The sequence below is a fragment of the Vibrio sp. AH4 genome (genome assembly GCF_030710545.1).
GTDB classification, from domain to species: Bacteria; Pseudomonadota; Gammaproteobacteria; order Enterobacterales; family Vibrionaceae; genus Vibrio; species Vibrio metoecus.
The window spans coordinates 1,458,358-1,516,028 of the sequence record NZ_JALAIV010000001.1 but is presented as its reverse complement, the minus strand read 5'-3'; the positions used below and the strand labels follow the sequence as shown (position 1 = coordinate 1,516,028).

The 57,671-nt window shown below is 47.8% G+C and carries 45 protein-coding genes and 1 pseudogene (1 of these 46 running past the window's edge); 24 read left to right on the top strand and 22 right to left on the bottom strand.

What is annotated here, in order from left to right; translation table 11 throughout:
- The first annotated feature begins 11 nt into the window (after positions 1 to 11).
- From chiS to MKA69_RS07150, 11 genes are all read left to right on the top strand, one after another.
- Positions 12 to 3,545 carry a two-component system sensor histidine kinase ChiS gene (gene chiS / locus MKA69_RS07200; protein WP_170937967.1) on the top strand — a complete coding sequence of 1,178 codons (3,534 nt, stop codon included), beginning with the start codon at positions 12 to 14 and terminating at the stop codon, positions 3,543 to 3,545.
- Between the two features lie 682 nt (positions 3,546 to 4,227).
- Positions 4,228 to 5,898: an ABC transporter substrate-binding protein gene (locus MKA69_RS07195; protein ID WP_055029692.1), complete on the top strand. Its 1,671-nt coding sequence runs from the start codon at positions 4,228 to 4,230 to the stop codon at positions 5,896 to 5,898.
- A 169-nt stretch (positions 5,899 to 6,067) separates the two neighbouring features.
- The gene (locus MKA69_RS07190; RefSeq protein WP_000540340.1) at positions 6,068 to 7,054 is read left to right on the top strand and encodes an ABC transporter permease; all 987 of its coding nucleotides are present in this window, start codon (positions 6,068 to 6,070) and stop codon (positions 7,052 to 7,054) included.
- Between the two features lie 2 nt (positions 7,055 to 7,056).
- Positions 7,057 to 8,082: an ABC transporter permease gene (locus MKA69_RS07185; protein ID WP_000646272.1), complete on the top strand. Its 1,026-nt coding sequence runs from the start codon at positions 7,057 to 7,059 to the stop codon at positions 8,080 to 8,082.
- A gap of 2 nt (positions 8,083 to 8,084) precedes the next feature.
- A complete protein-coding gene (locus tag MKA69_RS07180; protein ID WP_000126485.1) occupies positions 8,085 to 9,065 on the top strand; it encodes an ABC transporter ATP-binding protein in 981 nt (326 codons plus the stop codon).
- 41 nt (positions 9,066 to 9,106) lie between these two features.
- Positions 9,107 to 10,102 carry an ABC transporter ATP-binding protein gene (locus MKA69_RS07175; RefSeq protein WP_000042757.1) on the top strand — a complete coding sequence of 332 codons (996 nt, stop codon included), beginning with the start codon at positions 9,107 to 9,109 and terminating at the stop codon, positions 10,100 to 10,102.
- Positions 10,103 to 10,162: 60 nt separating this feature from the next.
- Positions 10,163 to 11,884, top strand: coding sequence for a glycoside hydrolase family 9 protein (locus MKA69_RS07170; RefSeq protein WP_305847753.1), 1,722 nt, complete (start codon positions 10,163 to 10,165; stop codon positions 11,882 to 11,884).
- Entirely contained in the window at positions 11,884 to 12,756 is an 873-nt protein-coding gene (locus tag MKA69_RS07165; RefSeq protein ID WP_001110410.1) for an N-acetylglucosamine kinase, read from the top strand. The genes MKA69_RS07170 and MKA69_RS07165 overlap by 1 nt, the downstream gene beginning before the upstream one ends.
- 9 nt (positions 12,757 to 12,765) lie before the next feature.
- The gene (locus MKA69_RS07160; protein WP_305847752.1) at positions 12,766 to 14,679 is read left to right on the top strand and encodes a beta-N-acetylhexosaminidase; all 1,914 of its coding nucleotides are present in this window, start codon (positions 12,766 to 12,768) and stop codon (positions 14,677 to 14,679) included.
- A gap of 118 nt (positions 14,680 to 14,797) precedes the next feature.
- Positions 14,798 to 17,203 carry a GH36-type glycosyl hydrolase domain-containing protein gene (locus tag MKA69_RS07155; RefSeq protein ID WP_305847751.1) on the top strand — a complete coding sequence of 802 codons (2,406 nt, stop codon included), beginning with the start codon at positions 14,798 to 14,800 and terminating at the stop codon, positions 17,201 to 17,203.
- Between the two features lie 189 nt (positions 17,204 to 17,392).
- A complete protein-coding gene (locus MKA69_RS07150; protein WP_000589201.1) occupies positions 17,393 to 18,805 on the top strand; it encodes a phosphoglucomutase/phosphomannomutase family protein in 1,413 nt (470 codons plus the stop codon).
- A 131-nt stretch (positions 18,806 to 18,936) separates the two neighbouring features.
- Here MKA69_RS07150 and MKA69_RS07145 read toward each other — a convergent pair whose 3' ends face one another.
- From MKA69_RS07145 to MKA69_RS07095, 11 genes and pseudogenes are all read right to left on the bottom strand, one after another.
- Positions 18,937 to 19,968, bottom strand: a complete 1,032-nt coding sequence (locus MKA69_RS07145) for an ABC transporter ATP-binding protein (RefSeq protein WP_305847750.1) — start codon at positions 19,966 to 19,968, stop codon at positions 18,937 to 18,939.
- The gene (locus MKA69_RS07140) at positions 19,968 to 21,593 is read right to left on the bottom strand and encodes an iron ABC transporter permease (RefSeq protein ID WP_000660927.1); all 1,626 of its coding nucleotides are present in this window, start codon (positions 21,591 to 21,593) and stop codon (positions 19,968 to 19,970) included. Before MKA69_RS07140 ends, MKA69_RS07145 begins: the two co-directional genes overlap by 1 nt.
- 83 nt (positions 21,594 to 21,676) lie before the next feature.
- Positions 21,677 to 22,690, bottom strand: a complete 1,014-nt coding sequence (locus tag MKA69_RS07135; protein WP_154138635.1) for a Fe(3+) ABC transporter substrate-binding protein — start codon at positions 22,688 to 22,690, stop codon at positions 21,677 to 21,679.
- Positions 22,691 to 22,830: 140 nt separating this feature from the next.
- Entirely contained in the window at positions 22,831 to 24,060 is a 1,230-nt protein-coding gene (locus tag MKA69_RS07130) for an ammonium transporter (RefSeq protein WP_304572168.1), read from the bottom strand.
- Positions 24,061 to 24,083: 23 nt separating this feature from the next.
- Positions 24,084 to 24,422, bottom strand: coding sequence for a P-II family nitrogen regulator (gene glnK, locus MKA69_RS07125; RefSeq protein WP_009355525.1), 339 nt, complete (start codon positions 24,420 to 24,422; stop codon positions 24,084 to 24,086).
- A 186-nt stretch (positions 24,423 to 24,608) separates the two neighbouring features.
- Positions 24,609 to 24,980 (bottom strand): YacL family protein, encoded by a 372-nt coding sequence (locus MKA69_RS07120; protein WP_305847749.1) that lies wholly within the window; start codon positions 24,978 to 24,980, stop codon positions 24,609 to 24,611.
- A 156-nt stretch (positions 24,981 to 25,136) separates the two neighbouring features.
- Positions 25,137 to 27,734 (bottom strand): bifunctional aconitate hydratase 2/2-methylisocitrate dehydratase, encoded by a 2,598-nt coding sequence (gene acnB, locus MKA69_RS07115; RefSeq protein WP_000888593.1) that lies wholly within the window; start codon positions 27,732 to 27,734, stop codon positions 25,137 to 25,139.
- Between the two features lie 264 nt (positions 27,735 to 27,998).
- Positions 27,999 to 30,290 carry a patatin-like phospholipase family protein gene (locus MKA69_RS07110; RefSeq protein WP_305848232.1) on the bottom strand — a complete coding sequence of 764 codons (2,292 nt, stop codon included), beginning with the start codon at positions 30,288 to 30,290 and terminating at the stop codon, positions 27,999 to 28,001.
- A gap of 131 nt (positions 30,291 to 30,421) precedes the next feature.
- Positions 30,422 to 32,755, bottom strand: a complete 2,334-nt coding sequence (gene mrcB / locus MKA69_RS07105; protein WP_305847748.1) for a penicillin-binding protein 1B — start codon at positions 32,753 to 32,755, stop codon at positions 30,422 to 30,424.
- A complete protein-coding gene (gene hrpB, locus MKA69_RS07100; RefSeq protein WP_305847747.1) occupies positions 32,752 to 35,214 on the bottom strand; it encodes an ATP-dependent helicase HrpB in 2,463 nt (820 codons plus the stop codon). Before hrpB ends, mrcB begins: the two co-directional genes overlap by 4 nt.
- Positions 35,215 to 35,568: 354 nt before the next feature.
- Positions 35,569 to 36,649 (bottom strand): annotated as a pseudogene (locus tag MKA69_RS07095) (alpha/beta hydrolase); the annotation flags it as partial.
- Between the two features lie 288 nt (positions 36,650 to 36,937).
- Here MKA69_RS07095 and sfsA point away from each other — a divergent pair.
- From sfsA to panC, 7 genes are all read left to right on the top strand, one after another.
- The gene (sfsA, locus tag MKA69_RS07090) at positions 36,938 to 37,672 is read left to right on the top strand and encodes a DNA/RNA nuclease SfsA (protein WP_055029704.1); all 735 of its coding nucleotides are present in this window, start codon (positions 36,938 to 36,940) and stop codon (positions 37,670 to 37,672) included.
- Positions 37,673 to 37,796: 124 nt separating this feature from the next.
- Positions 37,797 to 38,243, top strand: a complete 447-nt coding sequence (gene dksA, locus MKA69_RS07085; RefSeq protein ID WP_000140365.1) for an RNA polymerase-binding protein DksA — start codon at positions 37,797 to 37,799, stop codon at positions 38,241 to 38,243.
- 73 nt (positions 38,244 to 38,316) lie between these two features.
- The gene (gluQRS, locus tag MKA69_RS07080) at positions 38,317 to 39,207 is read left to right on the top strand and encodes a tRNA glutamyl-Q(34) synthetase GluQRS (RefSeq protein ID WP_055029705.1); all 891 of its coding nucleotides are present in this window, start codon (positions 38,317 to 38,319) and stop codon (positions 39,205 to 39,207) included.
- A 90-nt stretch (positions 39,208 to 39,297) separates the two neighbouring features.
- Positions 39,298 to 40,671: a polynucleotide adenylyltransferase PcnB gene (gene pcnB, locus MKA69_RS07075; protein WP_055029706.1), complete on the top strand. Its 1,374-nt coding sequence runs from the start codon at positions 39,298 to 39,300 to the stop codon at positions 40,669 to 40,671.
- Positions 40,668 to 41,171, top strand: a complete 504-nt coding sequence (gene folK, locus MKA69_RS07070) for a 2-amino-4-hydroxy-6-hydroxymethyldihydropteridine diphosphokinase (protein WP_000978985.1) — start codon at positions 40,668 to 40,670, stop codon at positions 41,169 to 41,171. Before pcnB ends, folK begins: the two co-directional genes overlap by 4 nt.
- 2 nt (positions 41,172 to 41,173) lie before the next feature.
- Entirely contained in the window at positions 41,174 to 41,968 is a 795-nt protein-coding gene (gene panB, locus MKA69_RS07065; protein ID WP_055031739.1) for a 3-methyl-2-oxobutanoate hydroxymethyltransferase, read from the top strand.
- Between the two features lie 10 nt (positions 41,969 to 41,978).
- Complete coding sequence (panC, locus tag MKA69_RS07060; protein WP_305847746.1) at positions 41,979 to 42,860, top strand: pantoate--beta-alanine ligase; 882 nt, start codon at positions 41,979 to 41,981, stop codon at positions 42,858 to 42,860.
- A gap of 64 nt (positions 42,861 to 42,924) precedes the next feature.
- On the opposite strand, the gene MKA69_RS07055 is transcribed toward panC, so the two are convergent.
- The 3 genes from MKA69_RS07055 to MKA69_RS07045 all read right to left on the bottom strand — a co-directional run bounded on the left by MKA69_RS07055 (position 42,925) and on the right by MKA69_RS07045 (position 46,449).
- The gene (locus MKA69_RS07055; RefSeq protein WP_154138630.1) at positions 42,925 to 43,695 is read right to left on the bottom strand and encodes an ABC transporter permease; all 771 of its coding nucleotides are present in this window, start codon (positions 43,693 to 43,695) and stop codon (positions 42,925 to 42,927) included.
- 5 nt (positions 43,696 to 43,700) lie between these two features.
- Positions 43,701 to 44,618, bottom strand: a complete 918-nt coding sequence (locus MKA69_RS07050) for an ABC transporter ATP-binding protein (RefSeq protein ID WP_000271058.1) — start codon at positions 44,616 to 44,618, stop codon at positions 43,701 to 43,703.
- A 178-nt stretch (positions 44,619 to 44,796) separates the two neighbouring features.
- A complete protein-coding gene (locus tag MKA69_RS07045; protein WP_055033950.1) occupies positions 44,797 to 46,449 on the bottom strand; it encodes a SulP family inorganic anion transporter in 1,653 nt (550 codons plus the stop codon).
- A gap of 146 nt (positions 46,450 to 46,595) precedes the next feature.
- On the opposite strand from MKA69_RS07045, the gene can reads away from it, so the two are divergent.
- Complete coding sequence (gene can, locus MKA69_RS07040; protein WP_001114114.1) at positions 46,596 to 47,264, top strand: carbonate dehydratase; 669 nt, start codon at positions 46,596 to 46,598, stop codon at positions 47,262 to 47,264.
- Positions 47,265 to 47,349: 85 nt separating this feature from the next.
- Here the strand turns inward: can and hpt are convergent, their stop codons facing one another.
- Positions 47,350 to 47,883 carry a hypoxanthine phosphoribosyltransferase gene (hpt, locus tag MKA69_RS07035; protein WP_000683344.1) on the bottom strand — a complete coding sequence of 178 codons (534 nt, stop codon included), beginning with the start codon at positions 47,881 to 47,883 and terminating at the stop codon, positions 47,350 to 47,352.
- Positions 47,884 to 48,176: 293 nt separating this feature from the next.
- Between hpt and hapR the strand changes: the two genes are divergently transcribed.
- Positions 48,177 to 48,788, top strand: coding sequence for a quorum-sensing master transcriptional regulator HapR (hapR, locus tag MKA69_RS07030; protein WP_000340092.1), 612 nt, complete (start codon positions 48,177 to 48,179; stop codon positions 48,786 to 48,788).
- Between the two features lie 77 nt (positions 48,789 to 48,865).
- Here the strand turns inward: hapR and rsmI are convergent, their stop codons facing one another.
- A complete protein-coding gene (gene rsmI / locus MKA69_RS07025) occupies positions 48,866 to 49,732 on the bottom strand; it encodes a 16S rRNA (cytidine(1402)-2'-O)-methyltransferase (protein ID WP_055033952.1) in 867 nt (288 codons plus the stop codon).
- Between the two features lie 69 nt (positions 49,733 to 49,801).
- On the opposite strand from rsmI, the gene MKA69_RS07020 reads away from it, so the two are divergent.
- From MKA69_RS07020 to MKA69_RS07005, 4 genes are read left to right on the top strand one after another with little or no spacing between them, the layout of a single operon-like run.
- Complete coding sequence (locus MKA69_RS07020; RefSeq protein WP_001015485.1) at positions 49,802 to 51,607, top strand: penicillin-binding protein activator; 1,806 nt, start codon at positions 49,802 to 49,804, stop codon at positions 51,605 to 51,607.
- Positions 51,594 to 51,962, top strand: coding sequence for a YraN family protein (locus MKA69_RS07015; RefSeq protein ID WP_000508147.1), 369 nt, complete (start codon positions 51,594 to 51,596; stop codon positions 51,960 to 51,962). The genes MKA69_RS07020 and MKA69_RS07015 overlap by 14 nt, the downstream gene beginning before the upstream one ends.
- Before the next feature lie 3 nt (positions 51,963 to 51,965).
- Positions 51,966 to 52,556: a phosphoheptose isomerase gene (locus MKA69_RS07010; protein WP_000887295.1), complete on the top strand. Its 591-nt coding sequence runs from the start codon at positions 51,966 to 51,968 to the stop codon at positions 52,554 to 52,556.
- 2 nt (positions 52,557 to 52,558) lie between these two features.
- A complete protein-coding gene (locus MKA69_RS07005; protein WP_000835997.1) occupies positions 52,559 to 53,128 on the top strand; it encodes a BON domain-containing protein in 570 nt (189 codons plus the stop codon).
- Between the two features lie 73 nt (positions 53,129 to 53,201).
- Here the strand turns inward: MKA69_RS07005 and sspB are convergent, their stop codons facing one another.
- The 6 genes from sspB to rpsI form a co-directional block, all read right to left on the bottom strand.
- Positions 53,202 to 53,666, bottom strand: coding sequence for a ClpXP protease specificity-enhancing factor (gene sspB / locus MKA69_RS07000; protein WP_304572183.1), 465 nt, complete (start codon positions 53,664 to 53,666; stop codon positions 53,202 to 53,204).
- 11 nt (positions 53,667 to 53,677) lie between these two features.
- A complete protein-coding gene (gene sspA / locus MKA69_RS06995; RefSeq protein WP_000257305.1) occupies positions 53,678 to 54,313 on the bottom strand; it encodes a stringent starvation protein SspA in 636 nt (211 codons plus the stop codon).
- Positions 54,314 to 54,412: 99 nt separating this feature from the next.
- Positions 54,413 to 55,150 carry a cytochrome c1 gene (locus tag MKA69_RS06990; RefSeq protein WP_000758869.1) on the bottom strand — a complete coding sequence of 246 codons (738 nt, stop codon included), beginning with the start codon at positions 55,148 to 55,150 and terminating at the stop codon, positions 54,413 to 54,415.
- A complete protein-coding gene (locus MKA69_RS06985; RefSeq protein ID WP_001148357.1) occupies positions 55,147 to 56,412 on the bottom strand; it encodes a cytochrome bc complex cytochrome b subunit in 1,266 nt (421 codons plus the stop codon). The genes MKA69_RS06990 and MKA69_RS06985 overlap by 4 nt, the downstream gene beginning before the upstream one ends.
- Positions 56,412 to 57,005: a ubiquinol-cytochrome c reductase iron-sulfur subunit gene (petA, locus tag MKA69_RS06980; RefSeq protein WP_305847745.1), complete on the bottom strand. Its 594-nt coding sequence runs from the start codon at positions 57,003 to 57,005 to the stop codon at positions 56,412 to 56,414. Before petA ends, MKA69_RS06985 begins: the two co-directional genes overlap by 1 nt.
- Before the next feature lie 327 nt (positions 57,006 to 57,332).
- Positions 57,333 to 57,671 carry the 3' portion of a 30S ribosomal protein S9 gene (gene rpsI, locus MKA69_RS06975; protein ID WP_000829823.1) on the bottom strand. 54 nt of this gene lie beyond the right edge of the window, so only the last 339 of its 393 coding nucleotides appear in the window; its start codon lies off the right edge, out of view — the gene reads right to left on this strand; its stop codon occupies positions 57,333 to 57,335.

Below are 57,671 nucleotides of genomic sequence, written 5' to 3'. Positions count from 1 at the left end.
CCTCACGTTTTTTGCGCCTATGCCCACGCTTTAGCTTGGACTTACTTGTCAAAGTAAAAAAACTCGTTAATTTCGTTACTTTAGGTTTTTCTTGTCATTCACCCGCTCATGGCTCGCGAGCGCCAACGAGTATCACCAAAAGTAACGCCTTAATTATGTTTAGGTTCTATCGAAAACAAAAATTCAAGCGCCTGCAGAATACCCTGATGGCGGCCTTTTTGGCTCTTAGCATTATTCCATTGACGATTACCGCGCTGTTTTTCCTCCATTCCCACAGTAAAGACTTGGAAGAGCAAAGCACCTCATACCTCGTTTCGGTACGAGATACCAAGCAGCAGCAAGTGATCGATTACATGATGGCCAAAGAGTCAGAAGTCATGGGCTTTGTCCGTTCCGAGCTTGCTTATGCCAGTGGCGGACGTTTTTATGGTTTAGTCAATGCATTCCAACGCTTGGATGTCAGTATCGAAGCGGCTCGTGAACATGCCCAGCAGCGTTACATCCCCGGTTCTGGCGATCAAATAAAAACGTCAGTGCTGCCACAATCCAGCAGTTATGTGGGAAGCGAACGTTACCGGTTACTACACAAACGCTATCACTGGGCCTTTTTAGAACTGCTAAAACGCTCAGATTTCGATGACATTCTCTTAGTTGATATTGAAGGCAACGTCGTTTACTCCATTTATAAATACGACAACTTTGGCACCAATTTATTAACGGGCAAATATCAAGATGCCAACCTAGGGCATACGTTTAAACGTCTAGAACAAACGGTCAATGAACAACGCAAAACCAATGAAGACTTCACCCCAGTGGTCATCTCAGATTTTGTCGAAGAAGACGGAAAACAGTACGCTTGGCTCGGCGCACCAATTATTCAACAAGGCTACTTACACAGCTATGCCATGTTCCGCCTACCCAGTAATGCCATCACCAAACTGATCGCCGATGGCAACAATAATCCATCAATGCAAACCATACTCGTCGGCCAAGATCTGCGTTCACGAACGTTAACGTCTGCAGAAATCGCCGTCGAAAAGAGCAAACAGGTGGTCGAGCTCGCCTTGTCTGGCAAACGTTCGGTAGGTACCTATACCAATACCGATGGTGAACAAGTCATTGCTGCTTATGCCCCTATCAATCTGAAAAGCATTCATTGGGCCTTAGTGGTTGAGCTTCCAGAAAAAGAAGCGTTTGCCCGTGTACGTCAATTGGAAAAGCTCTTTGTTTTTGCCATGTTGACTGCAATTGTATTGGTGGTGATAGCTTCGCATTATCTCTCGAACTTTATTACCGCCCCACTATTAAAACTCACTTGGGCCGCAGAACGTGTCTCTGCCGGAGATCTTGATGAGGCAATGATCAATACCGAGCGGAAAGATGAAATTGGTCGTTTAGCCGTCAGTTTCGAGCGAATGCAGCGCTCTATCCGTGAAAAAATCTCACTCATCAAATCACAAAATAAAGAGTTAGAGAGCAACCTGCTGATCATCCGTAAACAGAACGATGAATTGCAGCTCGCGAACAAGCTCAAAGATGAATTCCTCGCCACCACATCACACGAATTGCGTACTCCACTACACGGTATGATTGGAATTGCCGAAGCATTAGTTTCAGGTGCCAATGGCCCACTGACCGCCGCTCATAAATATCAACTCGATATCATTATTAGTAGTGGTCAGCGCTTAGCCACCTTGGTGGACGATTTGCTGGATTATCACAAAATGCGCTATGGCGCGTTGGATATTCAAAAAGGCGCCGTCGATTTATCCAGTGCGACGCGGTTAGTTTTGGAGCTCTCGCATCACTTACTCGGCAAAAAAACACTGCGTATTATTAACCAAGTTCCAGAGCTACCAGTCTGGGTTTCTGCGGATCCACAACGCTTGGAGCAAGTGCTGTATAACCTGATTGGTAATGCGATTAAATATACGTCGGAAGGCAAGATTGTTATCTCCGCAACCTATATGGACGATAAAATCCGCGTACAGGTGGTGGATACTGGCCAAGGTATTCCTGCCGAGCAACTGGAGCAAATATTCGAACCTCTGATCCAAGCAGGTCGAGATGCGAGCCGCTACCGTCAGGGCGCGGGATTAGGGTTGTCTATCAGCCGTCAGCTTATTGAACTGATGAATGGTACACTTTATGTCAGCAGCCAGCCGATGGTTGGCACGACATTTAGCTTTACTCTACCGCTAGCGACTCAAGATGAGATTGCTCAAGCACGCTTAACTGAACTGCCCCACTTCCAAGCTCCAGAAATTTTGGATGCCGAACTTCCAGAGCAGAGCACGCTGCCTGAAAATGAGCACGGTCCATTACTTTTAGTCGCTGATGATGAACCCGTTAATCTCAGAGTATTAGACAGCTTCTTACGTCTTGAAGGTTACCGTGTGCATACTGTACAAGATGGTCATGAAGTGCTTGAAGCCGTGAAACGTGAAAAGCCTGAGCTCTTGTTACTCGACATCATGATGCCAGGCATGAGCGGTTATCAAGTGTGTGAAAAACTGAGACAAAGTTACGACCATGCTGAGCTCCCCATCATTATGCTAACGGCCCTGAATCAGTCCGATGACCGAGTGCGTGGCTTTGAAGCCGGTGCGAATGACTACTTATCGAAGCCATTTAACAAACAAGAGCTGGCGGCTCGTATCGTAGCTCACCTTACCGCGAGCAAAGCAGAGTTGCGCCGTGTTGAAAATGCGCAGCTTCAAAAAGAGTTAAAACACCGTGCGATGGTTGAAGCGAGTCTCCTTGAAACTCAAGGACGCTTGTTAGAACAACTAGAATCCGCCCCAGAAGCGATACTGTGTGTCAAAGAAGGCAATAAAATACGCTTTGCCAACGAGGCCGCATCACGCCTATTTAGACGCACGCCAGAGCAGCTTAAACGCTCGAATGCAGAAGAGTTAATCGCCCCCAAATACCTCAACATCGATCAAGAACATTACTGCGGCAATATTGATGTTTACGTTGATGATGTGCGCCAACATTTATCCGCTGACGTACTACGCTTACCGGAAGGCTCCGGATTGCAAGCCATGTACATCTTTAATGTCGGAGGCAGTATTAATGCTGCACGTATTTATAATCTAGAAACCGCGGTAGAAGCCCTCTCAAGCTACGCTTTCGAAGGTGATAAAGATAAATTACAACAGCTCAAAGAATTGGGTGGTGAGTTCACTCGCCTGGCCGATAAAGCATCCGGTGAGTATCAATCCAAACAAGATTTGATGCGTAGTGTCTTGGTCGAAGCCATGACCAGCGCTCTTGATTATTGGGAGCGAGTCTCAGGACAAAGTAAATTTACCTTTGCTGAACAAAGCGGCTTGTGGCGTGTGTATCTTGACCGCAGTACCTTACAAACTCGTACCTTAGATAAATATTTACGCATTGAGACATTGCCTAAAACACCACGCTGGAGAACGGTGCTTAACTCGCTCGATTACATCCTTGAGCACTGTAAAGAGTCAAGCCCAGATCGCACTCACATCGAGATGCAGCGCGATAAGCTACAGAAGTTACTCACCTCAGAATAGCACTATGATGCATAACCAAACCCACCGAAAGGTGGGTTTTTTATTGGTATCGTTAATCCATTTCCCTCGCCTTTCTCTCTCCAGTTTTACATGAAAAGTCCATGCCACAGACTTGATTTACGTAGCTAAAAAAGAACTTAATTGACTGATAAACTTGTTCACAAAAAGGGTAAAACCACCGTAAGAAAAGACTTAAACTCAGCCAAAACTGAGTATTTGTTTGAGATTGCGAAGGGGGTCACAACAATTCGCCAGATTTAATTCAATCGATTAAATTAACGTAAAACAAGGCTAGTGAGCGAGATCTCGTTACTAGAACACTCCAAAAAAAACCAATAAAATAAAGGAACCAAAGGTTAGTAGACACTAACAACCCTAACTCCATCTCGTCACTTTTGCGAGGCGAATCACCTCCTGATTTTTGCACAAAAATCACACATCAAAGTGTATTTTGACGTTAATAACGAGAGGCAAATAGGTTTTGACGTTTTTAACGGGAAAGGGAATTGATAAATTTCTTGGCAAGGTGTTTTCTTACTCCTGCCAAAGGCCTACAGGCCACTCATTTCTTCCCCTTCCCTCCGACGGGCGAAAAATAACATGAGGTAGGTCTTGGAGAGTGTTTATCAATTGATGACATTCCATCCATTAGTGAAATGAAAGCAACTAGTAAGGAACAGCTATGCTTGCCAATATTAAAAAGACAGCACTAGCCGCCGCAGTAATCGCAGCAGCAACCAGTGTCTCAGCTCCAGCGTTTGCACGTAGTGAGCTAACCATCGTGCCAGATTTCTACCCTACAATGGTACGTAACTTCAACCCGTACCTAGCAACGAACCTGCGTACAACCACTGACTTTATCTATGAACCTCTGGTTGTATTCAATGAGATGAAAGGTAATACGCCTGTATTCCGTCTGGCTGAAAGCTACAAAATGGCTGACGACCTGATGAGCGTGACTTTCGATATCCGTAAAGGCGTTAAGTGGTCTGATGGTGAAGCGTTCACAGCAAATGACGTGGTTTACTCTTTCAATCTGCTGAAAGCGAAACCAGAACTTGACCAACGTGGTATCAACAAATGGGTAACTAGCGTTGAGAAAGTAGACGATTACAAAGTGCGTTTCCGTCTGTCTGAAGCAAACTCTAACGTACCTTATGAGATTTCTCTGATTCCTATCGTTGCTGAGCACGTATGGAAAGAAGTGAAAGATCCAACGACCTTCACTAACGAAAACCCTGTAGGTACTGGTCCTTTCACCGTAATCGACACTTTCACCCCACAACTGTACATTCAATGTCGCAACCCGAACTACTGGGATGCTGCGAATTTGGAAGTTGACTGTCTGCGTGTTCCACAGATCGCAAACAACGACCAACTGTTGGGCAAAATCGTAAACTCTGAACTTGACTGGACTTCTTCATTCGTTCCAGATATCGACCGTACTTACGCAGCAGCGAACCCTAACCACCACTACTGGTATCCAGCAGCGGGTACTCAGGCGTTCATGGTTAACTTCAAAAACCCAGATGCAGCGAAAAAAGAAGCACTGGATAACGTAGACTTCCGTCGTGCGTTCTCTATGGCTCTTGATCGTCAAACTATCATCGATATCGCCTTCTACGGCAGCGGTACAGTGAACGATTACGCATCAGGTCTAGGCTATGCATTCGAAGCATGGTCTGATGAAGCGACACACAACAAGTACAAAGGCTTCAACACGTATGACGTTGAAGGCTCTAAGAAACTACTGGCAAAAGCGGGCTTCAAAGATGTAAACGGTGACGGTTTCGTTGAAACTCCATCAGGCAAATCTTTCGAACTGCTGATCCAATCTCCAAATGGCTGGACTGACTTCAACAACACAGTTCAACTTGCAGTAGAACAGCTACAAGAAGTGGGTATCAAAGCGAAAGCACGTACTCCAGAATTCGCGGTTTATAACCAAGCAATGCTGGAAGGTACTTACGACGTTGCGTACACCAACTACTTCCACGGCGCAGATCCATACACTTACTGGAACAGTGCATACAACTCAGCACTACAATCTGGTGATGGTATGCCACGCTTCGCAATGCACTACTTCACAGACAAGAAGCTCGATGGCTTGCTAGACAGCTTCTACAAAACAGCAGACAAGAACGAGCAGCTAGCGATCGCTCACGGTATTCAGAAGATCATTGCTGAAAACCAAGTGACTATCCCTGTTATGTCTGGTGCATGGATGTATCAGTACAACACCACTCGCTTCACTGGCTGGTGGAATGAAGAAAATCCACAGGGCCGTCCAAGCGTTTGGGCTGGTATCCCAGAGCGTCTACTACACGTACTGGATCTGAAACCAGTTAAGTAATACACGTTCATTTCTTGCGGCGCACGCTGTGCGCCGCCTATCTAAATCCCCTCATGTTGTTAAGCAAACATATGGCGCTCGTCGTCAGGGGATTTCTCGCTCTCAAATTCGCTAGGGGCGAGACCTGAAACCAGAGACAGGACAAAACTGGGTGAGTAAGGTGTAAGTTATGGGTTACTTTTTAAGACGATTGTCGTTCTATTTTGCCGCGTTGCTGGTTGCAGCAACATTAAACTTTATTATTCCGCGTGCCATGCCTGGTGATCCCGTCACCATGATGTTTGCTAACGCAACCGCACAAGTTACCCCAGAGCGTATTGAAGCAATGAAACAGCTTCTGGGCTTTGTGGATGGTCCTTGGTATGTCCAATACATGACATACATTAAAAGCATCCTGACTTGGGAACTCGGCACCTCAATCAAATTCTACCCTTTGAGTGTGAATGAACTGCTTGGTGGCGCTTTTGGCTGGTCACTGTTCCTTGCAGGTACCGCAGTTATTATCTCTTTCTCCATCGGTTCTGTACTCGGCATCTTTGCCGCGTGGAAACGTGGTAGCCGTTACGACACTTTTATCACACCAGGTATGTTGGTTATTCAAGCAGTGCCTCAAGTGGTTATTGCGATGTTGGCGATGTTCACTTTCGCTATCGGCTTAGGTTGGTTCCCAACGGGTTACGCTTATACCGCAGGCACAATGCCTGATTGGACAAGCTGGGCATTCATTAAAGACGTCAGCTATCACGCGGTACTTCCTTTGGTCTGTGCTTCGATTGTGCAAATCGGTGGTTTCTTGGTCAACATGCGTAACAACATGATTAACCTGCTCGCTGAAGACTATATCACCATGGCAAAAGGTAAAGGCTTGAGCGAAAACCGCGTGGTCTTTAACTATGCGGCACGTAATGCTCTGTTACCTAGTGTCACAGCACTTTCTATGTCTCTCGGTATGGCGATTGGTGGCCAGTTGATTATTGAAATCATCTTCAACTATCCAGGTTTAGGCACTGTGCTATTTAACGCTATCACCGCGCGTGACTATCAAGTTTTGCAAGGCCAGTTACTGATCATGACTCTGTTCATGCTGTTCTTTAACCTACTGGCTGACATGTTATACGTTGTTCTAGACCCTCGCTTACGCAAGGGAGGTAAATAATCATGAAAGCACTTTGGAAACTCTTACGCGGCAACCGTATGGCGATGATTGGCGTGACCATCTTAAGCCTGTTTTTTCTGCTCGCGGTCGCAGCGCCTCTTATTACCTCTCATGCTCCTGATAAACGCACGGGTAACCCACATGAATACCCAGCGTTTGTTGTGAAAGCCGCCAAAGCAAACCCAGATGGCTGGGTAGCTGAAAACTTAGCAACCGATCGCCGTACATTGGCGATGTCTAAAAAAGCCGATCACATACTCGGTACCACCCGTATGGGTCGTGATGTGTGGTCTCAAGTTGCTTACGGTGCTCGCGTATCGTTAGCAGTAGGCTTCGGCGCTGGTATCACTGTCTGTTTCTTAGCCACAGTCATCGGTGTTTCGGCTGGCTATTTTGGAGGGAAAATTGATGACTTCCTCACTGCCGCAATGAACATCATGCTGGTGATTCCACAGTACCCATTGTTGTTCGTATTGGCCGCCTTTATCGGTGAGGCAGGGCCTTTAACCATCGCCTTGATTATCGGGTGTACCTCCTGGGCTTGGGGTGCGCGGGTGGTACGTTCACAAACCATGGCACTGCGTGAAAAAGAGTTCGTTAAAGCTGCTGAAGTTCTGGGTGAATCTTCATGGCGCATCATCTTTGTTGAGATTCTGCCAAACCTTATCTCCATCGTAGGTGCAAGTTTTATCGGTTCGGTGATGTACGCCATCATGATGGAAGCGACGATTTCCTTCTTAGGCTTAGGCGATCCAAACACCATCAGCTGGGGCATCATGCTGTACAACGTACAAACTTCATCATCCATGCTGATCGGCGCTTGGTGGGAACTGTTAGCACCTTGTATCTCACTGACCGTGTTAGTAACAGGCCTTGCTCTGCTGAACTTTGCAGTTGATGAAATTGCTAACCCACAATTGCGTTCACACAAAGGCATGAAGCGTTGGAAAAACCTTGCTAAGCAAGATCAAAAAGCGCGTCAGCCAAATTTACCACCACAAAATGCACTTTGGAGCGGAGATAAATAATCATGACTGCACCACTAATCTCAATCCGCAACTTATGCGTGGACTACATTACCGATGCGGGTGATGTCCGTGCCTGTAACAATGTGAGCTTTGATTTAGCGCCAGGCGAGGTGTTTGGCCTTGCCGGTGAGTCTGGTTGTGGTAAATCAACCGTAGCTTTCTCGCTAATGCGCCTGCATAAGCCGCCCGCGTTTATCACTGGTGGCGAGGTGATCTTCAACGGTGAAGATATCCTGAAATACAGCGACGAACGTATGCAGTCTTTCCGCTGGAAAGAAATGTCGATGGTGTTCCAAAGTGCGATGAACGCACTGAACCCTGTTCTGACTATGGAAGAGCAATTTTGTGATGTGATCATGCGCCATACCAATATGACGCGTGAACAAGCAAAACGTCGCGCTGAGGGTTTGTTAGAGATCGTGGATATTCATCCAAGCCGACTCAACGACTACCCACACCAGTTCTCTGGTGGTATGCGTCAACGCTTAGTGATTGCGATTGCGCTCGCACTCAATCCAAAAATGATCATTATGGATGAACCCACTACCGCTCTAGATGTAGTGGTACAGCGTGAAATCCTGCAAAAGATTTACGCACTCAAAGAAGAGTTTGGTTTCTCTATTTTGTTCATTACTCATGACTTGTCACTCATGGTCGAGTTCTCCGACCGTATCGGCATCATGTACTCCGGTGAATTGATTGAAGTTGCACCTTCAAAACAAATTCTGGAAACCCCTTACCATCCTTATACCAAAGGATTGGGAAGTTCTTTTCCACCATTAACTGGACCAAAAACGAAACTCACAGGGATCCCAGGAAACCCACTCAACTTGTTGGAAATTCCACAAGGCTGCCGTTTCCAAGCTCGCTGCGACCGAGTTCATGAAGCTTGTACTAAGGTACCGACCGTACTGCGCCAAATCGAGCATGGCCGTTTTTCTAACTGCCACCTCTATGGAGCAAGCGCCACAATAAAACGCTAAGGCGCACAGCAAGCAGTAGCAAAGAATTTCTGGAGACAATTATGAGCAAACCACTTGGCGAATTACTGGTTGAGGGAAAAAATCTGGTTAAGGATTTTGCAATCAACAGTAACGCACTCAAACAACCAATGATGCGTGCAATCAACGACGTATCATTCAAAATGTACAAAAGCCGCGGTTTATCGGTAGTGGGCGAATCTGGCTCAGGCAAATCCACCACCGCCAAAATGATCGCCAAAATGTATGCCCCAACCTCTGGCATCATCGAGTACAAAGGTCGTGATATCCAAGAGATCACGTCACGTGATGACTTGATGCACTACCGCGAAGGCGTGCAAATGGTATGGCAAGACCCGTTTGGTTCTCTCAACCCAACCCATACCATTTTCCATCATATTGCGCGCCCATTGCTGATCCACAAAAAGGTCACTCCTGGCAACAAAAAAGAGCTGGAAGAACGAGTTTACGAACTGCTTGAGCAAGTGGGTCTCATCCCACCCAAAGCCACTGCCGCTAAGTACCCACATCAACTTTCTGGTGGCCAACGTCAACGCGTTAACTTAGCGCGTAACATCGCGGTAGGTGCCGAAGTCGTTCTGGCGGATGAACCTACTTCGATGTTGGACGTTTCAATCCGTGCTGGCGTACTTAACTTGATGGAAGAGATGAAGTTCGAGCGTCAAATGTCACTGCTGTACATCACGCACGACATCGCTACCGCTCGCTACATCGCTGAAGACTTGGCCGTTATGTACGTAGGACACATGGTGGAATGGGGTGACACCGATGAGATCATTCACGATCCACAGCACCCTTACACCAAGTTGTTAGTGTCTGCCGTGCCGGATCCGAAAAAGTCGATCCATGAAAAATTGGAAGGCAATAAGGGCGAAATCCCACTTTGGACACCAAGTTCTGTCGGTTGTCCATTTGCAGGTCGCTGTTTGCACGCTTCCGCGAAATGTCGCGAAGCCTTACCAGAAGTCACGCAACTGTCTGACAACCACTTTGTACGTTGTTATCTGTTTGAAAAGTAAAAAACCAGTAGCTCCCTGCCTAGCAGGGAGCTTACTCAATCCATACTGTGGAGAAAATGAATGCAGTTACTGACCAACCACATTGGCTATGAAATCAAAGGCCCCAAACAAGCAGTATTGCTCTGCGGGCAAGCACAATTAATGGATGATTGTGTGCTTTTGGTTTGCGCTCGTAGCCACCAAACCGTAGCAACGCTCCCGATTGAGCGTCACGGTAGCGTGGACAACTGGCATCAGGGACAATTTCATCGTATCGATTTCTCGAATTTTACAACTCCGGGCGACTACTATTTGCGTCTGGATCACACTCATTCTGCCACCTTTACCATTGCGCAAGGCGTATTAATGCAACGCACATTCTCCGATGTGCTGCACTACTTCAAATCGCAACGCTGCACTGGGCAGTTTGATCAGCAAGACAAGCAAGTACCGCTGCTGGGCACATCAACCACTGCCGATGTGCACGGCGGCTGGTACGACGCTTCAGGTGACGTTAGTAAATACCTCAGTCACCTTTCTTACGCTAACTATTTGAACCCACAACAAACACCTATGGTGGTCTGGAACATGCTCAAAGGGTTAGCGGTTTTACAACATCACTCGGGTTTTGCGCCTTTTTCCCGCACTCGCCTCAAGGATGAAGCGTTGTTTGGTGCTGATTTTCTGCGTCGTATGCAAAACTCCGAGGGATTTTTTTATATGACCGTCTTTGACAAATGGAGCAAAGACATCAAACAACGCGAGATTTGTGCCTATGCCACTCAAAAAGGGCATAAGTCAGCCAACTATCAAGCAGGTTTCCGTCAAGGCGGTGGCATGGCCATCGCGGCACTTGCTGCTGCGGCTCGTTTAGAAACGCACGGTGAATATACTCAAGCGGAGTATTTGCAAGCGGCAGAAACAGGTTATTGGCATCTAAAACAACACAACACTCAATACCTTGATGATGGTGTTGAAAATATTATTGATGAATATTGCGCACTGTTGGCATGTTGTGAGCTTTACCGCAGCACAGAGAACACACAGTATCTCACTCAAGCGCGTGAGTGGGCTGAGCGTTTAGCTCAGCGCCAATGCAGTGATGAGCAGGTTACGCACTATTGGTCTGCTACTAGCAACGGTGAGCGCCCATACTTCCACGCCTCCGATGCGGGTTTGCCTGTTATCGCATTGTGTGAATACCTCAATATCGAAACCGACACGGCTAACTATGCCCAGCTACAACGGGTTATCGAACAAGCCTGCCAGTTCGAACTAACCATCACCCAACAAGTCACTAATCCGTTTGGTTATCCACGCCAGTATGTAAAAGGCGTAGAAAGCGCGAAACGCACCAGTTTCTTCATCGCACAAGACAACGAAAGTGGTTACTGGTGGCAAGGTGAAAATGCTCGCTTAGCTTCACTCGCTAGCATGGCTTATTTGGCTCAACCGCATTTAAATATTGAGACTGCCGAGTCACTACAACATTGGGCGCAAAATGCCCTGAACTGGATTGTCGGCCTCAACCCATACGACATGTGCATGCTCGATGGGCATGGGCACAACAACCCAGACTACCTCCCTCATTTAGGCTTTTTCAATGCTAAAGGCGGTGTGTGTAACGGTATTACTGCGGGCTTTGATGACCCAAGAGATATCGCGTTTAACCCAGCAGGGCAAAAAGACGACATGCTGCAAAACTGGCGCTGGGGGGAACAATGGATCCCGCATGGTGCTTGGTATTTGCTCGCCATCATCAGTCAGTATGATCACTTTACTGCGCATGGGGAGGAGATCTGATGAACTACTACGTTGGCATTGACGGTGGCGGTACCTCTTGCCGTGCACGTATTCGCAACCAACAAGGTGAATGGATTGGCGAAGCAAAAAGTGGCAGCGCCAACATCATGTTGGGAGTCGATGTGGCACTGAACTCGGTGATTGATGCAATTACTCAAGCGGCTGAACAAGGTGGGTTATCCCAAAATGATTTTGCCCATATGCATGTCGGCCTTGCATTAGCTGGAGCCGAGCAAAAAGAAGCATGGCACGCCTTTATGCAGCAACCCCATCCATTTGCTTCCATCACCTTAAATACCGATGCTTATGGCGCTTGCCTTGGTGCTCACCTAGGCGAAGATGGCGCCATCATGATCGCCGGAACCGGTTCTTGCGGCATTTTGCTCAAAGCGGGCAAACAGTACGTGGTGGGTGGTCGTGAGTTCCCGATTTCGGATCAAGGCAGCGGCGCTGTCATGGGGTTACGCCTTATCCAACAAGTGTTACTCGCTCAAGATGATATTCGTCCTCATAGCCCCTTGAGTGAAGTGGTCATGAGCCATTTCAAACATGATATTGACGCGATTGTTTCTTGGTCGAAAACCGCGCTTCCCCGCGATTACGGTCAATTTTCACCGCAGATTTTTAGCCATGCTTATGCGGGTGATGGTTTAGCGATTGAGCTTCTCAAACAAACCGCAGCCGATATTGAAATGTTCTTAATCGCCTTACACCACAAAGGTGCAGAACGTATTTGCTTGATGGGCAGTATTGCCGAACGCATTCATGATTGGCTATCTCCACCGGTTCAGCAGTGGATAGTTAAGCCTCAGTCCGATGCGATTGAAGGCGCATTAATGTTTGCCGGTAAACCCGAGCACAACCTGTATTAAGGATGATTTATGACTTATCGAATTGAATTTGCTGTGCTCTCGGAACAAAAGCCGGATTGTCGTTTTGGTTTAACTTTACACAACCTGAGTGATCAAGATCTGCAAGACTGGTCGCTGCATTTTGTTATCGATCGTTATATTCAGCCAACCAGTGTCACGAATGGTCAACTAACCCAAATTGGCAGCTTATGTTCCATCGTGCCAACGGAAAAAGTATTGGCGGCCAATAGCCACTTCTACTGTGAATTCATCATTAAAACTGCGCCTTACCACTTCTATACCGATGGGGTAAAGCATGCCTTTGTACAACTCAATGATCAGCAGCCAGTTGAGCGTATTGATGTCGCTGTCAACCCGATCGTTCTCGCTTCACCGTTTCGTGAACGTAGCCAAATCCCACACGTTGAGGCCGCCGAGCTGTGCGTCATCCCAAAACCCAATTCACTTCAGCGCTTCAATGGTGAGTTTGTGGTCAGCAGTTCAAGCCAAATCTCTTTACAGTCCGACTTAGCCGCGCGTGCGGCACACTGGCTTGATAAAGAACTGTATAACCTACATGGTTTTACCCTCAATGCTGTTGGTCATAGCGACATCGTCTACCGTAATAATCCAATGTTGGATGAAGGCCGCTATCACCTCAATATTGATGCACAAGGCATTAAAATTGAGGCGGGCAGCCATAGTGGGTTTATGCACGCCAGTGCGACTTTGCTTCAACTAGCGCAGGCACAGCACGGGCGATTGAGCTTCCCACTGGTCAAAATTGCCGATGCGCCACGTTTTAAATATCGCGGCATGATGCTCGATTGTGCACGCCACTTTCACTCGCTTGAACAGGTCAAACGCGTGATTAACCAGCTAGCCCACTACAAATTTAACGTGTTCCACTGGCACCTCACAGATGATGAAGGCTGGCGTATTGAGATCAAACGCCTACCACAACTCACTGAAGTCGGGGCATGGCGTGGGATGGATGAAGCATTAGAGCCGCAATACAGCCTGCTGACTCAGCGTCATGGCGGTTTTTATACCCAAGATGAGATCCGTTCTGTTATTGAATACGCCAGCGATCGTGGCATTACCGTTATTCCGGAAATTGATGTGCCAGGACATAGCCGTGCCGCGATTAAAGCGCTGCCTGAATGGCTGCTCGATGAGGAAGATCGCTCACAGTACCGCAGTATTCAGTACTACAACGACAACGTACTCTCCCCCGCTTTACCAGGCACTTACCAATTCCTCGATATCGTGCTGGAAGAAGTCGCCGAATTATTCCCAAGCCAATTTATCCATATTGGTGCAGATGAAGTACCCAATGGCGTATGGGTAGACAGCCCGAAATGCCAAGCCTTAATGCAAGAACAAGGCTATACCGATCCGAAAGAGCTGCAAGGGCATTTGCTGCGTTATGCCGAGAAGAAGCTTAAGAGTTTAGGTAAGCGTATGGTGGGCTGGGAAGAAGCCCATCACGGCGACAAAGTGAGTAAAGACACGGTGATTTACTCTTGGTTATCAGAAAAAGCCGCGTTGGAATGCGCCAAACAAGGCTTTGATGTGATTTTACAACCGGGCCAATTCACCTATCTGGATATCGTTCAAGACTACGCGCCGGAAGAACCCGGTGTTGATTGGGCAGGCGTTACCCCGCTGGAGCGTGCTTACGGCTATGAGCCGTTAGCGGATATCCCAGCAGACGATCCTCTGCGCAAACGTATTTTGGGTGTTCAGTGCGCTTTATGGTGTGAGCTGATCAATAACCCAGAACGCATGGAATACATGCTCTATCCACGCTTAACCGCACTTGCGGAAGGCGGCTGGACAGAGAAATCCCAGCGTAATTGGTTGGATTATTTGGCGCGTTTAAAAGGGCACCTACCTCTGCTCGATAAGCAAGGCATCCCTTACCGCGCGCCTTGGAAGTAATTCCGCCTTGAAAGTAATTCTTCCGGAAATCGTAACGACGGCGTGACGGAACTCACGTTGGTTTTCACTAGCAAAATTTTTAGCTGCCACAAGGCAGCTGGTTTAAAAGGAAAGCACAATGAAATACGGCTATTTCGATAATGATAATCGCGAATACGTCATCACTCGCCCTGACGTACCCGCACCTTGGACTAACTATCTCGGTACTGAAAAGTTCTGTACTGTGATTTCGCACAACGCAGGGGGTTACTCCTTTTATCACTCACCTGAGTACAACCGCGTCACTAAGTTCCGTCCAAACTTTACCCAAGATCGTCCAGGGCATTATGTCTACCTGCGCGATGATGCGACGGGTGATTTCTGGTCTATCTCTTGGCAACCTGTTGCGAAAAGCCTTGAACAAGCGAAATACGAAGTTCGCCACGGCTTGTCTTACTCAAAATTCAAGTGTGAATACAACGGCATTCACGCCACCAAAACTCTGTTTGTTCCTAAGGGCGAAGATGCTGAAGTTTGGGATGTTGTGATTGAAAACACCTCCAACGAAGTGCGTACTATCAGTGCGTTCAACTACGTTGAGTTCTCTTTCAGCCACATCAAGTCAGACAACCAAAACCATCAGATGTCGCTCTACTCAGCAGGTACCGCGTTCAAAGATGGCGTGATTGAGTATGACCTGTACTACAACACCGATGATTTCTTAGGCTTCTACTACCTGACCGCGACCTTTGATGCTGACAGCTACGACGGCCAACGTGACCAATTCCTTGGCATGTACCGAGATGAAGCAAACCCCATCGCCGTGGCGCAAGGTAAGTGCTCTAACAGCGCGCAAACCTGTTACAACCACTGTGGTGCACTGCATAAGCAATTCGTATTGCAACCAGATGAAAAAGTTCGCTTCGCAGTGATCTTAGGTGTAGGTAAAGGCAACGGCGCAAAACTGCGTGAAAAATACCAAGATCTGAGCAAAGTGGATGCTGCCTTTGCAGGTATCAAAGCTCACTGGGATGAGCGTTGTGCGAAGTTCCAAGTGAAATCGCCAAACCAAGGTCTAGACACCATGATCAACGCTTGGACCCTGTACCAAGCGGAAACGTGTGTGGTTTGGTCTCGTTTCGCCTCTTTCATTGAAGTCGGCGGCCGTACAGGCCTAGGTTACCGTGATACTGCGCAAGACGCGATCTCAGTACCGCACACTAACCCAGCGATGACTCGTAAGCGCCTAGTAGACCTACTGCGTGGTCAAGTGAAAGCCGGTTACGGTCTGCACCTGTTTGATCCTGACTGGTTCGATCCAGAAAAAGCGGATGTTAAACCGTCTAAATCGCCAACCGTCGTACCAACCCCATCGGATGAAGACAAGATCCACGGCATCAAAGATACCTGTTCTGACGATCACCTGTGGATTGTGCCAACCATCCTCAGCTATGTGAAAGAAACCGGTGACTTTGCGTTTATCGATGAAGAGATCCCTTACGCGGATGGCGGCAACGCAACTGTGTACGAGCACATGATGGCAGCGTTGGATTTCTCTGCAGAATACGTGGGTCAAACCGGTATCTGTAAAGGTCTGCGTGCCGACTGGAACGACTGTTTGAACCTCGGTGGCGGCGAGTCATCTATGGTGTCTTTCCTACACTTCTGGGCGTTGGAATCCTTCCTTGAGCTGTCACGCTATCGCAATGATGAAGCGGCAACCGACAAGTACCAAGCGATGGCCGATGGCGTTCGCGAAGCGTGTGAAACTCACTTGTGGGATGAGCAAGGCGAATGGTACATCCGCGGCCTGACCAAAAATGGCGACAAGATCGGTACCTTCGAGCAAGTAGAAGGCAAAGTGCATTTAGAGTCTAACTCACTGGCAGTTCTGTCTGGCACTGTAAGCCATGAGCGCGGCATCAAAGCGATGGATGCGGTCTACAAATACCTGTTCTCCAAATACGGTCTACACCTGAATGCGCCATCATTTGCAACGCCAAATGATGACATCGGTTTCGTAACTCGCGTTTACCAAGGCGTGAAAGAAAACGGTGCGATCTTCTCGCATCCAAACCCATGGGCATGGGTAGCAGAAGCGAAACTGGGCCGCGGTGATCGTGCGATGGAGCTGTATGACGCGCTGAACCCATACAACCAAAACGACATCATCGAAACCCGTATTGCTGAACCTTACTCTTACGTACAGTTCATCATGGGTCGCGACCACCAAGATCACGGCCGTGCTAACCACCCATGGTTAACCGGTACTTCTGGCTGGGCATACCACGCAACGACCAACTACATCCTAGGTGTTAAAGCCGGCTTCGACACACTAGAAATCGATCCTTGTATCCCAACATCATGGCCTGGTTTTGAAGTGACTCGCGAATGGCGCGATGCGACTTACCAGATCAAAGTTGAAAACCCACAAGGCGTGTCAAAAGGCGTGAAATCCATCACTCTGAATGGCCAAGTAATTGAAGGCGCAGTCCCTGTGCAAGCCGCTGGCAGTGTCAACCAAGTGGTAGTAGTGCTGGGCTAACCCATTTTCGGGCACTCTGCGAGTGCCCGTTTTCTAATACCTAAGCGTTTTATATGCCCAAACCACTTATCGTTGCAGGTAGGCGGCAAATGAATGAATCCCCATGAGCATAGATAAACTATGTGATTAGGGTGAATGAATGCAGCCAACACCCCTGCAGCATCAAGTGGGAAGGGATAGGGGGAGAAAATGATTAAATTTGGTACTGGCGGCTGGCGTGCGTTTATTGGTGAAGAATTCACTAAAGATAACGTTCGTTTGGTCGCTCAAGCGTTAGCTAACATCATCAATCATGAACAAGCAGCCGCCAACGGATTTGTAATCGGTTATGACCGCCGCTTCCTATCTGATAAAGCAGGTTGTTGGTTTGCCGAAGTATTAGCCGCAAATGGCGTTGTGGTGAGTTTTATCGACAAGTTTGTGCCAACACCGGTGGTGATGTTTAAAGCGAAAGAAATGGATTGTGCATATTCTGCATGTATTACCGCCTCGCACAACCCGGCCGACTACAACGGTATTAAAGTGTTTATTCGCGGTGGTCGTGATGCGGATGAAGTGATCACCCAGAAGATCGAGCAACAAATCGCCACTCTGACGGTACAAGACGTTAAATCGATCGATTTTGATCAAGCCGTCAATGACAAGCTGATCGACATCATCAACCCGATGAACGAGTTCGTCGATAGCATCATCAACTTCATCGACATTGAAGCGATCAAAAAAGCCAATCTGCGAGTGTTGATCGACCCGATGTTCGGGGTAGCGAAGAACGCATTGCAAACGGTACTGATCAATGGCCGCTGCGACGTGGACGTGATCAACGATGGCAAAAACCCTGATTTTGGTGGTTTGATGCCTTCTCCGAGTGCTGCCACTTTGTATCGCTTGAAGCATCTGGTGAAACACGAAGGTTATGACATCGGTATCGGTACCGATGGTGATGCGGACCGCCTTGGCATCATCGATGAAAAAGGCAACTTTATTCACCCGAACGAAGTGCTGATCCTGCTTTACTACTACTTACTGGAGTACAAAGGCTGGAAAGGTTCGGTGGTACGTAACATCGCAACCACGCATTTGTTGGATAAGATCGCAGCCGATCATGGTGAGCAATGCTTTGAAGTGCCCGTGGGCTTTAAGCACATCTCTTCGCAAATGGAAGCTGACGACTCTCTGATCGGTGGTGAAAGCTCTGGTGGTTTGACGATTCGTGGCCACATCAAGGGGAAAGATGGCGTGTTCGCCTCCAGCCTACTGGTGGAAATGATCAGCGTGACGGGCAAAAAACTCTCTGAGCTGTTAACCGAGATCTATAGCCGTTACGGCTATGCCTACACCGCAGAAGGCGATTGCAAATTTAAACCCGCCCAGCGCGATGAGATCTACAACAAAGTCTACATTGAGAAAAAACTGCCTGAGTTTGAATTCGACATCGACAAAGTCAGCTATGAAGATGGCGCTAAGGTCTACTTCAAGAACGGCGGTTGGGTGATTGCCCGCTTCTCCGGTACTGAGCCTCTATTACGTATTTTTGCCGAAATGGCCGACAAAGATACTGCGGAGCGTGTTCTTCAACAGATGAAAGCATTCTTGGCGTTGTAATCATCGCCTTGTCAAATCATCCCCAGAGGTAAAGTCCCCTCTGCGGAGAAGAACACTTGCCCGACGCTCGACGTCGGGCTTTTTTATGCGGGTAACCATAGTTTGGCAATCCAAGACGCTTGGCGGGAGCATTAGGCGAAAGCGAGCACGCCTTGGGTATCAATATTGACCGAGACAGCCTGCCCTAACTCCAGCGGTTGCGAAGAGGTCGCGATAAGCTGAGTGCCATGCGCATCAATCAGATAACGGCAATGATCGCCCATAAACTGCTGCTCCGTTACCGTCACACTGCTCTCCTCTTCCGCGCGAATTTGCACCTGTTGTGGACGCAGCAGTAACTTACACTCCGCCTCTACCGCGATCGGTTGGCGCGCAATCGCTTCGACCACCCCAAGCGCCGTTTGGTACTGAGTTTCACTGATCCGCTTGGCGCTTAAATAACTGCCCCCACCCAGAAAATCGGCCACAAACTGACTCGATGGTTGGTAGTAAAGCTCTGCGGCGGTGCCGTATTGTTCAATAACACCACGATTCATCACCGCCATTTTATCAGCGAAGGCAAACGCTTCTTCGCGCGAGTGAGTCACGAAAATCGCCGTCACGCCCTGCTGTTTAAAGATTTTGCGAATTTCAATGATCAGTTCATGGCGTACTTGAGTATCGATATTGGAAAACGGCTCATCAAGCAGCAGTAAATCTGGTTTATAGGCTAATGCACGTGCGATGGCGACACGTTGTTGCTGACCACCCGACAGTTGGTGCGGATAACGCTCTGCGAAAGCGTCAAGATGAACCAGAGCTAGCATCTCGGCAATTTTGGCCTGCTTTTGCTTCGCGGGCATCGCATCTAACCCAAAACCAACGTTTTGCGCCACGGTAAGATGGGGAAATAATGCGTAATCTTGGAAAATCATTCCGATGTTGCGCTGCTCAGGCGGCAACCAGCGTTTACCATCATCCAAGGTGACACTGTTAAGGCTAAGCTGACCAGAAGCCAAAGGCAGCAAGCCGGCAATCGCTTTCAGCAAGGTGGTTTTACCACAACCACTTGCGCCAAGCAGACAGACAATTTCACCCGGATTGACTTGCAAAGAGAGAGATTTCAATACGGTTTGTGCATCGTATTGGCAAGTGAGATTTTCAATCAGCAGTGCGCAGCTCATTAGTGCTTTTGCTCCAAAGAACGGTTAACCATAACAAGAGGAATAAGCCCGACCAACACCAGTAAAATGGCGGGTAGCGCCGCCAACTCTAAGCGCTCATCTGAAGCGTAGTTATAGACGTAAGTAGCGAGAGTTTCAAAGTTAAACGGACGCAGCAAAATCGCCGCGTTCAATTCCTTCATCGATTCGATAAACACCAACAAGCCTGCGATTAATGCGCCGCGGCGGATCAGTGGCAAATGTACACGCTTGAGCATTTGATTGGCATGACAACCCATGGTGCGCGCCGCCATATCCAACGAAGGTGATACTTTACTGAGGCTACTTTCGATGCTGCCAATGGCTACCGCCGAGAAACGCACCACCAGCGCGAATACAATTGCAAATAAACTGCCGGAGAAAACAAGCCCTGGGCGTCCCCACTCCATCATTTTAGCGATATCGTTGATCAGATGATCCAGTGCGAGTACAGGTACTAAAATACCGATAGCCAGAACGGTTCCCGGCACCGCATAGCCCATCGAAGAGAGGCGCATCAAGGCAACACTGGTACGATTATTTTGTAAACGGGCATAAAAGTTAGCCACTAAAGCCACCAAGACCGCGACGACAGCAGCACTGATCGAGACGGTGAAACTGTTGATCGCATACTCTTTAAATTGGGTGGTCCAGCTCTGGGCAAAATAGGTCCACGCGTAACTGATAAGTTGTAGCAGAGGCAGAATAAACGCCACCGCCACTAAGCCCCAGCACCAGATTAAAGCGGCCCATAAGCGCCAGCCTTTTAAGGTATAACGATACTCTTCATGGCTATTAAATTGGGTTTGATACAGTTTTTGTCGGCGACGACTATAGCGCTCACTACTGAGCAGCAGCAGCACCATCACCAGCATAATGGCCGAGATTTTTGCAGCCGCATTGAGATTGGAATAACCGAGCCAAGTATCATAAACCGCTGTGGTTAAGGTATTCACCGCAAACAGGCTTACCGTGCCGAAATCACCAATGGTTTCCATGGCCACCAAAGACAACCCCACCGCAATCGCAGGTCGTGCTAACGGCAGAGAAATACGTCGAAAACTTTGCCACGGTGAACATTTCAGTAAGCGCGCAGACTGAAGCAAAGTGACATTTTGCTCCATAAACGCCGCACGGCACAAAAGATACACATAAGGATAAAGTACCAGCGCCAGCACCACACTCGCACCGCCTAGGCTACGAATATCGGGAAACCAGTAGCTGCCCGCTTGCCAACCGGTCCAATCGCGCAAGGCAATTTGGATGGGACCTGCGTAATCAAACCAATGGGTAAATAAATACCCAATGATATAAGCAGGCATCGCCAAAGGGAGGACAAGCGCCCATTGCAGCCAACGCTCACCGGGCAGTTTACACATGGCAATCAGCCAAGCTGACGGTACCCCAAACAGTAAAGCCAAGAGCAATACCGAACAGGTTAATACCAAGGTATTGAAAATATAGGTGGGCATCACAGTCGCCAGAAGATGAGCAAAAACCTCATCACTGTTGCCGAATGCGGTATAGAAGATCGCTAAGATCGGTAAAACCAGCAGAGTGGTTAACACTAGGCTGCTGGCTTTCCAGGCAAAATATTTTTCTTTCATCGCCTATCAGTATAAGGCTTGAACAGCAAGCAGATACTGCATCCCTCAAATAAAATAGGGGTACGTTATACCCCTGATTTTACTTACAGGTCAAATTTGACTTCGTCGATCAATTTGATCGCAGCAGCATTGTTATCCGCTACTTTCTCAAGAGGCAGGCTATCTGCTTTGAAGTCGCCCCAAGAAGTCACCAATTCGGAACGCTTTACGCCCTCTTTAATGGGGTATTCGTAGTTCACTTCTGCATACATTTGCTGCGCCGTTGCCCCCGTCAAAAACTCCATCAGCTTAACAGCGTTGTCGCGGTTTGGAGCGTATTTCGCCATCGCCATACCACTCACGTTCACATGCGTACCTTGCGCATTTTGACCAGGGAAGTTGATATACACCGCTTCTGCCCACGATTTTTGCTTCTCGTCGTTAAGCATTGCACCTAGGTAGTAGCTGTTACCTAGCGATAGATCACACAAGCCTTCTTTGATCGCGCGAACTTGGTCACGATCATTGCCTTGCGGTTTGCGTGCTAGATTCGCCTTTACTCCCTCTAGCCAAGTTTTTGCTTCCGCTTCACCGTGGTTAGCAATGATAGAAGCCACTAGGGCAATGTTGTATGGGTGCTTACCACTACGAGTACAAATTTTGCCTTTGAATTCAGGTTTCGCCAGATCCATATAATCAAAATCTTCCCCCAGCTTACCAATACGGTCGCGAGAGGAGTACACACTGCGGGTACGCTGCGTGAGAGCAAACCACTCATCACCACTATCACGGTATTGAGCAGGAATGTTTTCTTCAATCACTTTGCTATCGAGTGGTTGAGTAAGGCCTTTTTCGGTCAGCTCAAACAGACGACTGAATTCGGCGGTTAAAATCACGTCAGCGGGGCTGTATTCGCCTTCTTGCGCAAGTTTTTCAGCAATCCCTTCCTTAGCAAATTTCACGTTAACTTTGATGCCCGTTTCTTTAGTGAACTCTTGGAACATAGGTTCAATCAGAAACGGTTGGCGGTAAGAGTAAACATTCACTTCTTCGGCGGCCATTGCCGAAGGAGCCAGTACACCACAAGCAATCGCAGACAACGTGAGCAGCTTTTTCATCTTAAAATCCTTTATAATTACTAATGATAACGTTTATCAGTTTCAATGCATTATAAGAATGATTATTAAGAAAACAATCAGCAGAAATAAAAAACCTGCCCAAAGGGCAGGTTCTCTAAAGTGAACTTGGTAACTAAATGTTACTTAACGGTCACGAATTCAGGGTAAGCACCGACACCACAATCGTGCATGTCCATCCCTTCCATCTCTTCTTCTTCTGAGACACGGATCCCCATCGTCGCTTTGAGCACGCCCCACACCAGTAGGCTTGCCCCAAATACCCACGCGAAGATAACTGCAGCACCCAACAATTGTGCACCAAAGGTTGCATCAGCATTGCTCAGCGGTACCACCATCAACCCAAAGAAACCACACACACCGTGAACGGAAATCGCCCCCACTGGATCATCGATTTTGACTTTATCAAGCGCGATAATGCTAAACACCACCAAAGCACCGGCAACCACACCAATCGCCACCGCATATAGAGGAGATGGAGATAATGGATCAGCGGTAATCGCCACCAAGCCAGCCAAAGCACCGTTGAGTACCATCGTCAGGTCTGCTTTACCCCAAGTTGTTTTACACACCAACAGTGCGGCGATAGAACCCGCAGCGGCAGCGGCATTAGTATTGAGGAAAATCTTACCGACGGAGGTGGCGTTTTCAAAATCCGATAACATCAGTTGTGAACCACCGTTAAAACCAAACCATCCAAACCACAAGATGAAGGTACCTAAGGTAGCTAATGGCATGTTTGAGCCCGGAATTGGGTAAATTTCGCCATTTTTGCCATATTTACCCTTGCGCGCGCCTAGCAGAAGTACACCGGCTAATGCCGCAGAAGCGCCGGCTAAATGTACGATACCTGAACCCGCAAAATCGCTAAAGCCTGCCGCAGAAAGGAAACCACCCCCCCAAGTCCAGTAACCTTCCATTGGGTAAATGAACGCCGTCAAAATCGCAGAGAAAATCAAAAATGCCCAAAGTTTCATTCGTTCAGCCACCGCACCGGATACCACGGACATCGCGGTTGCCACAAACACGACTTGGAAGAAAAAGTCTGACTCCAAAGAGTGATCTGCACCGTCGGCTTGTGAACCAATCAGCGCACCAATCGAAGGTAGCCACCCTCCTTCGCTGTTATCGACATACATGATGTTGTAGCCAATTATTAAATAAGTGGTACAAGCAATCGCGTACAGAACAAAGTTTTTCGTCAAAATTTCGGTGGTGTTCTTAGAGCGAACCAATCCTGCTTCGAGCATGGCAAACCCAGCAGCCATCCACATGACTAGGGCTCCTGAAATCAGGAAGAAAAAGGTGTCGAGTGCGTAACGCAACTCTGTCACTGTCGTTGATAGTTCCATAATCAAATCTCCCATCCTTGAAATTAAAGGGCTTCAGAATCCATTTCACCAGTGCGGATACGTACCGCTTGGCTTAGGTCATACACAAAAATTTTGCCATCACCAATTTTGCCGGTGTGTGCCGCTTTAATGATCGCCTCCACTACACGATCCACATTGTCGCTTTGCGTAGCAATTTCAATTTTGACTTTAGGGAGAAAGTCCACTTGATATTCTGCACCACGGTACAGCTCGGTGTGCCCTTTCTGACGTCCAAAGCCTTTCACTTCAGACACCGTCATCCCCTCGATACCTACATCCGCAAGTGCCTCACGAACATCATCCAACTTGAATGGTTTAATGATTGCGCTAATCAGTTTCATCTCTTCCTCTCTGAAGCAGTCGTCCATTTGCTATTCATTATCCAAGTGGCGTGCCAAGTTTTTAATCACATGATTTTTAAAGATAAAAAGATAAATAGATGAATAAAAAACAAAAGGCTGCACCGATGAGGTGCAGCCTTTTCCCAACAATAACGCACAAGTTTTAACAAATAACGAGCTTGCCAGTTATTTTCGATGCACAAAACTCTGCCATTGGTTCAAGAGTGCCATAAAGTCCTCTCGCCCACAGGCTGCGACACTTTCACTGTCGTACAGTGAAAAATCCGTTTCCAGCTCATGCTCACTCTCATAAGCAAGTGCATTGTCTTGTATCGTGATCTCATCGCCCTGCACCAGTAGAGAAATCTCTCGCCCTGTCCATAGAAACTCTTGAGCAGGCGAATGCTCGGCTTGTTCAATCAATGCAAAAACTTGATGCAGTTTAGCCTGATCTTGACCAATCTCTTCTTGTAGCCAACGCCCGACAATTTGATGCTCCATACTGCATCGCACGGAATACTCACCCAACAAGGTATTTTTAATAAATTCAAATTCCATGGTGAACTCTCCACAGATAAACCATGTCGCGAGTATATCGCAAAACGGCTTCACGGCATTGAGACAAGTGAGATCCATAGGTTGGAGACAGTCAAATGACTGGAAAAAATAAAGCCGCGACAGGCGCGGCTCTAAAAGAGGATTTAATCACTCTGCTTATGCGGGTTCTTGGAAAATCACTGAATCCGCTTTGCTGGTGTATTGACCCATACGGTGGAAGTTGAGGTAACGGTAGGTATCCGCTGCCGCCGCATCAATCTGCTTCGCATATTCCATGTACTCTGCCACGCTTGGGATGCGGCCCAGAATCGCCCCAACTGCCGCTAATTCAGCAGAAGAGAGGTACACGTTAGCACCAGTACCCAAACGGTTCGGGAAGTTACGTGTTGAAGTTGACATCACCGTTGCTTTGTCCGCTACGCGTGCTTGGTTACCCATACACAGCGAACATCCCGGAGTTTCAATACGCACCCCAGCGCGACCAAAAATACCGTAATAACCTTCTTCCGTCAGTTGGTCACGATCCATCTTAGTTGGCGGAGCCACCCACAGGCGTGTGTTCAACTGGCCGTTGAATTTATCAAGCAGTTTGCCTGCGGCACGGAAGTGACCAATGTTGGTCATACAAGATCCAATGAACACTTCATTGATCGTTTCACCCGCACATTCAGAGAGCAGACGTGCATCATCCGGATCGTTTGGTGCACACAAGATAGGCTCTTTGATGTCTGCCAGATCAATTTCAATCACATGCGCGTATTCGGCATCTTTGTCTGCTTCCATTAATGCAGGGTTAGCTAACCACGCTTCCATCGCTTTAATGCGGCGTTCAATGGTACGGCGATCGCCATAGCCTTCCGCAATCATCCACTTCAGCATCACGATGTTCGAGTTGAGATACTCTTCAATCGACGCTTGTGAAAGCTTCACGGTACAACCTGCCGCAGAACGTTCTGCAGACGCATCGGAAAGTTCAAAGGCTTGCTCAACCGTCAGGTGTTCAACCCCTTCGATCTCCAGAATACGACCAGAGAATTCGTTGATCTTGCCCGCTTTTTCTACCGTGAGCAGACCTTGTTTGATGCCGTAGTAAGGGATGGCATGCACCAGATCACGCAAGGTGATCCCAGGTTGCATTTTTCCTTTGAAGCGCACCAGAATCGACTCCGGCATATCCAGAGGCATTACCCCAGTCGCAGCCGCAAACGCCACCAGACCAGAACCCGCAGGGAAAGAAATACCCAATGGGAAACGCGTATGTGAGTCACCGCCGGTACCAACTGTATCAGGGAGCAACATACGGTTTAGCCATGAGTGGATAACACCATCCCCCGGACGCAGTGAAACACCGCCACGGTTCATGATGAAATCCGGCAGTGTGTGATGCGTTTGAACGTCAACCGGTTTAGGATACGCGGAAGTGTGGCAGAAAGACTGCATCACTAAATCAGCAGAGAAGCCCAAACACGCCAAATCTTTCAGTTCATCACGCGTCATTGGGCCTGTGGTATCTTGCGAACCCACAGTGGTCATCTTAGGTTCGCAGTACGTACCTGGGCGAATGCCTTGCACGCCACACGCTTTACCCACCATTTTTTGAGCCAGCGAGTAACCTTTACCGTTATCGGCCACCGCCACTGGGCGACGGAATTCTTTTGATGCTTCCAAACCTAACGCGTGACGCGCTTTATCGGTCAAACCACGTCCAACGATCAATGGAATACGGCCGCCCGCACGTACTTCATCGTACAGTACATCGGTTTTCAGTTTGAAAGTCGCCAACACTTCGCCCGTCGCGTGGTTACACACTTTGCCTTCGAATGGGTAAACGTCGATCACATCGCCCATATTAAGCTTGGAGACATCCACTTCGATCGGCAGCGCGCCAGCATCTTCCATCGTGTTAAAGAAGATTGGGGCAATTTTACCGCCCAAAACATAACCGCCAGTACGTTTGTTCGGTACGTTCGGAATGTCGTCTCCCATAAACCACAACACGGAGTTGGTTGCAGATTTACGCGATGAGCCAGTACCCACCACGTCACCCACATAAACCAGTTGGTGACCTTTGGTTTTGAGAGCTTCGATCTGTTTGATCGGGCCAACTTTGCCCGCTACATCAGGTTCAATGCCATCACGAGCGTTTTTCAGCATGGCTAACGCATGCACAGGAATATCAGGGCGCGACCATGCATCCGGCGCCGGAGACAGATCGTCTGTGTTGGTTTCACCGGTCACTTTAAATACGGTTAAAGTGACTTTTTCGGCCAACGCTGGCTTAGACAGGAACCATTCAGCATCCGCCCAAGATTGCAGCACTTGCTTGGCGAATGCATTACCCGCTTTGGCTTTTTCTTCTACATCGTAGAAGTTATCAAACATCAATAAGGTATGAGATAACGCTTTCGCAGCAATTGGCGCAAGTGCATTATCGTCAAGTAATTCAATCAGCGGTTCAATGTTGTAACCGCCTTGCATCGTACCCAGTAGCTCTGCCGCTTTTTCACGACTCACCAAAGGCGATGTCACTTGTCCTTTGGTTACAGCAGTCAAGAAACCCGCTTTCACGTAAGCCGCTTCATCAACACCAGGAGGAATACGATTTTCAAGTAGATCAAGAATGAAGGCTTCTTCACCTTGTGGGGGATTTTTCAGAAGTTCGACAAGTCCTGCGACTTGCTCTGCGTCTAGGGGTTTAGGTACAACTCCTTCAGCGGCACGCTCTGCGACGTGTTTACGGTAGGCTTCAAGCACGACTTTTTCCTCTCATTGCGGTTCACTCAGTTGATTATAAAAATACGAGCGAACATCCTTGGAAACTTGGCTCTCCCTAGCCCTTGTTTTCACTCAAATTGACTGAGAAACAGCGCCATAGAGGCCAAACTGTGGGCGTCAGAATAGCAAGTTTAACGATAAATTAAAATCTCATCATTTTGACCAACATAGCAACTTGAGACTAAAGTTTTAGCTTTCTCACTGAGTGAAAAGCGCCCAATATGCCTTAGTCGCTCACTTTGGCTATTTAAATGTGGTGCCAATAATGAAATAGATCGAGTCATAATTCTGTTCGGTACGCCCATACCCAAACATAATCGGTCCAATCGGTGAGTTGACTCCAGCAAAGACTGAACCCGCGGCATATAAGGGTGCGTCTTGCAAACTCAGGTTGGTATCTGACCATACGCCGCCATATTCTATCGAAGCACCGAGGTAAACCGGCGAGGTGAACATTCCGAAATCATTATCAAACCAACGGTAGCGGTAAACCAAATTTCCGTACACTTTGTTTTGACCTATCAAGCTATTACGCGGGATGCCAGACAAATTAAGAAAACCACCGATACTTTTCGGATCTATCGGGGTCGATGAGTGCTTACTCTTCACCACGCCAAGATCAAGATTTGCGACTAAAGTATGGCGCGAAATGGTCTGCGCAGCGACAAATCGTCCGGAAAGTTCGTACACCGTATCTGAAGAGAGCGCATCATTCGACAGTGGATTACTACCCTCAAAGCTGTCTCTGGAGATCAGATATTCCAAATCAAAATAGACACCTTGTTGTGGCAAGCTGAAATCATCCAAAGTGTCGTGTCGATAATCGAAAAATACTCCACGCCGATTAAATGAAAAATCGCCAAATGCCGGTAACGAGGATGCTCGCCCATTGCCCTTACTGTAGCGTGTGCCGAGTTTGATTTCTCGCCACAACTCAATTTGATAACCGAGTGCAATCTCCCCTATCCACTCTGAATAAGTGATCGGTAAGTAATTTTCGGTCGCACTGAGTGACGTATCTTCAAATCCAGCAATCGGGGCATTGCGTCGTTCGTTACTGTAACGCAGCGAAGCCGTAGTAAAGGTTTTTTGTCCCGATAGCAAAGGAGAATAGAGTTCTGCTTCAATCAGTTTGTCGGTTCCCATATCCATATTGAGAGCCAATTCCGCACCATGCGAATTGATGTCGGTAAAATTGGTAGAAACTCCCAAAGCATATTGGCTTTCGGTTTCAAAATCATCTTCCAGAAAGAAGCGAAAGTTAACGTAATTAGGCCCCCACGACTTTTCGCGAACATCGATCACTAGCTGTTCTGTGTCTTGTTGCTGCTCGTATTGATAGCGCACCAGCTCGAACCGATCTAACGCATAAAGATCTTCGATACTGGTTTCAATCTCTTCGGTGCTGAGCTTTTGCGCGGGTTCTAAATTGAGTCGGTTCAGTAGCAGCAGATCGCTATAGTGGGTATTGTTTTGCAGAACAATTTCGTCAACTTTAACATTATCACCATAACGCAGCGTTTTACGGCGCTCTTCTTTGGCATCTATGTAGTTTTGGTATTGCGCTGAACTTAAGGCGATTTTCTGTAAAAAGGCTTGGTTATCCATCGCGACTTGATAGCCCATCGCAAAGGCATCAGGCATTTTATCAAACTCGGTGGTTTCCATTTTTCCCACCTGAGGACGCAACAATAGGTCGCGCTCAGTCAAGGTATCACTCTGTTTTTCTGTGCTACGACGCACAAGATAATTGGAGAGCTGATCGGCCACCGTAAACAGATTGGTGAAATCTTCTTGGGTTTTATAGTCGGTACTGATATCGACAGCGATAACAATGTCTGCGCCCATCGCACGGGCAATATCCACTGGCATATTGTTGGTGACACCGCCGTCCACCAACCACATTCCTTCGATCTCATAAGGCGGTAATGCCCCCGGCACTGACATGCTCGCCATCATCGCATCGACTAAAAAGCCTTTATCAAGCACCACTTCTTGTAGATGGATGATATCGGTCGCGACAGCACGATAAGGGATCACCAACTGGTCAAAAGAATCAAAAGCGGGCAAATTGCCTGTGGTTTCACGCAACATGCGCAGCATGTTTTGTCCTTGCACCACGCCTTTGGGTGCGCGAACTTCCCCCCAATGCAAACCAAGATCTGTGGTGATTTGGTAGCGATCTTCGTACTCTTTGTCACGTACTCGACGTTGGCTACGATCAACGCGATCGCGATACCCACGGTTCCAATCAACGCTGTATATCAGTGCTTCGATCTCTTCTGCGCTCATGCCAGTGGCATATAAACCACCGACATACGCGCCCATACTAGTTCCTGTGATGATATCGACGGGAACGTGCAGCTCCTCCAGCGCTCTTAACACGCCCATATGCGCTGCACCTTTCGCGCCACCACCCGCCAGCACTAACGCGATTTTAGGGCGCTGAGCCGCCTGAGCATTGGTTTCTTGCGCCAACGCCAACGGAGCAAGTAATACTCCGAACATAACGCTGAATGACACCGCCCATTTCATCACGTGAGTTACCCTCTAAATCCTTAAGAATCAAACCACTATAAACGCCTAAATTCAGCCAAACAACTTGAAGTTTTAGGTCAGTGATAAATCGCGGTACTGCCTATCCTTGATTGACTCTTATCGCTAGCCTACCAAGGGAAAAGCTTTTTCAGCCATTCGGTCGGGCGGTTTTCACACTGCTGTTTCAATTGCTGCTGATTATCCCAGATCGGCAGTTTAAACGCGTTATCACAATCGAGCGTTAAACCACCTTGTGCCTGTTTCGCAAAACCGAAAGTGGTAATACCTTCCGGCCAAGGTAACTGTAATTTCTCTGGAATGCGATATTTCAAATACTGCGCATAAACACGTAATGCCCCACTTGCACCGGTGAGCTTGGTCGGTTGGTTATCGTCACGGCCAAGCCAAATCGTAGTCACTTCACGGCCATCGACCCCCACAAACCAACTGTCACGGTTATCGTTAGTAGTACCGGTTTTACCCGCCAAGGCAGCACTGCTGAATTGCGCATTTAGGTAGCGCCCAGTGCCTTCTTGCACCCCTTGTTTCATCGCGTAAGTGGTGAGCCATGCCGCTTGCTGATCGACCGCTTGCGACACTTTAGGTAGCGACTCATACAACACGTTGCCATCCAAATCGAGTACGGAACGCAGCGCCGAAAGTGGGGCTTTTTTGCCGGAATTGGTTAGCGTTTGGTACATCTGTGCGACTTGATACGGCGTAAGCGAGAACGAACCGAGCAACATGGAAGGTACAGGGCGAATTTCGTCGCGATTCACACCGAGTTTACCCAAGGTGGCTGAGACTTGATCAATCCCAAGCTTCATCCCCAAAGCCACGGTCGGTACATTCAGTGATTGAGCAAGCGCTAGGTAGAGTGGCACTTCGCCACGATATTTTCGGTCGTAGTTTCTCGGTGTCCACGCGCTGCCTTCACTGCCTTTTAAAGTGATCGGTTTATCTTCCAGTGTCGTGGCCAGATTGTATTGATCAGGATGAGTTAGCGCCGTGAGATAAACCGCAGGCTTAACCAGAGAGCCGATTTGTCGGCTGGCATTAAGCACGCGGTTAAAACCATCGTAACCCGTGCGCTTACCGCCAACCATGGCGCGAATTTCTCCACTGTTACGATCCACCGCAATCGCCGCAGCTTCGAGATCTTTCCCTGCTGTTTTGGCTAATTGCGGGATCTGATCGTTGATCGCTTGCTCAAGCTTGGACTGAGAAACGGGATCCAGCGAGGTGAACACACGCAACCCAGAGTCGGCTTTGAATTTGTCGCCCAATTTTTCTTTTAGCTCAATTGAGACTTGCTGAAAGTAGGCTGGCTGCCGACCGGCAATTTGCGCCGTTTTCTGCACATCCAACGGACGAGTCACAGCCTGTTGGTACTCTTGCGCGGTCAGAATATCCTGCTCCATCATCAACTTGAGCACCAGATCGCGCCGCTCACGAGCGCGTTCAGCAAAGCGCATCGGATTGTAATAAGAAGGCCCTTTGACCATGCCAACCAACAGCGCCAACTGATCAATCCGTAACTCTTGCAATGGCTGACCAAAATAGAGCCGTGAAGCTAAACCAAAACCGTGGATCGCATCCGCGCCACTTTGCCCTAAATAAACTTCGTTAAGATAGGCTTCAAGAATGCGATCTTTGCTGTAGCGATAATCAATGATCAGGGCCATATAGGCTTCGCGCAGCTTACGCCACAAGGTGCGATCACTGGAAAGGAAGATGTTTTTAGCAAGCTGCTGGGTCAAGGTACTCCCCCCTTGCACCGTGCGCCCCGCTTTAAGGTTGACCACCATAGCGCGACCAATCGCGAGTGGTGATACACCATCGTGCTGATAAAAATCGCGATCTTCGGTCACTAAGAGTGCATCTACCAACACTTCGGGGAATTGCTCACGGCGTAAAAAAAGTCGCTGCTCTGACGAATCTTTTTCTAGCATCCCCATCAATTTCGGCTCTAAACGCAAGTAGCCTAACTCGCGCTTTTGCTCTAATGATTCGATTTTGCTTAAACCGCTACCATCAAAGGTGAGCATAACGCGGCGATCCGGCTCTGGACCATCGGCAAATTCAAACGGACGGCGGATCAGTTCAATTCGAGTGGAAGAAGAAGAGTACTCTCCGGGAAAACGGGGCTGCGCGACCTTACGGTAGTTAAGCACATCGAGCTCATTACGTAGCTCTGGTAAGCTCAAGCCACCGCCAGGTTCAAGCGTCAAAATGCGCGCATACACCACGGTTGGTAAATCAAACAACTGCCCCTCAAAGCGCTGTTTGATCATCGAATCGAGATAAATACCAATAAAAACCAACACGGCGGCTAGCGCCAGTGCCACTTTCCAACCGATGCTCCAGATCCGACCTAGCCAAACTTGCAGCTTGGAGGAAGAGGCGCTTTTACCACTGCGCGCTTTGCGGGTGCGCGGCTTGTTACTACTTTTTCTTGTCATGCGTTCAATTGTCGTTTGGTTTTACTGGTTGCCACATGATTGGCAGGATCATCCGGCCACACATGTTTCGGGTAGCGGCCTTTCATCTCTTTTTGCACTTCTTTATACGCTCCCGCCCAAAAACTGGCGAGATCGCGGGTAACTTGCAACGGGCGCTGCGCGGGAGAAAGCAATTCCATCACCACGGCGCGCGTCCCTTTGGCAACACGCGGTGAACTTTGCTCACCAAACACTTCCTGCATGCGCACCGAGAGCGTAGGCTCCATCCCTAACTGATAACGGATTTTTTTATGATTCCCCGTTGGTAGCAGATGATGGGTTGGCAGCCACTCGTCAAGCTGCTGACTGAGCTCCCAGCCAAGATAGTGCTTCAGCGCTTGCAACACGGAGACACTCTGCAAACCTTTGACTGAGGTCACCCCAGCCAAATAAGGCTCTAACCACAGTTCGAGGCACGCCAGTAGCGTTTCATCGTCCAAGGCTGGCCACGCTTCTTCTGGCAGCCATTCGGCGGCGCAGCGTGCACGGGCAAGCCACTCGCTTGCGTCTTCGCTCCACTGTAACACTGTTAAGCCTTTGCGCCGTACATAGCTCAGCAAAGCTTGTGTCATTTTTTGTTTATCGGGTTCTGGCAGCTTTTCACGACGAAGCACCAATTGATCGATTCGCCACTGCGCTTCCGCGCTCAAGCGGCCGGCTTTTTCATCCCAATCCACTTGTTCAATCCGAGAAATCAGCGCTGGTAATACGCGCTCAAGCGCGAGGATATCCAGCTCAAGGGCGCTGAATATTTGACTGGCTTGGGTTTGGCCGCGCATTAAATCCAAGGCGACCAGATAATCGGCGGCGGACAAACGCTCTTCCACCGCTAACCAAGCGCCGTGACCATTGGCCAGTAAAAATTGCCCTGTTTGTTGGCCACGCTGCTGGGCAACCCGATCCGGAAAGGCCAAACACGCCACTAAAGGCAGCCATGCTGAATCAACCGAGGAAAGTGAAAATGCCGTATCGAGTTTGTGCGCCAAAGATTGGGCACGTTGGATCAGCAGTTTTTGTTTAGGATGACGACCTTGCTGCCAGCGGTGCAAGCTATGTTGTACATCAATCACTTGCCGTTCCGGCTCTTCAAGTAACACCGCCAACGCTAAAGCGCTTTGCAAAGCCGACTCACCTAAGCGATCGGCACGCAGCAGCATCGCCGCAATCCGTGGCTCAACGCCAAGTAAGTGAGCTTCTTTACCCGCCGCAGTGAGTTGTGTGCGTGCATCCAAAAGGCCAAGACGCTGCAACAGTTGCTGCGCCTGCGCAAACGCACTGCTCGGTGGCAAATTCAACCAAGCCAAGTCGCTAGGTTGCGCGCCCCATTGCGCGAGTTCTAACGCCAACGGTGCTAAATCCGTGTGTAGCATTTCCGGCTCTGGCACCCAAGGCTGCTGCTTAAGCTGCGCTTCGCTGTATAAGCGCACACAAATCCCCGGCTCTAAACGTCCAGCGCGCCCTGCCCGCTGTTCAGCTGAAGACTGCGCAATCCGCACTTGTTCAAGACGGGTAATGCCGGTTTTGAGGTCAAACCGCGCGCTGCGTTCAAGCCCACTATCCAGTACCATGCGAATGCCTTCGATGGTCAGCGAGGTTTCAGCAATATTGGTCGCCAATACCACTTTGCGCCGCCCCGAAACAGTGGGGGCAATTGCGCGCTGCTGCGCGGCAAAGTCCATCTGTCCATACAAAGGGCAGATTTCAACCTCGTTGACCAAATCGCTCAACTGTTCCGTTAACTGGTTGATGCTGGCGGCGCCGGGCAAAAATGCTAACAATGAGCCCGTTTCATGCTGCAATAGATGACGAATTTGTCGCTGCATCGCCGGCACCAAAGGTTCATCAATCCGCATAGGTTGATAGCGAATCTCAATCGGGAAACCACGCCCTTGTGATTCGACATAGCTCGCTTGCGGCAGTAAATTCTGCAAAGCTTGCTGATCGAGTGTGGCCGACATCACCACGATTTTTAAATCGTCCCGCAGCGCAGACTGCACTTCAAGCGCCAACGCTAAGGCAGTATCGGCGTGAATGCTGCGTTCATGAAACTCATCGAAAATCAGCACATCCACCCCATCCAGCTCAGGATCGTTTTGCAGCATGCGCGTCATAATGCCTTCCGTCACAATCTCCAGTTGAGTTGAACGGCTGACTCGGTTTTCACCTCGCACCCGATACCCTACGCGCTGCCCAACCTCTTCACCCAGTTGCTGCGCCAAATAGCGGGCAATGTTGCGCGCAGCCAAACGGCGCGGCTCCAGCATGATGATTTTGCCGTTGAAGAGTCCCGCTTGCAGCAATTGCAACGGAAAGTAGGTGGACTTACCAGCACCCGGCGCGGCTTTGAGAATAAGTTGCGGAGAGTGAGTGAGGCCAGCCAACAACGTTGGCATCACCTCAATAATGGGCAGTGGTGACAAGAGCGGTTCCTACAGCATGAAATGGCCGCGCCATTGTACATAAAACTGAGTAAGCGCCCAAAGTGCATTCCGGTAAAACCTGAATGCACGACTGAGATTAAACTTATTGCGCTGCAGAGACATGCGCTTCCGGTTGAGCCGTCACAGGCACAGCGAGAAGCGGCTCTGAGACGAGCGAGGCACTCTCTTGCGGTTCAACCTGTAGCGGTTCAGCTAACACCGGAGCAACATTCAGATCATGTTCATTCGCTGTGTTAGTCCGTGCAGTTTCAGCGTTGATGAATGCCTGATCATCGACCAGCACGTTGGGCGCTTCAACTCGCTCAGAAGTCTTGGCCTCATTGACAGACTCAGGTTTAAGCTGCATCCAAGCATTGAGTGCTAGGGCCTGATCGTGAGTCAAAATGCCGTTATGTCCTGCAATAATGCCGTCCGAAACCGCTAACACCCACACCGCTTGACGATTCGCATCTTCACAACTTTCAACGGTTTTTCGTGCATAAAGCCTAGCGCGAATTTTCCAGCCCGCACCATCCAATATTTGCATACAACCCGGTTTAGCATCGTGCTCGACTAGCCACTGAGGGATCTTGACTGCTTTATTGCAATCATGCCCCGAACACGGATCCACATCATGAGTGATTGCCCAAGAATTCCCCACCGCGCGCTCGCCATCCTTAATCCAGTTAAAAGCTTCACGCACCGCAAAGTCCGTTTTCGACTGCAATACCAACATAGATGGAGCAAAGCCTTTGGGGCTGAGCCACTTATCCAGTGGCTGGTACTCTTTGGCTGAAGCCGCGGGATTTAAAAGTACGGTCAAATTCGTTTCACCACGACCGGCGGCCAGATTGTCCAAAATCGCCTGTTTACGGGCGTGGAGCGCGACCACTCCGCCAAGGCTGTGTCCCACCAAAATATAGCGGCCAAGTGTTCCTTGACGACGCAGATCTTCCAGAGAGTTCAGCAGATTTCTCACCCCATGCTCCCCAACTCGCCGAGCCACCTGCTTACTGGTCAAAATCGTCGGAAAGTCCAGCGCTTCCACTTGACTGGTAGGGTCATCTGAACCATCAAGCCAGAAAGGGTCATATTGATCGCCACGCCAACCAATATACAACCCAATCAAACCGGGATGGCTTTTAGCCATTTCACGATGAAAACGTTGAAAAGCGACAAAATTATCGTCAGTCGGCGCGGCATTGTGGTGCCAGCCATGAATGAAGATCAGCAGTTCTGCCCCAGGCGTTTTTGCCAATCGCGCCTTTAGCGCTTGATATTGCCCCGGCAGGTGCATTTCACCATTATCATTGAATTCAATAACATGGAAATCAGACTGGCTCAGTTCAGGTGTTACCTGATGATAGGGCATATCGGGAATGCGGGTAGACCAAATCGACAACGCAAGAACAACCAGTAACACAACCTTAAATATGGCTATATTTTTCAAAAGGTTACGCAAGAACGCCTACCACAAAAATTGTACCCATCATCGGGCGGGCGCCAATTATATGTCCAACTCTACCGCTGCGCTAGAGGCCGTATTCATCTCTTTTATCACTTCCTTTTTATTCATCAATATCAACTCGACTCACCTGATGATAAAGAGCGATTGAACATGCCACTCAAACATTCTCGCCATCGCCTGTCGCTGTGACAAAGGCTGCTTTGATATGCTTAAATGATGTGCCGTCGAACAGACAAAAGACCAAGAAGTAGCAACATGAATTTTTCTCCACCGCTGCAAAAAGGAACCCTACTCAAACGTTACAAACGCTTTTTGGCCGATGTGGCGCTAGAGGATGGCACAGTGATGACCATGCACTGCGCCAATACCGGTGCCATGACCGGCTGCGCTGAACCAGGCAGTACCGTGTGGTTCTCAACCTCAGATAATCCCAAGCGCAAGTACGCCCACAGTTGGGAACTGACAGAAACTAAGACCGGTGATTGGATCTGCGTCAATACAGCTCGCGCCAACACATTAGTCGTTGAAGCCATTCGAGCCGGTCGAATTCCTCCACTACAGGGGTATACAGAACTCTACACTGAAGTGAAGTATGGCCATGAAAATAGCCGTATCGATATCTTGCTAAAGTCAGATTCTCAACCAAACTGCTTTATAGAAGTAAAAAGCGTCACTCTTTTGGATGAGATTCAAGGTGATAAAGGACAAGGTTATTTCCCTGATGCCGTCACGACTCGCGGGCAAAAACATCTGCGTGAATTAGCGGAAATGGCCAAAGATGGAAGCAGGTCGGTACTTTTGTTTGCCGTTTTACATTCAGGGATTGAAAAAGTCTCTCCCGCTCTCCATATAGACGCGAACTATTCACAGTTACTAAAAGCGGCACAAGAAGCCGGGGTGGAAGTGTTGTGCTACAAGGCATCACTTTCAGAGTTCGAAATCCAAATGGTATCTGAGGTCAAATTTGCCCATCAAGTGACAAAAAATTGATGGTGTCTTCACATTGACGATAACTTTACGTTGGATTGTTTGCCTCACCCACTTCTTTTTGCTATAGATACCCGCCTTAAATTTAACTGCTCTCGCAGTTGACTAGGGTTAGTAGGAGATCTGTATGACAGAGTCTAAAAAGAAAACGCTAGGCATCCTAGCCATCGCTGGTGTTGAGCCATATCAGGAAAAGCCGGGTGAAGAATATATGTCGCCTGCGCAAGTTATTCATTTTACAAAAATTTTGGAAGCGTGGCGCAACCAACTGAGAGAAGAAGTGGACCGCACCGTTCACCACATGCAGGATGAAGCAGCCAACTTCCCAGACCCTGTTGACCGTGCTTCTCAAGAAGAAGAGTTCAGCTTAGAACTGCGTAACCGTGATCGCGAACGCCGCCTGATCAAGAAAATCGAAAAGACCCTCGACAAGATTAAAGAAGAGGATTTCGGTTTCTGTGATTCATGTGGTGTCGAAATTGGTATTCGTCGTCTAGAAGCTCGCCCAACCGCAGATCTGTGTATCGATTGCAAAACACTCGCTGAAATCAAAGAAAAGCAAATGCTTGGCTAAGATAAAGCAGTAAAGAAAAGGGAGCACACGCTCCCTTTTCTTGTTTCTTTGCATTTGAAAGGTAAATCGCCCTATGAACTATATTGGTCGCTTCGCCCCCTCACCTTCAGGCCCGTTGCATTTTGGTTCGTTGATTGCGGCTTTAGGGAGCTATTTCCAAGCCAAAGCCCATCAAGGTAAATGGCTGGTTCGTATTGAAGACCTTGACCCTCCCCGCGAAATGCCGGGCGCGGCAGCGCATATCCTACGTACATTAGAGGCTTATGGCCTGCATTGGGATGACACGGTGGTTTACCAAAGCCAGCGACATGCCTTGTACCAAGATCAAATTAATCAATGGCTCGCCACAGGCCAAGCCTACTACTGCCAGTGCACTCGTAAAGAGATCAAGGCCATGGGCGGCTTTTATAATGGCTACTGTAAAAACCATTCCCCCGCACAGCAGCAAGACTGCTCCATTCGGCTGCGGATGGATAACCCAGTACAAGATTTCATTGATTTGAAACACGGCTCAATCACCATACCAAAAGCCTTAGCGGAAGAGGATTTCATCATCAAACGTCGTGATGGCCTGTTTGCTTATAACCTCGCGGTGGTGTTGGATGATATTGACCAAGGTGTCACTCAAGTGGTGCGTGGAGCCGATTTGATTGAACCGACAGGGCGGCAAATCAGCCTGTATCACACTTTAAAACAAAAGCCGGTCAGCTACTTACATTTGCCTTTGGCGATGGATGGTAACGGGAATAAACTCTCGAAACAGAATCACGCTCCAGCGATTGAGTCATCACATCCTAGGCAGACGATTTCGCATGCCATGCAGTTTCTAGGCTTTGTATTGCCTACGGATTTTTCCGATGCGAATACTGAGCAAATGCTGGCTTGGGGATGCCAACATTGGCAGGTGAACCAACTGCCGGAAGCGATCGAGATCACACCAAGATTCTCAAATGGTCCGGCTTAAGCTATTATTAGCGCCAAATTCCGTCCGTGTGAGCGTTAAATTAAGCAGCGTAGCGCTTACAGCGGCAACAGCAATCATTGTCAGAAGCACATGAATAATAACGATTTTGAACCGAGCAACACTCGCACATATCCAGACTTAGCTTTGACGATTATTCCGCGTCAGGAACACCCTATCTCGCGTCAGCAGATCAGCGAAAATGCACTGAAAGTGCTCTATCGCTTGCATGGCGCAGGGTTTGAAGCCTTCCTTGTCGGCGGTGGTGTGCGTGACTTACTCCTTGGCGGCAAGCCAAAAGACTTTGATGTGGCCACCAACGCCACGCCAGAGCAGCTGCGCCAACTGTTTCGTAACTGTCGTCTGATTGGTCGTCGTTTTCGTCTGGCTCACATTATGTTTGGACGCGACATTGTTGAAGTTGCGACTTTCCGTGGCCATCATCAAGAGACGAGCCAAAGCCAAAATATTGCAGCGCAATCGGAAGCGGGCATGCTGCTGCGCGACAACGTGTACGGCACAATTGACGAAGATGCTGAGCGCCGCGATTTCACCATCAATGCAATGTATTACAACATTGCAGACTACAGCATTCACGACTATGCCGGTGGCATGGAAGATCTGGAAGATCGCCTAGTACGTCTAATTGGCGACCCAGAAACTCGCTATCGCGAGGATCCGGTGCGGATGCTGCGTGCGGTGCGCTTTGCAGTCAAACTCGATTTTGATATCGAGGAAGACACCGCCGAGCCGATTGAGCACCTTGCGCCTCTGCTGCGTGACATTCCTGCCGCTCGTCTTTATGAAGAGTCGCTAAAAATGCTGCAAGCGGGTCATGGTTTAGAAACCTACCACTTGATGCGTCAGTACAATCTGTTCCAGCAGCTTTTCCCAACCATCGCGGAACATTTCACCGCTGATCACAGCTCGCAAACCGAGCAGATGTTGGATTTGGTGCTGGATGCGACCGATATTCGTGTCGAAGAAGATCTGCGTATCAACCCGGCCTTTATGTTTGCCGCTATGCTGTGGTATCCGATGATCACGCTCGCCGATCAACTGATGGAGTCTCTGAGTCTCCACGAGTTTGATGCCATGACCGAAGCCAGTAACCGCATTTTAGATGAAGTGGTGAAACGTATCGCGATCCCACGTCGTCACACGACGACCATTCGTGATATTTGGCAGTTACAACAACGCTTACCACGTCGCAGTGGCAAACGGGCTTTCCGTTTATTGGAGCTGAGCAAGTTCCGCGCAGGCTTTGATTTCCTCGAAATGCGTGGCGAAATTGAAGGCGGCGAAACCAAGCAATTGGCCGAATGGTGGGCCACTTTTCAAAACGCGGGGCGCAATATGCGTCAGGCGATGGTGGGTGACATGGGGAACGCAACAGGTACAGGTAAACCCAGCTCACGCCGCCGTAAACCATCACGCAATAAGCCAAAGAGTAAATCGAGCGAATGATGCTTGCCTACATTGCGATTGGCAGTAACTTGGGCGACCCAGTCGCTCAAGCCCAACAAGCCATACAACAGCTTACTCAATTACCGAAGTCGCGCCTTATCGCGGCTTCATCGCTCTATAGCAGCACTCCAATGGGACCGCAAAATCAGCCAGATTACATTAATGCGGTCGCGGCCATTGAAACCGAATTAACGCCACTGGAACTGCTCGATTGCACACAACGCATTGAACTGGAACAGGGGCGTGTCCGTAAAAACGAACGATGGGGACCGAGAACACTCGATCTCGATATTGTGCTTTACGGCAATGAGGTGATAGAGACCGAGCGCCTGACCATTCCGCACTATGGAATGAAAGTACGTGAATTCGTACTGTATCCGCTCGCGGAAATCGCACCAAATTTAACTCTCCCTGACGGGACTGAAATCCAAGCGTTATTGCAACAAGTACCGCTCAATGGGCTCAGCATTTGGCATTCGCCAACGTCGAGTAAGGACTAAAAATGAAAAAAATTACCATCAACGACCTGATGAAATGGAAGCAGGAAGGTCGCAAATTTGCTACATCAACCGCTTATGATGCGAGTTTTGCTCAGTTATTTGAGAGCCAAGAAATGCCAGTCCTGTTGGTTGGTGATTCACTTGGCATGGTGTTACAAGGAGAAGCCGACACCTTACCCGTGACGGTGGATGAGATTGCCTACCACACTCGTTGTGTACGTAAAGGCAGCCCCAATTGCCTGCTCATGGCAGATATGCCTTTCATGAGCTATGCCACGCCTGAACAAGCGTGTGAAAATGCCGCCAAGCTGGTTCGCGCCGGTGCGAACATGGTGAAAATTGAAGGTGGCGATTGGTTAGTCGACACCGTAAAAATGTTGACTGAACGTGCAGTGCCAGTGTGCGCTCACCTCGGCTTAACACCGCAGTCGGTCAATATTTTTGGTGGCTACAAAGTACAAGGCCGCGAGCAAGATAAAGCGGATCGCATGGTACGTGATGCGCTGGCGCTGCAAGAAGCAGGCGCGCAAATTATCCTGTTGGAATGTGTGCCAGCCGAACTAGCGAACCGCATCACCCAACTTCTTGATGTTCCAGTGATCGGTATCGGTGCCGGCAACGGCACAGATGGTCAAATTCTCGTAATGCACGATATGTTTGGAATTTCGGCGAACTACATGCCAAAATTCTCGAAAAATTTCTTGGCTGAGACAGGCGACATTCGCCAAGCGGTTACCAAGTACATCAACGATGTCGAGAGTGGCGCTTTCCCAGATCTCGCTCATACCATTGCCTAAGGAGTCATTCATGCAAGTTTTTGCTGACATTGCCGTTCTTCGCGAGCAAATCAAACAGATCAAGCGTGAGGGTCGTCGAGTCGCTTTTGTGCCGACCATGGGTAATTTACATGAAGGCCATTTAACTCTGGTTCGTAAAGCTCGTGAACTGGCCGATGTAGTCGTTGTGAGTATTTTCGTCAATCCGATGCAATTTGATCGTGCAGAAGATTTAAAAAACTACCCACGCACCCTAGAAGACGATTTGAGTAAACTCAATGGCGAAGGGGTTGATCTCGTATTAACGCCAACACCAGAAACCATGTACCCACAAGGTTTGGATAAACAAACCTTTGTTGAAGTCCCAGGGCTTTCTTTCATGCTGGAAGGCGCTTCTCGCCCTGGTCATTTCCGTGGTGTCGCCACGATCGTCACTAAGCTATTTAACATTGTACAGCCTGATGTGGCGTGCTTTGGCGAAAAAGATTACCAACAATTGGCGGTGATCCGCCAAATGGTGGACGATCTGTGCATGGATATCGAAATTGTCGGTGTTGCGACGGTTCGTGAATTGGACGGTTTGGCGATGAGCTCGCGCAACAATTTACTGACGCTAAATGAGCGCCAACGTGCGCCCGTTTTGGCGCGCACTATGCGCTGGATCAGTAGCGCCATTCGTGGTGGTCGCGATGATTATCCATCAATCATTGAAGATGCGGTGGATCAGCTGCGCGCGGCCGATCTAGAGCCAGATGAAATCTTTATCCGTGATGCACGCACTCTGCTACCTATCAGCAGTGAGAGTAAGCAAGCAGTGATCCTGATGTCCGCTTTCCTTGGTAAAGTACGTTTGATTGATAACCAAGTTCTCGATCTGCAAACCGACACCAAAGCCAGCAGCGAAGAAGAATAATTCTCTTGTCTCTGGATCAAAAAAGGTCAACCTCGGTTGACCTTTTTTATATCTATTCATTCAGTTAGCTGCGCAGCCCTTTGCCTTTGGTCACCAAATAATGCGCCACACAGTACAGCGCCACCACAAAGGCCATTAACACGGCAAACGAAGTCGTGATATTCACATCCGATACACCGAGGAAACCGTAACGGAACGCATTGACCATATAGACGATGGGATTGATCTTCGATACCCCCTGCCAAAACTCAGGCAGCAAGCTAATCGAATAAAACACCCCACCGAGGTAAGTCAGCGGCGTGAGGACAAAGGTCGGGACAATCGAGATGTCATCGAACGTTTTAGCAAACACCGCGTTAATCAAGCCGCCAAGAGAAAAAACGACGGACGTTAAAAACACCGTCGCAATGATGATTCCCCAGTGATCCACTTTAAGATCAACAAATAACAGTGATACCACTGTCACCATCGCGCCAACTAACAGACCACGTGCGACCCCGCCCATCACATAACCGGCGATAATCACGTAGTTTGGCACCGGAGCCACCAGCAGCTCTTCAATGTTCTTTTGAAACTTAGAGCTAAAGAAAGACGACGCCACATTGGAATAAGAGTTGGTGATCACCGACATCATGATGAGACCCGGCACGATATATTCCATATAGCTGAAACCGTTCATCTGCCCAATTCGAGAGCCAATCAAGTTACCAAAGATGATGAAGTACAACGTCATGGTAATCGCAGGCGGCACTAAGGTTTGTACCCAAATCCGCGTGAAACGGTTAATTTCTTTGCCCAGCAGACTGCAAAATGCCGTCCAATAAATTTGATACATGCTGATTAACCTCGCTTACCACTATTCACTATGCTGACAAACAGCTCTTCCAAACGGTTTACTTTGTTGCGCATGGAAAGGACCTTTACCCCTTGCTCCGTGAGTTGGGTAAACACATGGTTGATCCCTTGGCTTTTTTCTAATTCGATTTCCAACGAGCCTTCCACCATCTGTTGCTTCACAACACCTTGCAATGGCGCAATACTTTCGGTGCCATCCACATCCAACACGAAAGTCTCAACATCCAACTTACTCAGCAGAGATTTCATGGTGGTGTTTTCAATCAACTCACCACGTTGAATGATGCCAATATGACGACAAAGCATTTCCGCTTCTTCGAGATAGTGGGTAGTCAAAATGATAGTGACACCTTGGGCATTAATCTGCTTGAGGAACTCCCACATGGAGCGACGCAGTTCAATATCAACCCCCGCCGTGGGTTCATCAAGGATCAACAGTTGTGGCTCATGCATTAACGCACGCGCAATCATCAAACGGCGTTTCATACCACCGGAAAGGTTTCTGGCTCGCTCGCTGCGTTTTTCCCATAGATCGAGTTGCGTCAGGTATTTTTTCGCACGCTCTTTCGCCAAGGCTTTAGGCACGCCATAGTACCCCGCTTGCTGCAGGACTATCTGCTCAACGGTTTCGAATGGATTGAAGTTGAACTCTTGTGGCACTAAGCCGAGTTGCTGCTTAGCCAGTTCTAGTTGCGAATCAAGATCGTAACCAAATACGCAGACTTTGCCGGAGGTTTTATTGACCAGTGATGAGATGATGCCAATAGTGGTCGATTTTCCTGCGCCGTTGGGGCCCAACAGAGCATAAAAATCTCCCTTTTTGACTTGCAAACTAATGCCTTTGAGCGCTTCAAAGCCACCAGCATACGTTTTTTTAAGTTGTTCTATTTCTAGTGCATACATGGCAGAAACCTTGTTATCAATAACAACCACGATGTTGCGCTTTTATGGCGTTTTTTCAACCCTTTATTGGCTAAGGGCAATCATTAATACAGAAATGGCTAATTTAGATTTTCATTTCATTCAAACCCTCAGAGACAACAATGCCGCATTTTCTGCGGCATTGTTTAGGTTCAAATGCTTACTGGTCAGTGGTCACCTGCTTTACCGCAGCATTAAGGGCTTCATAACGGAAGCAAAAAGTATTCGAATCAGGAACCAGCTCAATCACATGGAATTTTTCCAGCTCCGCCCGTGTTTTCTCATTCGGACAGAGTAGATAGACTTCGCAATGCGCTTCCTGCGCATCGCGGATCGCGTTTTCCAACGCCAATCCGACAGTGACATCGATCATCGGCACATCAGTCAGATCGAGGATCATCGCCTGATACTTATCTACGCTGCTGTGTTGACGGGTAATCGCTTTTGAAACACTGAAAATCATCGGCCCCGACAAATAGAAAAACAGCACTTTACCATTGGCTTTATCGAGCAACTTGCGCTCACTTTCGGTCAACGGTACATCATCGTCATCAGCATCACTGATCGCCTTCACTTGACGCGCTTGCTCTCGGCTTAAACGTTCAATGACGAGAATGTTGGAGATGAACACGCCAAGGCCAACCGCCACAATCAAATCCACAAACACAGTCAACAGCATCACGCCGTACATAATGGCCATACCTTGCAGACTGATTTTGTGTGCACGTTGAATAAATGCCCAGTCGAGGATATTCACCCCAACATACACCGCAATCCCTGCCAACACCGCCATCGGGATAGGCTCAGTTAAACTGCCCGCAACCAAAACGACCAGAGCTAAAACTAAGGCTCGTGTCACACCAGACAAGGGGGATCGCGCCCCCACTTGAATGTTCGTCACCGTGCCCATGGTGGCACCAGCCCCAGGTAAAGCACCAAACAAACCTGCAACCATATTGGCCATTCCCTGCCCTTGCAGTTCACGATCCGAATCGTGCTCTTTACGCGTGAGAGAATCGCCAATGACTGCCGTTAACAGAGTATCTATACAGCCCAAAGTACCAAGTACAAGGGCATCAATCACCATAGTCACTACCATTTCGCTGGTGAAAGTAGGAACGACGATACTCGGTAACCCCGCTGGAATTTCACCAATCCGCCGGATGTCATCAGTATCAAAAAAGATCACTGAAAATAACGTCACCGCCACCAACGCGACCAGCTGTGCTGGAACGTGTTTGCGATATTTTTGTGGTAAAAAAAACAAAATTCCCAATGTGAGCAATCCTAAAAACAGCTCACTGAATTTCAAATTAACCAACAGGTCTGGTAAAGCCGATAGAGTGCCAACCACACCACCACCGGGAGAAGAATGACCAAGAAGGGGAGCAAGTTGCAGGATAATCAGTATCACCCCTATACCCGACATAAAGCCAGATACCACGCTATAAGGCATGAGCGTGATGTATTTGCCGAGCTTGAGCGTACCGAGCAAAATCTGGAATGCTCCCGCCATCATCACCACGGTAAACGCAATCGCCGCGCCTGATTCTGGGTAGCGTGAAACCATGGTCGTCAAAATGGCGGTCATGATCACCGTCATAGGTCCTGTCGGCTCGGAAATCAAGGTTGAGGAGCCACCAAACAAAGCCGCAAATAACCCAACGAAAATGGCCCCCCATAATCCCGCTTCAGCACCGGCACCAGAAGCCACACCAAATGCCAATGCCAATGGCAGAGAGATAATGGCAGTGGTTACCCCGCCAAAGAGATCGCCACGTAAATTAAGATCCGCAAATCGAGACTGAAACACATCCCCTTCCTCTCGGTGTTATCGAACGCCTTAGTTTAAGTCGAATGTTGTAAAAACACGTCAGATGAGTTAATCAGAAGGTAAATTTTATGGGATTGAATTTGTAACATTGTGTATATTGTTGGCAATTAATGAAGGGAAGTAAGATGCCAGAAATTAAACAACTTTTTGAGAACAACTCAAAATGGTCTGAGTCGATCAAAGCCGAAAGTCCGGAATACTTTGCCAAGCTAGCCAAAGGGCAAAATCCGGATTTTTTATGGATAGGATGCGCTGACAGTCGAGTTCCTGCTGAACGCTTAACGGGCCTGTATTCCGGTGAACTGTTTGTGCACCGCAATGTGGCGAATCAGGTGATCCATACCGACCTTAACTGTTTATCGGTGGTCCAGTACGCAGTGGATGTGTTGCAAGTCAAACACATCATTGTCTGTGGTCACTATGGATGTGGTGGTGTGACCGCAGCCATCGATAATCCACAGCTCGGCTTAATCAATAACTGGTTACTGCATATTCGCGATTACTACCTTAAACATCGTGAATATCTCGATAAGATGCCGGCCGAAGACCGCTCCGATAAGCTGGCTGAAATCAATGTCGCCGAGCAAGTATACAACTTAGCCAACTCAACGATACTGCAAAACGCATGGGAACGCGGGCAAGCGGTAGAAGTGCACGGTTTTGTTTACGGGATAGAAGATGGTCGATTGGAATATCTCGGCGTACGCTGCGCTTCAAGAGCCGCCGTTGAAGATAACTATCACAAAGCGTTAGAGATGATCCTCAATCCTGAACATCGTTTGCTGTGTCGCTAGTGTTTTCTACTGCTAGGTAAGAATGACAACGCCCACGTAACCGTGGGCGTTTTTATAAACTAAATTTTTAGCCGTGGCATTACATTTATTCAGCCAAAGGAACCACTTTGCCAATATAAGGTAAATGACGGTATTTCTGCGCGTAATCGATACCAACACCCACCACGAATTCATCTGGAATTTCAAAACCTACCCAGTTCACTTCAACATCAACTTCACGACGAGTCGGTTTATCGAGCAAAGTACAAATACGGATCGATTTCGGCTCACGCAACGCCAAGATCTCTTTCACTTTATTGAGCGTATTGCCCGTATCGATGATGTCTTCCACCAAGAGTACATCTTTGCCTTTGATGTCGTCGTCCAGATCTTTCAGGATGCGTACATCACGTGAACTTTCCATGCTATTGCCGTAGCTAGAAGCCGTCATAAAATCGACTTGATGAGTCAGATGAATTTGACGAGCGAGATCGGCCATAAAAACAAAGGAACCACGCAACAATCCAACCAAAACCAAATCGTCACTACCTTGATAATGCTCTGTGATCTGTTGACCTAATTCGTGGATGCGCTTGGCGACTTCTTGCTCAGAAATCATGACTTCAACTGTGTGTTTCATACCATTCTCGTTGTGTTAGGCGATGCCAGCATCGCTGACCTTGGTGGCGCGTATAGTATCACCTCACTCAAATCCTGTTAATCGTTTCCCTGCGCATCCCCTCACTGTTATACGCTTACTCAATAAAAAGAATTGAAACGACAAATAATTAACATAATTGAGCATTTTTTCACCCAACAAAGATTGACCTCTCTGATATGCACCATTACACTCATAGGGCTTTTAGTAGCAAATAACAAAATAATCATTAGAGCAAAATGCTCAATCAACTCAATTGGCAAGGATATACCCCTATGGACGCATCAATCGAAAAACGCCCTCGAACTCGGCTGTCGCCACAAAAACGTAAACTACAACTGATGGAAATCGCATTAGAAGTGTTTGCAAAGCGTGGTATAGGCCGCGGTGGTCACGCAGACATCGCAGAGATTGCGCAAGTCTCAGTAGCAACGGTGTTTAACTACTTTCCAACTCGCGAAGACTTAGTCGACGATGTACTGAATTTTGTGGTTCGCCAATATTCCAACTTCCTCACCGATCACATCGACCTGGACTTGGATGTTAAAAGCAACCTACAAACATTGTGCAAAGAGATGGTCAAACTGACCATGAACGACTGCCATTGGCTAAAAGTATGGTTTGAATGGAGCGCATCGACTCGTGATGAGGTATGGCCGTTGTTTGTTTCGACGAACCGTACTAATCAGCTACTGATCAAAAACATGTTCATCAAAGCCATGGAGCGTGGTGAGTTGTGTGAAAAACATGATGTAGACAATATGGCGAGCTTGTTCCACGGCATCTTCTACTCCATCTTCTTGCAAGTAAACCGCTTAGGTGATCAGGAAGCCGTGTATAAATTGGTCGATAGCTATCTCAATATGTTGTGTATCTACAAAAACTAGTTTTTGTCATATCCAACAAGACTTAGGGCGCCTCAAGCGCCCTTTTTATTTTGGTTTAAATCAATCCAGCGAATTATTTATTCCCCCAGATTGTCCAAACCCCATTTATACAATGCATTCTTTTTCAGTTGGTGAATTTCGGCCACTAAAGCCGCTGCTTTCTTCAATGGCAACTCTTTGGTCAAAATCGTTAAAGTACGTAAGGCATCATCAGGTAAAGCCTGTTCTCCTGCGTCACGATAACCATGCACAAGCAGCACCATCTCACCTTTTTTGCGATTATCATCTTCAGCGATCCATTCGATAAGCTCTGCTAAAGGCATACCTTGAATGGTTTCAAACGTTTTGGTCAGTTCGCGTGCCAACACCACCTCACGCTCCCCGCCAAGCACTTCGAGCATATCTTGCAGTGACTCGCAGATTCGATGTGGTGATTCATAAAAAATGCACGTACGCGCTACTTTCGCAATGTCGAGCAACTTATCTTTACGTGCTTTGCTTTTCGCGGGTAAGAAGCCTTCGAAACTGAAACTATCGGATGGCAAGCCAGATGCGCTCAGCGCAGTGATCACCGCACATGGACCAGGAAGTGGCACAACTTTAACCCCCGCTTGACGACATTGGGTGACTAAATGATAACCTGGGTCGCTGATCAGCGGTGTGCCTGCATCTGACACCAAAGCAATCGACAACCCGGACAGCAGTTTATCCACCAACACTTGCGCTTTTTGCTGTTCATTGTGGTCATGTAATGCAAAGGTTTTGGTAGAGATGTTAAAGTGAGCTAACAATTTACCAGTATGGCGTGTATCTTCTGCGGCAATCAGATCCACACTGGCTAACACGTCTAGGGCTCGTTGTGTGATGTCACCCAGATTACCAATCGGGGTTGGGACAATATAAAGAGTTGGAGCACCATTTGGCACGGTTTTATTATCTGTCATTTGTTTACCATCACATCAACGATTAATATAGAGACAATTTTACACGGACTAACGAAAGAACTCATGGCTATGAACCACCATCAGCGACGCAGTGTACCACGCTTACTCACTCCGATTGCATTATCAATCGTTTTATCGGCCTGTTCGACTCAACCTTCGTCACCGGATGTGGTCGATATTACCGCTCAACCGCTGTTAACAGCCCAAACTTACTTGATGCGCGCCGATGCCAGTCAGGGCTCTCAGCAAAATGACTGGTTGATCATGGCGCTGAAAGCCGCCATTGAAGAAAACAGCACGGATCAAGCCCAGTTATTGATTATGCGTCTTGCCAAGCAACCCCTCACACCAACACAGCAGGCACAATGGCAATTATTGCGAGCTCAATTGCTGGTCAATACCGAGCAGTATCAAGAAGCTCTCGATCAACTGAGCTTCCAAGCGAATTGGTCATTGCCACAGGTTCAATGGCAACAATACCACCAATTGCGCGCTGATATATTTACCGCGCTGGATCGTTCTTTTGACTCAACGCGTGAACTGATTGCGCTCTATGGCATGTCATCGAATAAAGAACAAGAAGCTTTAGCCGATCAAATTTGGGCCAATTTAAACCATTACTCTGCTAGCAAAATTATCAAACTTTCTGCAGAGCCAGATGAAGCTCAGTTGGATGGTTGGTTACAACTCGCGGTATATATGAAAACGCTAGGCAGTAATCTGCCACAATTGAAAAATACATTAGAAAAATGGTTAGCCGAGAACCCACAACACCCAGCCGCAATTTATACACCTAAAGCCATCTCAGATATTCTTGCGCTTGAGATCGTCAAACCAACCCACACCGCGCTACTACTGCCTTTAACGGGAAAGTTTGCAAAACAGGCTCAATTTATTCGTGATGGTTTTGTTTTTGCCATGATGAACGATGCCGATCGTCAACCAGAAGCCACACTGACGATTATTGATACCAACGCAGAAACACTGGAATCGGTGGATGCCATTCTCACCAGTAAGCAAATTGACTTTGTCGTGGGGCCGCTGATCAAAAGTAATATCGAAAAACTACAGCAGTTCCAACAAAACCGCGGTCAGACAATTCCCACTCTCGCGCTTAACATCCCAGATCAAATTGATACTGCGGCCGGGACTTGCTACCTAGCTTTGTCACCAGAGCAAGAAGTCGCTCAAGCGGCCAAGCATCTGTTTAGTCAGGGATATCGTTATCCACTGCTCCTTGCACCACAGAACAGCTATGGTGAACGAGTGGTCGAAGCCTTTAATGAAGAGTGGCGTCGCTACAGTAAAAACAAAGTGGCGGTAAACCTGTTTGGTGATAAACGCCAATTACAGCGCAACATCAATTCCATTTTTGGCCTACAAGATAGCCAACAAAATATCGCTCAAATGGAATCACTACTTGGGATGAGCATGGAAAGCCAACCTCGTAGCCGCCGTGATATTGATGCAGTCTATATCGTAGCCAACAGTGCTGAGCTAACCTTGATCAAGCCCTTCATTGAAGTGGCGATTAACCCAGATACACGCCCACCAAAGCTGTTCTCAAACTCCAACAGTAATACTGGTGGTCGCCAATACGAAGATTTGTCCGGCGTGACTTACAGCGATATTCCATTGTTGGTTCATCCAGCCCCAAGCATCAAAGAACAACTGACTCAAATCTGGCCAGAAAGCTCCAATGCAGAGCGACGCTTGCAAGCACTAGGGATGGATGCCTACCAGCTAATGGTGGAACTTCCACAAATGAAAATCGTCGAAGGTTACACGGTTGATGGGCAAACGGGCGTGTTAAGTATTGATGAACAATGTGTGGTTCAGCGTGAAATCAGCTGGGCAGAGCATGGGGTTCGTTAACTCTCGGCAACAAGGCCATCATTACGAACAGATGGCGGCGGAGTATCTCCGCCGTCACGGCCTTAAGCTCATAGCTCAAAATATCAATTATCGCTTTGGCGAATTAGATTTAGTGATGAGTGATGGAACGGCTCTAGTGTTTGTTGAGGTACGTTACCGAGCTAACGTTCATCACGGCCATGCTGCTGAAACCATCACCCCAAGCAAACAAGCGCGCTTGATCAAAGCAGCAAATTGTTGGATGCTCGCCAATAAAATTAATAGTCATAGTGCAGATTTTCGTTTTGATGTGATTGCCATTCACCAACAAGGGCAACATATCGAATGGTTGAAAAACGCAATTACTGAAGGATAAATGATGCTCGATAGCATTAAAGACAGTTTTACCGAAAGCATTCAAATACAGATCGCGGCTGCAGAAGCCCTGCCGGATGCGATCATGCATGCGGCACAAGCTATGGTTGCCAGTCTACTCAATGGCCACAAAATTCTCTGTTGTGGTAACGGTGGCTCGTCCGTCAATGCGCAACAATTTGTCTCTTGTCTTCTTAATCGCTTTGAAACCGAACGTCCTAGTTTGCCGGGTATGGCACTTACTGCAGATAATACGACATTAACCGCAGTAGCCAATGACTATCACTACCAAGAAATTTTTTCTAAACAGGTGCGTGCTTTTGGCCAACCTGGCGATATCCTACTCGCCATTTCGACGAGTGGTAATAGTAAAAACATCATCAAAGCCATGGAAGCGGCAGTAACTCGGGATATGACCATTATTGCTCTTACTGGCAAAGATGGCGGCGAGATGGCAGGTTTACTCGGCGAAAATGATGTAGAAATCCGTATTCCATCACATCGCACCGCTCGCATCCATGAAGTTCACATGGTGACACTGCACTGCCTATGTGATTTGATTGACCAAGTGTTATTCCCAGCTCATGAAGAGTGATTATGAAAAGCATTAAACGACTTATTCTTTCCGTTCTACTCGTGAACCTTACAGGCTGTGCAGGGTTATTCATTGCCGGTGCAGCAACAACAGCGACAATTGTTACGGATCCCCGCAGTACCCAAGAGATCTGGCAAGATAACAATGTCGAGTTAGAAGTTGCCGGACTCGCGAACAAAGAGCCGTACCGCAAAGATACTCGTATTTCTGCTGTTGCCTACCGAGGCACGGTAGTATTACTAGGGCAGTCACGTAGTGATGCGATTCTTGACCAGTTCATTGCTCAAGCCCGTCAGGTAAAAGGGGTCAAAGAGTTACACAATCAAGTACAGATCAAAGCACCACTGTCTGTAGGAGAAATCAGTAACGATAGTTGGATAACGACGAAGGTCAAATCGGCGCTCCTCACAAAAGCTGAGTTAAACGGCATTAAAGTGAAAGTGGTCACAGAAGATCGTGTGGTTTATCTCTTTGGCTACGTGTCGCCTGAACATGCCGATATGGCGATTGATGTTGCAAGAAATATCATTGGTGTCAAACAAGTCGTCAAGGCCTTTGAATACGCCCAGTAAGCAAAAAATGACATGATGAAAGAAAATAGAAAAGGCAGCGATAAACGCTGCCTTTTTAGTATTTAGAATCTACTTACTTCACAACACGCAAACTTGGTCGACCTTTGGGTCTAGGTGCATCCTCAAAAGGCTCATCACCTAAATCACTTTCCAGCTCAACAAGGGAATCTTCGGAATCCAACTCTTCCTCAAGCTCCATCGTTTCAAGGTAAGCAGGTTCAGGCTCGAACATAGTACCAGCACCATTTTCACGCGCATAAATAGCTTGTACTGCGTAAATCGGTACGATCACTAAGTGAGGACGGCCACCAAAACGGGCATTGAAAGTAACTTCCTCATTGCCTAGCTCTAAATGTCCGACCGCACGCGGAGCTACATTAAGAATGATTTGACCATCTTGAACGTATTCAAGTGGCACCTTCACACCAGGTAATGTGGCATCCACCACTAAGTGCGGCGTAAGTTCGTTTTCCAGTAGCCAATCATAAAATGCTCTTAGCAAATAGGGTCGGCGTGGTGTCATTTGACCAATATCCATTCCGGCATCCATTAGCGAGCCAGACGCATCTCGCGTTCAGCTTCCGTCAGAGAAGCAAGGAATGAATCACGTTCGAATACACGGTTCATATAGACTTTCAGTTCTTTAGAACCAGGACCAATCAAGTCAATACCAAGAACAGGTAAACGCCACAGTAGTGGAGCTAAATAACAGTCGATCAAGCTGAATTCTTCACTCATGAAGTATTCATACTCAGCAAACACAGGTCCAAGAGTCAGCAAATCGTTACGTAATTTATTACGCGCATTCTCTGCCACTTCAGGGGAACCATTAACGACCTTCTCAGCCAACGAGTACCAGTTTCTCTCAATACGGTAGATCATCAAACGGCTGTTACCACGAGCGACTGGGTAAACAGGCATAAGTGGCGGATGAGGGAAACGCTCATCCAAATATTCCATGATGATCTTTGAGTCATACAGAGCAAGCTCACGATCAACTAGAGTAGGAACTGTTTTATAAGGATTCAGCTCAATCAATTCCGCAGGAAGGTTGTTCTCATCAACCAACTCAACTTCAAAACTGACGCCTTTTTCAGCTAGCACAATGCGAACCTGATGGCTATACATGTCAGATGCACTTGAAAACAGAGTCATCACAGAACGTTTGTTGGCAGCTACAGCCATGGAGCCCTCCAGTACAGATGCGGGTATAAAAAATCAATGGAGGCTAAAGCCTCCACTGATGAGTTAACAATCGGGAATTAGCGCAGCATAATAGCACAATTAGTGCACATCACGCCAATACTCTTTCTTCAGTGCTACAACGACAATGGTAAATATCACCAAAAATGCCATAGCCCACCAACCTAAACTTTGACGCTCAAGTTTCATTGGTTCCCCCGAGTATTGTAGGAAGTTCACCAAATCACGTACCGCTTGGTTATATTCCCCTTCACTCAGCTCACCATTACCACGAGATTTTACGCCAACAACATGTTGAACTTCGTTACCATCCACCATCTGTGTTTCAATGATCGGGTCAGGTGTGCCTTGCAATTCTTCCAATACATGTGGCATACCAACACTCGGAAATACGATGTTGTTGACACCAAATGGACGAGAAGGATCCGCATAGAAAGAGCGCAGATAAGTGTATAACCAATCCGTGCCTCGTACTCGAGCGACTAAGGTCAAATCAGGCGGTGGCGCCCCAAACCACTTTGCTGCGGACTTATCAGGAATTGCATTTTCCATCAATTCACCAATTTTGGTTGCAGGATTAAAAATGAGGTTTTCCTTCATTAAATCAGCTGGAATACCGAGATCGTTCGCCACTCGCTCATAACGTTGATATTGCGTTGAGTGGCAACCAAAACAGTAGTTCATAAACAGTTTGGCACCATTTTGTAGTGATGCTTTATCCGTTAAATCGTTATTCGCTTTGTCTAAATGTACGTTTGCACCTGCTGCCATCACCAGCGATGGCAACATAGCAAACAAAATTACAATCCATTTTTTCATTTGTACGTCACCCTTGTTGGTAATGGCTTGGTTGCTTCATTTTTGCTGTAAATAAATAGCAATACAAAGAACATGAAGTAACCCAAACTAAAAATTCTAGCCAGTAAGGTATATGTTGGAGTTGCAGGTAAAGCACCTAGCACACCCAACGCAATGAAACATACAGTGAATTGCGCAATATTGAGCAAATGAAGCTTACTACGATAACGGTAAGAGCGAACTTTACAGCGATCTAGCCAAGGCAATAGGAATAACACCACTATCGATGCACCCATTGCGATAACGCCAAGTAACTTGTCAGGAACTGCACGCAAAATGGCATAAAAAGGTGTGAAATACCAAACCGGTGCAATGTGCGGCGGCGTTTTTAATGGGTTAGCAGCCTCAAAGTTGGGCGGCTCAAGGAAGTATCCACCCATTTCTGGGTTAAAAAACAGCACATAGCAGAACAAGAACAAGAATCCTGCAACACCAATCAAGTCTTTCACCGTTCCATAAGGATGGAAAGGAATAGAGTCAATGATGTCGTACTTCTTGGTGTAATACTCATGAAACTTAAACTGTGTCTGGTAATCATCACCCATTGAACCTTTTGGCAACTTAGTTTCAATACCATCAGGGTTATTCGAGCCGACCTCATGCAGAGCCAAAATGTGTAAAACAATCAGCAGCAATAGCACGATAGGTAAAGCAATCACGTGCAGAGCAAAGAAGCGGTTCAATGTCGCACCAGAGATAACGTAGTCACCGCGGATCCACAGAGTTAAATCATCCCCAATGACAGGAATCGCACCAAACAGCGAAATGATAACCTGAGCGCCCCAGTAAGACATTTGTCCCCAAGGCAACAAGTAGCCCATAAAGGCTTCAGCCATCAGCACGAGGAAAATCAACATGCCGAAAATCCAAAGTAACTCACGAGGTTTCTGATATGAGCCATAGATCAAACCACGGAACATATGCAGATACACCACAATGAAGAATGCCGAAGCACCGGTGGAGTGCATATAACGCAATAACCAACCATACTCCACATCACGCATGATGTATTCAACAGACGCAAAGGCACCTTCACCTGAAGGCACATAGTTCATGGTCAACCAAACCCCAGTAAGAAGTTGGTTAACCAACACCAGCATCGCAAGCGAGCCAAACAAATACCAAAAGTTGAAATTTTTTGGCATTGGGTACTCAGAAAGGTGTTTTTTATACGCATTCATTGCCGGTAGGCGTTTTTCTACCCAATCAAGTAGCGCTTGCATTATGCCTCCCCAGTCTCATCAAGACCGATGACAATTTTTGTGTCAGTCAGATACATGTGTTTTGGAATAACCAAGTTAAGCGGTGCGGGTACACCTTGGAATACACGACCAGCCATATCAAACTTAGAGCCATGACATGGACAGAAGAAACCAGATTTCACCCCTTGAACTTGCTCACTGAAAGAGTCAGGAAGATAAGTTGGAGAGCACCCAAGGTGAGTACAGATACCGACAGCAATAAAATATTCAGGTTTAATAGAACGGTAGCCATTTTGTGCATAGTTAGGCTGTTGTTCTTCTTGCGAACTTGGATCGCGAAGTTGATTATCGTGATCCTTAAGGCTATCCACTACCAACTGTGCTCGGCGTACAACCCATACAGGCTTACCACGCCATTCCACACGTACCATCTGCCCTTCTTCGAGTTTGCTAACATCAACTTCGACGGGGGCACCGGCAGCTTTAGCCTTAGCACTTGGATTCCATGATTTAATAAAAGGTACGGCGACCGCGACAGCTCCTAATCCCCCCACAACAGCCGTTGTGGCGGTAAGAAATCGTCTGCGACCTTGGTTTAGAGGCGCATTACTCATCCAGACATTCTCCCATTTGCTCCTTATGGATCCTGCTTATTCCGTTTAAAGAGCAAGGCTAACAAACACGAGTTTATTTTGTATTTATTTGATAGCAAATGATAAATAAAACCCTACTTTTTGACAAGATAAAGCTACCTTTCTGTAACATTTGTCAATTCAAATCGCTTGCGGCATCACAAAAGGAACAACTTATTTATAGAGTATAACGAGGAGAATAGCGTAAAGCTTTTAGGGAAGATTTTAGAATGTAAAAAACCCGGCTGAGTAGCCGGGTTTTTGAACCACATCCAGTAACACTGGAGCGCATTTTTCCAAAAAGGAAAATTAACGCTTAGAGAACTGTGGACGACGACGTGCTTTACGTAGACCCACTTTCTTACGTTCAACGCGACGAGCGTCACGAGTAACGTAGCCAGCAGCACGTAGAACAGGACGTAGAGACTCATCGTATTCCATCAGAGCGCGAGTGATACCGTGACGGATAGCACCTGCTTGACCAGAAATACCACCACCTTTAACAGTGATGTACAGATCCAGTTTTTCTACCATGTCTACCAGTTCAAGAGGTTGTTTAACAACCATGCAAGAAGTTGGACGACCGAAGTACTCTTCAAGGCTACGCTTGTTGATTACGATGTTGCCGCTGCCTGGTTTAATAAAAAC

Excerpts from the sequence above, each read along its gene's own strand:
- MKA69_RS07020 (WP_001015485.1), top strand. The coding sequence starts at position 49,802 with ATGAACCACCATCAGCGACGCAGTGTACCACGCTTACTCACTCCGATT.
- MKA69_RS07160 (WP_305847752.1), top strand. The coding sequence starts at position 12,766 with ATGACTTATCGAATTGAATTTGCTGTGCTCTCGGAACAAAAGCCGGAT.
- MKA69_RS06985 (WP_001148357.1), bottom strand. The coding sequence starts at position 56,412 with ATGCAAGCGCTACTTGATTGGGTAGAAAAACGCCTACCGGCAATGAAT.
- MKA69_RS07170 (WP_305847753.1), top strand. The coding sequence starts at position 10,163 with ATGCAGTTACTGACCAACCACATTGGCTATGAAATCAAAGGCCCCAAA.
- dksA (WP_000140365.1), top strand. The coding sequence starts at position 37,797 with ATGACAGAGTCTAAAAAGAAAACGCTAGGCATCCTAGCCATCGCTGGT.
- pcnB (WP_055029706.1), top strand. The coding sequence starts at position 39,298 with ATGAATAATAACGATTTTGAACCGAGCAACACTCGCACATATCCAGAC.
- MKA69_RS07140 (WP_000660927.1), bottom strand. The coding sequence starts at position 21,593 with ATGAAAGAAAAATATTTTGCCTGGAAAGCCAGCAGCCTAGTGTTAACC.
- panB (WP_055031739.1), top strand. The coding sequence starts at position 41,174 with ATGAAAAAAATTACCATCAACGACCTGATGAAATGGAAGCAGGAAGGT.
- MKA69_RS07010 (WP_000887295.1), top strand. The coding sequence starts at position 51,966 with ATGCTCGATAGCATTAAAGACAGTTTTACCGAAAGCATTCAAATACAG.
- MKA69_RS07120 (WP_305847749.1), bottom strand. The coding sequence starts at position 24,980 with ATGGAATTTGAATTTATTAAAAATACCTTGTTGGGTGAGTATTCCGTG.
- rsmI (WP_055033952.1), bottom strand. The coding sequence starts at position 49,732 with ATGACAGATAATAAAACCGTGCCAAATGGTGCTCCAACTCTTTATATT.
- MKA69_RS07110 (WP_305848232.1), bottom strand. The coding sequence starts at position 30,290 with ATGAAATGGGCGGTGTCATTCAGCGTTATGTTCGGAGTATTACTTGCT.
- petA (WP_305847745.1), bottom strand. The coding sequence starts at position 57,005 with ATGAGTAATGCGCCTCTAAACCAAGGTCGCAGACGATTTCTTACCGCC.
- glnK (WP_009355525.1), bottom strand. The coding sequence starts at position 24,422 with ATGAAACTGATTAGCGCAATCATTAAACCATTCAAGTTGGATGATGTT.
- MKA69_RS07055 (WP_154138630.1), bottom strand. The coding sequence starts at position 43,695 with ATGTATCAAATTTATTGGACGGCATTTTGCAGTCTGCTGGGCAAAGAA.
- sfsA (WP_055029704.1), top strand. The coding sequence starts at position 36,938 with ATGAATTTTTCTCCACCGCTGCAAAAAGGAACCCTACTCAAACGTTAC.
- hapR (WP_000340092.1), top strand. The coding sequence starts at position 48,177 with ATGGACGCATCAATCGAAAAACGCCCTCGAACTCGGCTGTCGCCACAA.
- sspA (WP_000257305.1), bottom strand. The coding sequence starts at position 54,313 with ATGGCTGTAGCTGCCAACAAACGTTCTGTGATGACTCTGTTTTCAAGT.
- MKA69_RS07145 (WP_305847750.1), bottom strand. The coding sequence starts at position 19,968 with ATGAGCTGCGCACTGCTGATTGAAAATCTCACTTGCCAATACGATGCA.
- mrcB (WP_305847748.1), bottom strand. The coding sequence starts at position 32,755 with ATGACAAGAAAAAGTAGTAACAAGCCGCGCACCCGCAAAGCGCGCAGT.
- can (WP_001114114.1), top strand. The coding sequence starts at position 46,596 with ATGCCAGAAATTAAACAACTTTTTGAGAACAACTCAAAATGGTCTGAG.
- MKA69_RS06990 (WP_000758869.1), bottom strand. The coding sequence starts at position 55,150 with ATGAAAAAATGGATTGTAATTTTGTTTGCTATGTTGCCATCGCTGGTG.
- MKA69_RS07005 (WP_000835997.1), top strand. The coding sequence starts at position 52,559 with ATGAAAAGCATTAAACGACTTATTCTTTCCGTTCTACTCGTGAACCTT.
- MKA69_RS07130 (WP_304572168.1), bottom strand. The coding sequence starts at position 24,060 with ATGGAACTATCAACGACAGTGACAGAGTTGCGTTACGCACTCGACACC.
- MKA69_RS07050 (WP_000271058.1), bottom strand. The coding sequence starts at position 44,618 with ATGTATGCACTAGAAATAGAACAACTTAAAAAAACGTATGCTGGTGGC.
- MKA69_RS07185 (WP_000646272.1), top strand. The coding sequence starts at position 7,057 with ATGAAAGCACTTTGGAAACTCTTACGCGGCAACCGTATGGCGATGATT.
- folK (WP_000978985.1), top strand. The coding sequence starts at position 40,668 with ATGATGCTTGCCTACATTGCGATTGGCAGTAACTTGGGCGACCCAGTC.
- hpt (WP_000683344.1), bottom strand. The coding sequence starts at position 47,883 with ATGAAACACACAGTTGAAGTCATGATTTCTGAGCAAGAAGTCGCCAAG.
- MKA69_RS07155 (WP_305847751.1), top strand. The coding sequence starts at position 14,798 with ATGAAATACGGCTATTTCGATAATGATAATCGCGAATACGTCATCACT.
- panC (WP_305847746.1), top strand. The coding sequence starts at position 41,979 with ATGCAAGTTTTTGCTGACATTGCCGTTCTTCGCGAGCAAATCAAACAG.
- MKA69_RS07165 (WP_001110410.1), top strand. The coding sequence starts at position 11,884 with ATGAACTACTACGTTGGCATTGACGGTGGCGGTACCTCTTGCCGTGCA.
- MKA69_RS07150 (WP_000589201.1), top strand. The coding sequence starts at position 17,393 with ATGATTAAATTTGGTACTGGCGGCTGGCGTGCGTTTATTGGTGAAGAA.
- MKA69_RS07135 (WP_154138635.1), bottom strand. The coding sequence starts at position 22,690 with ATGAAAAAGCTGCTCACGTTGTCTGCGATTGCTTGTGGTGTACTGGCT.
- gluQRS (WP_055029705.1), top strand. The coding sequence starts at position 38,317 with ATGAACTATATTGGTCGCTTCGCCCCCTCACCTTCAGGCCCGTTGCAT.
- MKA69_RS07015 (WP_000508147.1), top strand. The coding sequence starts at position 51,594 with ATGGGGTTCGTTAACTCTCGGCAACAAGGCCATCATTACGAACAGATG.
- MKA69_RS07180 (WP_000126485.1), top strand. The coding sequence starts at position 8,085 with ATGACTGCACCACTAATCTCAATCCGCAACTTATGCGTGGACTACATT.
- MKA69_RS07195 (WP_055029692.1), top strand. The coding sequence starts at position 4,228 with ATGCTTGCCAATATTAAAAAGACAGCACTAGCCGCCGCAGTAATCGCA.
- MKA69_RS07175 (WP_000042757.1), top strand. The coding sequence starts at position 9,107 with ATGAGCAAACCACTTGGCGAATTACTGGTTGAGGGAAAAAATCTGGTT.
- sspB (WP_304572183.1), bottom strand. The coding sequence starts at position 53,666 with ATGGATATTGGTCAAATGACACCACGCCGACCCTATTTGCTAAGAGCA.
- MKA69_RS07190 (WP_000540340.1), top strand. The coding sequence starts at position 6,068 with ATGGGTTACTTTTTAAGACGATTGTCGTTCTATTTTGCCGCGTTGCTG.